The organism is Paenibacillus sp. GYB003, from assembly GCF_036577625.1.
GTDB lineage: Bacteria > Bacillota > Bacilli > Paenibacillales > NBRC-103111 > Paenibacillus_AB.
This window is the reverse complement of sequence record NZ_JARBDC010000001.1, coordinates 230,687-287,833: the sequence shown is the minus strand read 5'-3', so window position 1 is coordinate 287,833 and position 57,147 is coordinate 230,687. Positions and strand designations below refer to the sequence as shown.

At 58.7% G+C, this 57,147-nt stretch carries 59 protein-coding genes and 1 tRNA gene (1 of these 60 running past the window's edge); 56 read left to right on the top strand and 4 right to left on the bottom strand.

Annotated elements, in window-relative coordinates; translation table 11 throughout:
* The 22 genes from galE to trpA all read left to right on the top strand — a co-directional run.
* Positions 1-432, top strand: the final stretch of a protein-coding gene (gene galE / locus PV407_RS01385; RefSeq protein ID WP_332088058.1) for a UDP-glucose 4-epimerase GalE. It extends 558 nt beyond the left edge of the window; the window shows 432 of its 990 coding nt (coding positions 559-990); its start codon lies beyond the left edge, outside the window; it ends in the stop codon at positions 430-432.
* 110 nt (positions 433-542) lie between these two features.
* A tRNA-Pro gene (locus PV407_RS01380) sits at positions 543-616 on the top strand.
* A 187-nt stretch (positions 617-803) separates the two neighbouring features.
* Complete coding sequence (mtrB, locus tag PV407_RS01375) at positions 804-1,031, top strand: trp RNA-binding attenuation protein MtrB (protein ID WP_332088057.1); 228 nt, start codon at positions 804-806, stop codon at positions 1,029-1,031.
* Between the two features lie 83 nt (positions 1,032-1,114).
* Positions 1,115-1,648 (top strand): hypothetical protein, encoded by a 534-nt coding sequence (locus PV407_RS01370; protein WP_332088056.1) that lies wholly within the window; start codon positions 1,115-1,117, stop codon positions 1,646-1,648.
* 142 nt (positions 1,649-1,790) lie between these two features.
* On the top strand, positions 1,791-2,654 hold the full coding sequence (locus tag PV407_RS01365) for a heptaprenyl diphosphate synthase component 1 (protein ID WP_332088055.1): 864 nt from the start codon (positions 1,791-1,793) through the stop codon (positions 2,652-2,654).
* A gap of 18 nt (positions 2,655-2,672) precedes the next feature.
* Positions 2,673-3,404: a demethylmenaquinone methyltransferase gene (locus tag PV407_RS01360; protein ID WP_332088207.1), complete on the top strand. Its 732-nt coding sequence runs from the start codon at positions 2,673-2,675 to the stop codon at positions 3,402-3,404.
* Positions 3,394-4,269: a UbiA-like polyprenyltransferase gene (locus PV407_RS01355; RefSeq protein ID WP_332088054.1), complete on the top strand. Its 876-nt coding sequence runs from the start codon at positions 3,394-3,396 to the stop codon at positions 4,267-4,269. The genes PV407_RS01360 and PV407_RS01355 overlap by 11 nt, the downstream gene beginning before the upstream one ends.
* Positions 4,263-4,871 (top strand): UbiX family flavin prenyltransferase, encoded by a 609-nt coding sequence (locus PV407_RS01350; RefSeq protein ID WP_332088053.1) that lies wholly within the window; start codon positions 4,263-4,265, stop codon positions 4,869-4,871. The genes PV407_RS01355 and PV407_RS01350 overlap by 7 nt, the downstream gene beginning before the upstream one ends.
* A 2-nt stretch (positions 4,872-4,873) precedes the next feature.
* Positions 4,874-5,725, top strand: a complete 852-nt coding sequence (locus tag PV407_RS01345; protein ID WP_332088052.1) for a menaquinone biosynthetic enzyme MqnA/MqnD family protein — start codon at positions 4,874-4,876, stop codon at positions 5,723-5,725.
* 4 nt (positions 5,726-5,729) lie between these two features.
* Positions 5,730-6,704, top strand: a complete 975-nt coding sequence (gene hepT / locus PV407_RS01340) for a heptaprenyl diphosphate synthase component II (RefSeq protein ID WP_332088051.1) — start codon at positions 5,730-5,732, stop codon at positions 6,702-6,704.
* A gap of 108 nt (positions 6,705-6,812) precedes the next feature.
* Complete coding sequence (gene ndk / locus PV407_RS01335) at positions 6,813-7,256, top strand: nucleoside-diphosphate kinase (protein WP_332088050.1); 444 nt, start codon at positions 6,813-6,815, stop codon at positions 7,254-7,256.
* 147 nt (positions 7,257-7,403) lie between these two features.
* Positions 7,404-8,192, top strand: a complete 789-nt coding sequence (locus PV407_RS01330; RefSeq protein WP_332088206.1) for a CheR family methyltransferase — start codon at positions 7,404-7,406, stop codon at positions 8,190-8,192.
* Positions 8,193-8,248: 56 nt separating this feature from the next.
* The gene (locus PV407_RS01325; RefSeq protein ID WP_332088049.1) at positions 8,249-8,410 is read left to right on the top strand and encodes a hypothetical protein; all 162 of its coding nucleotides are present in this window, start codon (positions 8,249-8,251) and stop codon (positions 8,408-8,410) included.
* Between the two features lie 294 nt (positions 8,411-8,704).
* Positions 8,705-9,868 carry a chorismate synthase gene (gene aroC, locus PV407_RS01320; protein ID WP_332088048.1) on the top strand — a complete coding sequence of 388 codons (1,164 nt, stop codon included), beginning with the start codon at positions 8,705-8,707 and terminating at the stop codon, positions 9,866-9,868.
* A 1-nt stretch (position 9,869) separates the two neighbouring features.
* On the top strand, positions 9,870-10,964 hold the full coding sequence (gene aroB, locus PV407_RS01315) for a 3-dehydroquinate synthase (RefSeq protein WP_332088047.1): 1,095 nt from the start codon (positions 9,870-9,872) through the stop codon (positions 10,962-10,964).
* A gap of 6 nt (positions 10,965-10,970) precedes the next feature.
* On the top strand, positions 10,971-11,345 hold the full coding sequence (aroH, locus tag PV407_RS01310; protein ID WP_332088046.1) for a chorismate mutase: 375 nt from the start codon (positions 10,971-10,973) through the stop codon (positions 11,343-11,345).
* A gap of 408 nt (positions 11,346-11,753) precedes the next feature.
* On the top strand, positions 11,754-13,289 hold the full coding sequence (gene trpE, locus PV407_RS01305; RefSeq protein WP_332088045.1) for an anthranilate synthase component I: 1,536 nt from the start codon (positions 11,754-11,756) through the stop codon (positions 13,287-13,289).
* A 16-nt stretch (positions 13,290-13,305) separates the two neighbouring features.
* Positions 13,306-14,346 carry an anthranilate phosphoribosyltransferase gene (gene trpD / locus PV407_RS01300; RefSeq protein ID WP_332088044.1) on the top strand — a complete coding sequence of 347 codons (1,041 nt, stop codon included), beginning with the start codon at positions 13,306-13,308 and terminating at the stop codon, positions 14,344-14,346.
* Positions 14,336-15,136, top strand: a complete 801-nt coding sequence (trpC, locus tag PV407_RS01295; protein ID WP_332088043.1) for an indole-3-glycerol phosphate synthase TrpC — start codon at positions 14,336-14,338, stop codon at positions 15,134-15,136. Before trpD ends, trpC begins: the two co-directional genes overlap by 11 nt.
* A gap of 1 nt (position 15,137) precedes the next feature.
* Positions 15,138-15,836 (top strand): phosphoribosylanthranilate isomerase, encoded by a 699-nt coding sequence (locus tag PV407_RS01290; protein WP_332088042.1) that lies wholly within the window; start codon positions 15,138-15,140, stop codon positions 15,834-15,836.
* Positions 15,814-17,016: a tryptophan synthase subunit beta gene (gene trpB / locus PV407_RS01285; protein WP_332088041.1), complete on the top strand. Its 1,203-nt coding sequence runs from the start codon at positions 15,814-15,816 to the stop codon at positions 17,014-17,016. Before PV407_RS01290 ends, trpB begins: the two co-directional genes overlap by 23 nt.
* Positions 17,013-17,819: a tryptophan synthase subunit alpha gene (trpA, locus tag PV407_RS01280; RefSeq protein WP_332088040.1), complete on the top strand. Its 807-nt coding sequence runs from the start codon at positions 17,013-17,015 to the stop codon at positions 17,817-17,819. The genes trpB and trpA overlap by 4 nt, the downstream gene beginning before the upstream one ends.
* Before the next feature lie 37 nt (positions 17,820-17,856).
* On the opposite strand, the gene PV407_RS01275 is transcribed toward trpA, so the two are convergent.
* On the bottom strand, positions 17,857-18,198 hold the full coding sequence (locus PV407_RS01275) for an RNA polymerase alpha subunit C-terminal domain-containing protein (RefSeq protein ID WP_332088039.1): 342 nt from the start codon (positions 18,196-18,198) through the stop codon (positions 17,857-17,859).
* Between the two features lie 354 nt (positions 18,199-18,552).
* On the opposite strand from PV407_RS01275, the gene PV407_RS01270 reads away from it, so the two are divergent.
* From PV407_RS01270 to PV407_RS01185, 18 genes are all read left to right on the top strand, one after another.
* Positions 18,553-20,886 carry a hypothetical protein gene (locus PV407_RS01270; protein ID WP_332088038.1) on the top strand — a complete coding sequence of 778 codons (2,334 nt, stop codon included), beginning with the start codon at positions 18,553-18,555 and terminating at the stop codon, positions 20,884-20,886.
* A gap of 12 nt (positions 20,887-20,898) precedes the next feature.
* Complete coding sequence (locus PV407_RS01265; RefSeq protein WP_332088037.1) at positions 20,899-23,406, top strand: S-layer homology domain-containing protein; 2,508 nt, start codon at positions 20,899-20,901, stop codon at positions 23,404-23,406.
* Positions 23,407-23,653: 247 nt separating this feature from the next.
* Positions 23,654-25,897 carry a hypothetical protein gene (locus PV407_RS01260; RefSeq protein ID WP_332088036.1) on the top strand — a complete coding sequence of 748 codons (2,244 nt, stop codon included), beginning with the start codon at positions 23,654-23,656 and terminating at the stop codon, positions 25,895-25,897.
* Positions 25,898-25,994: 97 nt separating this feature from the next.
* Positions 25,995-27,389 carry an extracellular solute-binding protein gene (locus tag PV407_RS01255; RefSeq protein ID WP_332088035.1) on the top strand — a complete coding sequence of 465 codons (1,395 nt, stop codon included), beginning with the start codon at positions 25,995-25,997 and terminating at the stop codon, positions 27,387-27,389.
* 100 nt (positions 27,390-27,489) lie between these two features.
* The gene (hisC, locus tag PV407_RS01250) at positions 27,490-28,590 is read left to right on the top strand and encodes a histidinol-phosphate transaminase (protein ID WP_332088034.1); all 1,101 of its coding nucleotides are present in this window, start codon (positions 27,490-27,492) and stop codon (positions 28,588-28,590) included.
* A gap of 25 nt (positions 28,591-28,615) precedes the next feature.
* Complete coding sequence (locus tag PV407_RS01245) at positions 28,616-29,707, top strand: prephenate dehydrogenase (RefSeq protein ID WP_332088033.1); 1,092 nt, start codon at positions 28,616-28,618, stop codon at positions 29,705-29,707.
* A 462-nt stretch (positions 29,708-30,169) separates the two neighbouring features.
* Complete coding sequence (locus tag PV407_RS01240; protein WP_332088032.1) at positions 30,170-30,751, top strand: RNA polymerase sigma factor; 582 nt, start codon at positions 30,170-30,172, stop codon at positions 30,749-30,751.
* Between the two features lie 16 nt (positions 30,752-30,767).
* Positions 30,768-31,370 (top strand): anti-sigma factor family protein, encoded by a 603-nt coding sequence (locus tag PV407_RS01235; RefSeq protein WP_332088031.1) that lies wholly within the window; start codon positions 30,768-30,770, stop codon positions 31,368-31,370.
* Positions 31,371-31,457: 87 nt separating this feature from the next.
* Positions 31,458-32,039 (top strand): histidine phosphatase family protein, encoded by a 582-nt coding sequence (locus PV407_RS01230; RefSeq protein ID WP_332088030.1) that lies wholly within the window; start codon positions 31,458-31,460, stop codon positions 32,037-32,039.
* 160 nt (positions 32,040-32,199) lie between these two features.
* A complete protein-coding gene (locus PV407_RS01225) occupies positions 32,200-33,330 on the top strand; it encodes a hypothetical protein (protein ID WP_332088029.1) in 1,131 nt (376 codons plus the stop codon).
* Positions 33,331-33,377: 47 nt separating this feature from the next.
* Positions 33,378-33,887: a gamma carbonic anhydrase family protein gene (locus tag PV407_RS01220; protein ID WP_332088028.1), complete on the top strand. Its 510-nt coding sequence runs from the start codon at positions 33,378-33,380 to the stop codon at positions 33,885-33,887.
* Between the two features lie 66 nt (positions 33,888-33,953).
* Positions 33,954-34,145 (top strand): IDEAL domain-containing protein, encoded by a 192-nt coding sequence (locus tag PV407_RS01215; RefSeq protein ID WP_442951614.1) that lies wholly within the window; start codon positions 33,954-33,956, stop codon positions 34,143-34,145.
* A 149-nt stretch (positions 34,146-34,294) separates the two neighbouring features.
* On the top strand, positions 34,295-34,744 hold the full coding sequence (locus PV407_RS01210; protein WP_332088026.1) for a DUF2487 family protein: 450 nt from the start codon (positions 34,295-34,297) through the stop codon (positions 34,742-34,744).
* A 238-nt stretch (positions 34,745-34,982) separates the two neighbouring features.
* Complete coding sequence (locus PV407_RS01205) at positions 34,983-35,522, top strand: ubiquinol-cytochrome c reductase iron-sulfur subunit (RefSeq protein ID WP_332088025.1); 540 nt, start codon at positions 34,983-34,985, stop codon at positions 35,520-35,522.
* Positions 35,523-35,539: 17 nt separating this feature from the next.
* Entirely contained in the window at positions 35,540-36,211 is a 672-nt protein-coding gene (qcrB, locus tag PV407_RS01200) for a menaquinol-cytochrome c reductase cytochrome b subunit (RefSeq protein WP_332088024.1), read from the top strand.
* Positions 36,212-36,230: 19 nt separating this feature from the next.
* Positions 36,231-37,118 carry a c-type cytochrome gene (locus tag PV407_RS01195; RefSeq protein ID WP_332088023.1) on the top strand — a complete coding sequence of 296 codons (888 nt, stop codon included), beginning with the start codon at positions 36,231-36,233 and terminating at the stop codon, positions 37,116-37,118.
* A gap of 95 nt (positions 37,119-37,213) precedes the next feature.
* Complete coding sequence (locus PV407_RS01190) at positions 37,214-37,852, top strand: DUF1405 domain-containing protein (RefSeq protein ID WP_332088022.1); 639 nt, start codon at positions 37,214-37,216, stop codon at positions 37,850-37,852.
* 19 nt (positions 37,853-37,871) lie between these two features.
* Positions 37,872-38,726, top strand: a complete 855-nt coding sequence (locus PV407_RS01185; protein ID WP_332088021.1) for a sporulation protein YpjB — start codon at positions 37,872-37,874, stop codon at positions 38,724-38,726.
* Between the two features lie 87 nt (positions 38,727-38,813).
* On the opposite strand, the gene PV407_RS01180 is transcribed toward PV407_RS01185, so the two are convergent.
* Positions 38,814-39,683 (bottom strand): YitT family protein, encoded by an 870-nt coding sequence (locus PV407_RS01180; protein ID WP_332088020.1) that lies wholly within the window; start codon positions 39,681-39,683, stop codon positions 38,814-38,816.
* Positions 39,684-39,868: 185 nt separating this feature from the next.
* Between PV407_RS01180 and PV407_RS01175 the strand changes: the two genes are divergently transcribed.
* The 16 genes from PV407_RS01175 (at position 39,869) to PV407_RS01100 (ending at position 54,946) form a co-directional block, all read left to right on the top strand.
* Entirely contained in the window at positions 39,869-40,207 is a 339-nt protein-coding gene (locus tag PV407_RS01175) for a nucleotide pyrophosphohydrolase (protein WP_332088019.1), read from the top strand.
* A 116-nt stretch (positions 40,208-40,323) separates the two neighbouring features.
* Positions 40,324-40,836, top strand: coding sequence for a tetratricopeptide repeat protein (locus PV407_RS01170; protein ID WP_332088018.1), 513 nt, complete (start codon positions 40,324-40,326; stop codon positions 40,834-40,836).
* Positions 40,837-40,902: 66 nt separating this feature from the next.
* Positions 40,903-41,706: a 4-hydroxy-tetrahydrodipicolinate reductase gene (dapB, locus tag PV407_RS01165; protein ID WP_332088017.1), complete on the top strand. Its 804-nt coding sequence runs from the start codon at positions 40,903-40,905 to the stop codon at positions 41,704-41,706.
* A gap of 37 nt (positions 41,707-41,743) precedes the next feature.
* Positions 41,744-42,160, top strand: coding sequence for a methylglyoxal synthase (locus PV407_RS01160; RefSeq protein WP_332088016.1), 417 nt, complete (start codon positions 41,744-41,746; stop codon positions 42,158-42,160).
* A gap of 1 nt (position 42,161) precedes the next feature.
* Positions 42,162-42,860 carry a bacillithiol biosynthesis deacetylase BshB1 gene (bshB1, locus tag PV407_RS01155; RefSeq protein ID WP_332088015.1) on the top strand — a complete coding sequence of 233 codons (699 nt, stop codon included), beginning with the start codon at positions 42,162-42,164 and terminating at the stop codon, positions 42,858-42,860.
* A gap of 42 nt (positions 42,861-42,902) precedes the next feature.
* Positions 42,903-44,075: an N-acetyl-alpha-D-glucosaminyl L-malate synthase BshA gene (gene bshA, locus PV407_RS01150; RefSeq protein ID WP_332088014.1), complete on the top strand. Its 1,173-nt coding sequence runs from the start codon at positions 42,903-42,905 to the stop codon at positions 44,073-44,075.
* Between the two features lie 39 nt (positions 44,076-44,114).
* A complete protein-coding gene (locus PV407_RS01145) occupies positions 44,115-45,431 on the top strand; it encodes a CCA tRNA nucleotidyltransferase (protein ID WP_332088013.1) in 1,317 nt (438 codons plus the stop codon).
* 3 nt (positions 45,432-45,434) lie between these two features.
* Positions 45,435-46,397, top strand: coding sequence for a biotin--[acetyl-CoA-carboxylase] ligase (locus PV407_RS01140; RefSeq protein WP_332088012.1), 963 nt, complete (start codon positions 45,435-45,437; stop codon positions 46,395-46,397).
* Positions 46,398-46,703: 306 nt separating this feature from the next.
* Complete coding sequence (gene panB / locus PV407_RS01135) at positions 46,704-47,549, top strand: 3-methyl-2-oxobutanoate hydroxymethyltransferase (protein ID WP_442951610.1); 846 nt, start codon at positions 46,704-46,706, stop codon at positions 47,547-47,549.
* 16 nt (positions 47,550-47,565) lie between these two features.
* Positions 47,566-48,462, top strand: a complete 897-nt coding sequence (gene panC, locus PV407_RS01130; protein ID WP_332088010.1) for a pantoate--beta-alanine ligase — start codon at positions 47,566-47,568, stop codon at positions 48,460-48,462.
* Positions 48,459-48,842, top strand: a complete 384-nt coding sequence (gene panD / locus PV407_RS01125; RefSeq protein ID WP_332088009.1) for an aspartate 1-decarboxylase — start codon at positions 48,459-48,461, stop codon at positions 48,840-48,842. Before panC ends, panD begins: the two co-directional genes overlap by 4 nt.
* Positions 48,843-48,879: 37 nt before the next feature.
* Positions 48,880-49,527 (top strand): tetratricopeptide repeat protein, encoded by a 648-nt coding sequence (locus PV407_RS01120; RefSeq protein ID WP_332088008.1) that lies wholly within the window; start codon positions 48,880-48,882, stop codon positions 49,525-49,527.
* Positions 49,528-49,671: 144 nt separating this feature from the next.
* Positions 49,672-52,530, top strand: coding sequence for an ATP-dependent DNA helicase DinG (gene dinG, locus PV407_RS01115; RefSeq protein WP_332088007.1), 2,859 nt, complete (start codon positions 49,672-49,674; stop codon positions 52,528-52,530).
* Positions 52,527-53,153 carry a redox-sensing transcriptional repressor Rex gene (locus PV407_RS01110; protein ID WP_332088006.1) on the top strand — a complete coding sequence of 209 codons (627 nt, stop codon included), beginning with the start codon at positions 52,527-52,529 and terminating at the stop codon, positions 53,151-53,153. Before dinG ends, PV407_RS01110 begins: the two co-directional genes overlap by 4 nt.
* Positions 53,154-53,300: 147 nt before the next feature.
* A complete protein-coding gene (locus PV407_RS01105; protein WP_332088205.1) occupies positions 53,301-53,633 on the top strand; it encodes a PadR family transcriptional regulator in 333 nt (110 codons plus the stop codon).
* On the top strand, positions 53,630-54,946 hold the full coding sequence (locus PV407_RS01100) for an FtsW/RodA/SpoVE family cell cycle protein (RefSeq protein ID WP_332088005.1): 1,317 nt from the start codon (positions 53,630-53,632) through the stop codon (positions 54,944-54,946). Before PV407_RS01105 ends, PV407_RS01100 begins: the two co-directional genes overlap by 4 nt.
* A gap of 391 nt (positions 54,947-55,337) precedes the next feature.
* On the opposite strand, the gene PV407_RS01095 is transcribed toward PV407_RS01100, so the two are convergent.
* Entirely contained in the window at positions 55,338-56,336 is a 999-nt protein-coding gene (locus PV407_RS01095) for an inorganic phosphate transporter (RefSeq protein WP_332088004.1), read from the bottom strand.
* A 106-nt stretch (positions 56,337-56,442) separates the two neighbouring features.
* Positions 56,443-57,063 carry a DUF47 domain-containing protein gene (locus PV407_RS01090; RefSeq protein WP_332088002.1) on the bottom strand — a complete coding sequence of 207 codons (621 nt, stop codon included), beginning with the start codon at positions 57,061-57,063 and terminating at the stop codon, positions 56,443-56,445.
* Positions 57,064-57,147 lie beyond the last annotated feature (84 nt).

Sequence of the window (57,147 nt, the reverse complement as noted above, 5' to 3'; positions counted from 1 at the left end):
GAAAGCCATTTGATCCCGATCATTTTGCAAGTCCCGCTCGGAGAGCGCGACCATATCGGCATTTTCGGCGACGATTATCCGACCGAGGACGGCACGTGCGTCCGCGATTACATTCATGTGATGGACCTCGCGAACGCGCACTATCTCGCGCTGAACTATTTGCGCGCCGGCCATCCGAGCGACGTGTTCAATCTCGGCAACGGAACCGGCTTCTCGGTGAAGCAGGTCATCGAGCTGGCGCGCGGCGTTACCGGCCATCCGATTCCGGCGGCCGTATCGCCTCGGCGCGCGGGCGACCCGGCGGTGCTGATCGCTTCTTCCGAAAAGGCGAAATCGAAGCTCGGCTGGAAGCCGCGCTACGACGATTTGGGCACGATTATCGGGACGGCCTGGAAGTGGCACCAAAGCCACCCGAACGGTTACGCCGATTGAACGGGGCGGCGCCGTTCCCTCCTCCCGGCGAACAAAATCGGGAGGAGTTCCCTTTACAAATGATAACAAACCCTTTATAATATCGAATAGTTCCGCTTGCAGGATGTCGTCGGGGTATAGCGCAGCCTGGTAGCGCGCACCCTTGGGGTGGGTGAGGTCGCACGTTCAAATCGTGTTACTCCGATTCGACCGGGTCCTGCAGCGGTGGCGGAACCGGCAAAAACCGCTTGATCGGCGTATCGTATGCGCGAATCGGGCGGTTTTTGTTTTGTCCGTTTGACAGCGGCCGCCGGGATGCAGCATGATAAAGGAAGCGGGCCGGAATCCGCGATCCGGCGGCAGTTCAGTCGAGTAGAGAGGAGAGTAGCGCAATGAGCGACGAAACGGTGCAGGGCGATTATTTCGTCATCAAGGCGAAGGAAAACGGCGTTCACGTCATCGGATTGACGCGCGGCCACGATACGAGGTTTCACCATACGGAAAAGTTGGACAAGGGCGAAGTGATGATCGCGCAGTTTACGGAGCATACGTCGGCAGTCAAAATCCGCGGCAAAGCGACGGTTTTGACGCGGTTCGGCAGGGTCGACACCGACGAATGACTTTTCCTCGGGGAGGCAGGCATAGCCTGCCTTTTTTATTTGTACAATGAGATAGGAGCCGTATCGATTCAGGAGGGATTGTCGTGAACACGATACATCGATTGATCGTCGCTTCGCTCGTTTCCGTCGGCATCGCCTCGGCCCTGTCCGTCGTGCCGAAGCTGGACGGCAAGCTCGGCGCGGGAGCCGCGGAAACCCCCGTTTTCCGTCCGGACTCCCCGGTCTCCCTTTCCAATCGCAACCTGGTCGACGTTTTCGCGAAGCTTTCGCTTCATTTGGAACTGGCGCACGTCGAATGGAACGATACGATTTTGTCGGTCGATTTGCGGACGAAGCCGGGCGAAGCGCTGGAGCCGATTTACGACGATTTGTACGCGCTGGCCGAACTCGGCTTTACCCATACGCGAAACGTGAAGCAGCTGCTCGTCCGCGTCATGGAGCAGCCGGCCGGCCGCGCCGAGCCGCCGCAGCTGCTGCTGGCGATGGACGCCAAACGGTCCGATCTGGGCGCCGAACCCGAAGCGGGAATAACGCGGAAAGGGACGAAGGAACAATATTTAAGTTCACATTTTAGCCTTACTTATACGCATAAGTGGCTTGACCGGCATCGCCGATAAAGTTGTATACTGGAAGCGGACGAACGGACGCCGTCGTTCGCGTTGCAACTATATTGTGCGCTGCGCTTCCTGTTGTGATATAATGGTTTGGATGCACAGATGAACGCAATTTTGAACGCTTGTCGGCGGTACGGAGGCATGTATGAACAATTACTCGATAGCGGACTTGGCGAAACCTTACACCGAATACGATATGATCCGGGATCATACGGAACTGCCGGAGCTTCCGAATTTTCGTTCGCAGCTTCTGTATACGTTTCTACATAAAGGCTCGTCGTCCGTTCAGCAAAGCGAGCTGTATGCCGTAGTCGTATCGCTCGCCCAGATGGGGCTCGATACGCACGACATGGTGTCGGAAACGAATGACCGCAAAGAGAAAAAAGAAGCGCGTTCGCGGCAGCTGAAAGTGCTGGCGGGGGACTATTTCAGCAGCCGGTTTTACGAGCTTCTCGCACAGGCCGGTCAAGTCGAGATGACGCGTCATATGGCGGCGGCCATCTGCGAAGTGAACCGGCTCAAAATGAATTTGTATATGCGGATACGCGGATGGAAAATGACGGCCGACGAATATATGCAGCATGTGGTCAGCATCAAGATGCAGCTGTATTTGTCGTTTTCGCGCGCATTGGAATGGATGAAGCCGAACAGCTGGCACGACATGCTGCTGGGATATACGAGCTGCGAAGTTTTGCTGGACGAGCTGCGCCGCATCGAGCGGGGAGACGATCTCCGATCCGGTTGGGCTTTTTGGCATTTGCTGCAGGTCGGAACGAAGGAGGAGAAGAAACAGCTTCGCCAGGGGGAAGCCGATACCGGCAAGCTGCGCGCGCTGCTCCATAAATACAACGTCAGGGCCACGCTGTTCCAAATGCTCGACGCCCAGTTCCAGCAGCTTACGGACAAAATCCGCCAGTTCGATTCGGAGAAGCTGGTCAGCGAGCTGTACCAGATCGGCGATCCGTTCGTACGCGCGCTGAACGCTTCGCGGGCGCTCGAAGAAGTGTGAGGTGAACCGAAGGTGGAAATGAATACGAACAAAGAGCGGTTCGTGCACTCCGTGTTTGAGAGCATCGCCCACAAATACGATTTGATGAACGACGTGCTCAGCTTCCGCCGGCACAAGGCGTGGCGCAAGTTCACGATGCGGCAGATGGCCGTGAAGCCGGGAGCGACGGCGCTCGACGTATGCTGCGGAACGTGCGACTGGACGATCTCGCTCGCCGAAGCGAGCGGAACGGGCCGCGTCGTCGGGCTCGATTTCAGCCGCAACATGCTCGAATTCGGCGAGCAGAAGGTGGCGAAGCTCGGGTACGGCAAGCAGATCGAGCTGATTCACGGCAACGCGATGGCGCTGCCGTTCGACGACGATACGTTCGATTGCGCGACGATCGGATTCGCGCTCCGCAACGTGCCGGATTTGACGAAGGTGCTGCAGGAGATGGAGCGGGTCGTCAAGCCCGGAGGGCTTGTCGTTTCGCTCGAGCTGTCCAAGCCCACATGGCAGCCGTTCAAATCGATTTATTACTTTTATTTCAGGCGCGTGCTTCCGCTCATCGGCAAGCTGCTTGCCAAACGATACGAGCAGTACAAGTGGCTCCCCGAGTCGCTTGTTCATTTTCCGGACCATAAAGAGCTTGCCGGCATTTTCCGGCGCATCGGTCTTGAGGACGTTCGCGCCTACCCGCTGACGGGCGGCGTCGCCGCCCTTCATATCGGGACGAAGGGGAAACGGGAGGGTGCCGGACTTGTGGAGTAAAGTCAAAATATTTCTCGAAATGATCAAGTTCGAGCATACGTTGTTCGCGCTGCCGTTCGCCTTCATGGGCGCCATACTCGGCTCGGTGATCCGGTTTCATTCGATGCCGTCCTGGGGACAGATCGGCTGGATCATCGTCGCGATGGTCGGGGCGCGCAGCGCGGCGATGGGGCTCAACCGGCTGATCGACCGGGTGATCGACAAAAAAAATCCGCGAACGGCGATGCGGGCCATACCGGCCGGCTTGCTGTCCGTGGGCGAAGTGCTCGTCTTTATCGTTATTTCGTTTTTGCTGCTGTTTTGGGCGACCGCGAACTTGAGTCCGCTCGCCATGAAGCTGCTGCCGATCGCCGTCTTTATGACCGTCATTTATTCGTACACGAAACGCTTTACATGGACATGCCATCTCATTTTGGGCTTGACGATCGGGCTGGCCCCGCTCGGCGCGTGGGTCGCCGTCACCGGCGTCATCGACTGGACCTCGATCGTGCTGTATGCGAGCGTCGCCTTCTGGACGGCCGGCTTTGACGTCATCTACGCTTGCCAGGACGCGGATTACGACCGCAAGGAAGGGCTGCACTCCATCCCGAGCCGGTTCGGCATCGGCCCGGCGCTTATGATCGCCCGGGCGTTTCATCTCATTACCGCGGCGGGACTGCTGAGCCTGTTCGTCATGACGGAGCTGAGCTGGTGGTATTTGGTCGGATTGGTCGTCTCGTACGTCATCTTGTTTTACGAGCATTACATCGTGTCGCCGAACGATTTGTCGAAGCTGAACACGGCGTTTTTCACGATGAACGGCGTTTTGAGCGTGGTTGTGTTTTGTTTCACATTCATCGATGTGGTGGTGCGCTATTTATGGTAGAGAGCGGAAGCCGCGACGGCTGGGTCGTCGGCCTGACCGGGGCGAGCGGCGCCGTTTACGGCGTGCGCCTGTGCGAGGCGCTGCTCGGTATGAACGTGCCGGTTCATCTCGTCATTACGGACGCGGGCTGGCGCGTCCTGCACGAGGAGCTCGGCTGGGACGCGGCGCACCGGCAGCAAACGCTGCAGCGCCGGTTCGAAAAGTTCGAGCTGCAGCCGCGCTATTACCCGATCGGCGACATCGGCGCCAGCATCGCCAGCGGCTCGTTCCGCACCGCCGGCATGGCGATCGTGCCTTGCAGCATGGGGACGCTGTCGGGCATCGCCCACGGCGCCTCCGGCAATTTGCTGGAGCGGGCGGCGGACGTCATGCTGAAGGAAGGGCGGAAGCTGGTCGTCGTGCCGAGGGAAACGCCGCTGCACGCGATTCATTTGGAAAACATGCTGAAGCTGTCCCGTCTCGGCGTCAGGATCGTCCCGGCGATGCCGGCCTTTTATCATAAACCCGCGACGATGGACGAGCTCGTCGATTTTTTGGTCGGCAAAGTGCTGGACAACATGGGAATCGAGAACGAGATGTTTCGGCGGTGGGGAGATGCTTGAACATGCAACGAGATTCGCTTATACGCATCGGCAAAATCAAATATACGAACGTGTGGCCGATTTATTACCATTTTCCGCACGAACGGTTCGGCCCCAAGCTGCAATGGATCGAGCAAGTGCCGACCGGACTTAACCGGGCGATGCTGGCCGGGGAAGTCGACATGGGCGCCATATCGTCGTTCGCCTATGCGGAGTCGCACGATCAGTACGAGCTGTTTCCCGAGCTGTCGGTTAGCGCGTACGGCAACGTCAATTCGCTGCTGCTGTTTCACAAAAAGCCGCTGGAGGAGCTGGACGGCTGCACGGTCATGCTGCCTACGAGCTCGGCGACGACGGTCAATTTGCTCAAAATCATTTTGTCCCGATTCGTCGGCGTGGCTCCGAACTACGTGTATGCGGCTCCATCTTTGGATACAATGATGAAACATGCGGATGCCGCCCTGCTTATCGGCGACGACGCGATTCGGGCCAGCTGGCGGGACACTCCGTACGAAGTGTCCGACATGGGGGCGCTGTGGCGCCGATACACCGGCGAATGGATGACGTTCGCCGTATGGGCGGTTCGCAAGCAAACGATCGCGGAGCATCCGCGGCTCGTCGCCGACGTGCACGAGGCGCTGCTCGGCAGCAAGGCCGCCGGCGCGAAAAACCCGGAGCCGATCATAGCCGCCGCGCAAGCCGAAATCGGCGGAACGCCGGACTATTGGCGCGACTATTTCCGCCATTTGAGCCACGACTTCGGACCGGAGCAGCGGCGGGGGCTGAGCCTTTATTTCCGCTACGCGCTGGAGCTCGGTCTGCTCTCGGAACCGGCTCCGCTTCAGATGTGGTCTGATAATTCCGTAACCAGGTGACGTAATGAAACTAATGGAAATTTATGCCCGAATGAAGAAAGACATCGCATACGTCGAGCGGGAATTGGAGGAAAGCGTCCAGACCGATCACGCCATGCTGAAGGAGACGTCGCTTCATTTGCTGAAGGCGGGAGGGAAGCGGATTCGTCCGGTTTTCGTCCTGCTCGCCTCGCAGTTCGGCCGCTACGATCTGCAGCGGATCAAGCATATCGCGGTGCCGCTCGAGCTGATCCATATGGCCACGCTCGTCCACGACGACGTCATCGACGACGCGGACACGAGGCGCGGGCAGCTGACGGTCCGCTCGAAGTGGGACAACCGGGTCGCGATGTATACGGGCGATTACATTTTCGCCAAAGCGCTTACGATCGCGACGCAATTGAAGGATCCGCGCATTCATCAAATATTGTCATCGGCCATCGTCGAGCTGACGATCGGCGAAATCGAGCAAATCCGTTATTTTTTTCGAACCGACCAGACGCTTCGCCACTATTTGCTCCGCATCAAACGGAAGACCGCGCTGCTGATCGCGATCAGCTGCCAGCTCGGCGCCGTCGCCTCCGAAGCGGACGAGGAGACGTGCAGGCAGCTGTACCGGTTCGGCTACAATGTCGGCATGGCGTACCAAATTCGCGACGACATTCTCGATTTGACCGGCACCGAGAAGCAGCTCGGCAAGCCGCCCGGCAGCGATATCCGGCAAGGGAACCTGACGCTTCCCGTGCTGTACGCGCTCCGCGACGCGTCCGTCCGGGACGGGCTGCTCGCCGAAATCGAACGGATCCGCCTCGTCGACGGACAGACCGACGTCTCTCCGTTTTTGCGAATCATTCGCGGCGGTCCTTATATCGCCGAGGCGGATCGGCTGTCGGCCCGTTATATCGACCGGGCGATCGGGGCGCTTTCGGGACTGCCGGACATACGCGCCAAGCGCGATTTGGTCGACGTCGCGCATTTTATCGGCGATCGCTCGTATTGAGGCGATGCGCTTCCCGTTCCGCGGCGGTCGGAAGCCGAAGCGGGTATGGAAAAAGGCCGATCGGCCGACAATGGTGAATACATGTTGCTGGAGTGGAGGGGTAAGTTAATGGAAAGAACGTTTCTGATGATCAAGCCGGACGGCGTGCAGCGCGGTCTGATCGGCGAAATCGTAAGCCGCTTCGAGCGCAAAGGGTTTACGCTCGTAGCCGCGAAGCTGATGGTCGTGCCGAAGGAGAAAGCCGAGCGGCATTACGCCGAGCATCACGGACGGCCGTATTACGACGACTTGATGAGATTCATTACCTCCGGTCCCGTATTCGCGATGGTATGGGAAGGCGATCAAGTGATCGCGCTGTCGCGGATCATGATGGGCAAAACGAACACGCTCGAAGCCCAGCCGGGAACGATTCGCGGCGACTTCGCCGTCCATACGAACCGCAACCTGATCCACGGCTCCGATTCGCCGGAAAACGCCGTGCGCGAAATCGCGATCTTCTTCGAGCCGCACGAGCTGGTCGGCTACGACAAAACGATTCAAACGTGGATTTAAGTACATATTCGACATATTTCGCCGCCCCCGAGAAGGAAAAAGTCCCGCATGCATGGAAATAAACTGCATGCGGGATTGTTTTTTGTGCCTTTAGGCGTACATACCGGCATTTCGACTTATTTTTCTTCTTGGAGAGTGACGCGGATGATGGAAGATCTAGACTATGCCCTGTTTATAAAAAAAGTGAAAGAGTACTCGGCGATCGACTTGTCCCAATACAAGGAATCGCAGATGAAGCGGCGTTTGACGACGCTGTATACGAAAAAAGGCTTTGCGTCGTTCGCCTCGTTTTTCGACGCGATGACAAGGAACAAGGAGCTGTACTACGAGTTTTTGGACCGGATGACGATCAACGTGTCCGAATTTTGGCGCAACCCGAACCGGTGGGAAGTATTGGAGCAAAGATTCGTTCCGGAGCTGGCGCGAGCCTCGCGGCGGCTCAAATGCTGGAGCGCCGCCTGCTCGACGGGCGAAGAGCCGTACACGCTGGCGATGATTATGGCCGAGCTCGGCCTTTTGGAATCGTCGCAGCTGATCGCGACGGACATCGACGAGGGCGCACTGGAAAAGGCGAGGCGGGCCGTCTATCCGGACCGGTCGCTGCGCGACGTGCCCCCGGCTTACGTTCGCCGCTATTTTACGCAAAAGGATATGACGTTTTCCGTCGTCGACTCGCTCAAGAAGCACGTCCGCTTCGCGAAGCAAAACTTGCTGCACGATCCGTTCGAGTCGCAGTTCGATCTGATCGTTTGCCGCAACGTGATGATATATTTCACCGAAGACGCGAAGCATGCGCTGTACCATAAGTTCGGCCGCGCGCTGAAGCCGGGCGGCCTGCTGTTCGTCGGCAGCACGGAGCAAATTTTTTCGCCGGGGCAGTACGAGCTGGAGACGGCGGACACGTTCATCTATCGGAAACGGGCCGATCATGTATAAACGCTTCCATATATTCCTATACTAGATGCGTATACCGATCAGGAGGTTTTGCCGCCATGGACAAACGAAAGGTCATTACGGCGTATCGGCGCGGATTTATTACGATCCAGGAATGCGCGCAAATTCTCGGCATCGATTCCGTGCAAGTCGCCCGAATGATCGACGAGCAGAAGCAGTCCGAGGTGACGCGGATTTATCCGCTGCCGATGAACGGCTGACGATACGGAAAGCAGAGCACGCCCTAGCCGGGGTGTGCTTTTTTTGCTGTTCGCCCGAGCGCGAAGTCGTATCGACGACGAATTCGCGGGGAAAAAATGACGAGCGGAAATCCGTATTTCTTGTCAAACCCGGGTCGCTATACTATAATTAGCATGATAATTCGGTGCATAAAAGCGCTAAAGAGTCCGACCGGCGGATGGCTGCGAGGGGATGCTTATCCGTCTTGACCGGCTCGCATGCTTTTATATAGCGTTCGGATATGTGGGAACAGGACGAGAGGGGACAAACCGACAATGAGATATTTGACAGCAGGAGAAACGCACGGTCCGCAGCTGACCGCGATCGTGGAAGGATTGCCGAGCAACTTGCCGCTTACCGGCGAGCCGATCAACGAGCAGCTGGCGAGACGGCAAAAAGGACACGGCCGCGGCAAGCGGATGCAGATCGAGAAAGATACGGCGCAAATCGTCGGCGGCGTCCGTCACGGAAAGACGACCGGAGCGCCGGTCGCGCTCGTCGTCGAGAACAAAGACTGGAAAGCTTGGACGACGGTCATGAGCATCGAGGACGTCGAGGAAGGCAGCGAAGGAAAGCGCCGCGTCAACCGTCCCCGTCCGGGGCATGCCGATTTGAACGGCGGATTGAAATATAACCAGAAAGATTTGCGCAACATTTTGGAGCGCTCCAGCGCGCGGGAAACGACGGTGCGCGTAGCCGTCGGCGCGATCGCCCGCCAGTTTTTGGCGCAGTTCGGCATCAAGATCGCGGGTCAGGTCATCCGGATCGGCGAAGTCGAGGCGGTTCGCCAGGAGCTGCCGATCGACGATCTGATCCGCATCACCGAGCAGTCGCCGGTTCGGGTCGTCGACAAGCAGGCGGAAGCGCTCATGATCGCGGCGATCGACCAGGCGAAGGCGGACGGCGATACGCTCGGCGGCATCGTCGAAGTGATCGTGGAAGGAGTCCCGGTCGGACTCGGCAGCCACGTGCAGTGGGACCGCAAGCTGGACGGACGGATCGCCCAAGCCGTCGTGTCGATACAGGCGTTCAAAGGCGTCGAGTTCGGCATCGGCTTCGAGGCGGCGAAGCGGCGCGGCTCGAACGTGCACGACGAAATTTTGTACAACGAGCAGGACGGCTTCCATCGCGGCTCGAATCGCGCCGGCGGACTCGAAGGCGGCATGACGACCGGCGAGCCGATCGTCGTGCGCGGCGTCATGAAGCCGATCTCGACGCTGTACAAGCCGCTCGCCAGCGTGGACATCGATACGAAGCAGCCGTTCTCGGCCCAGGTCGAACGGTCCGATACGTGCGCCGTCCCGGCGGCCGGCGTCATCATGGAGAACGTGATCGCCTGGGAAGTGGCCCGGGCGTTCATGGAGAAGTTCGGCGGCGATTCGATGGAGGAAATTCGCGCCAACTACGACAACTATCTCGACCAAGTAAAGAGGTATTAAGATGAAGCGTCTGACGGTAGACCTCGGAGAACGATCGTACCCGATCTATGTCGGGGAAGGCGTCTTGAACGATATCGCCGCCACGTTCGCTGCCCATAAGATCGGCGCGAAATCGCCGCATCTGCTCGTCACGGACGAGAACGTGGCGCGGCACCATCTGGATCGGGTGAAATCGCTGCTCGAGGCGGGCGGCTACCGGATCGCGACGTGCGTCGTCGCGGCGGGCGAGCAGTCGAAATCGCTGACCGTGTTCGAGGAAGTCGTCACGGTCGCGCTCCAGGCGGGGCTCGACCGCAACTCCGCCGTCATCGCGCTCGGCGGCGGCGTAGTCGGCGACTTGGCCGGTTTCGTCGCGGCCAGCTACATGCGCGGCGTCCGGTTCGTGCAAATACCGACGACCATTCTGGCGCACGACAGCAGCGTCGGCGGCAAAGTCGCGGTCAACCATAGGCTCGCGAAAAACATGATCGGCGCGTTCCATCAGCCGGAATTCGTGCTGTACGACATCGCGACGCTGAAGACGCTGCCGGAACGCGACGTGCGGGCAGGCTTGTCCGAGCTCGTCAAGGAAGGGTTCATTCTCGACCGCGAATTCGTGGAATGGTGCGACGCGAACGCGGAACGGCTGCTCGCGCTCGATTCGGAAGCGCTCGAGCACGCCTTGTACGTCGGCTGCGGCGTGAAGGCGAGAGTCGTATCGGCCGACGAGAGGGAAGGCGGATTGCGCGCCATTTTGAACCTGGGCCATACGATCGGCCATGCGCTCGAAGCGGTTGCCGGCTATAACGAGCTGCTGCACGGGGAAGCGATCGCGATCGGCATGGTCGGCGCCGCGCGGCTGTCCGCGAAGCTGGGCAATCCGGAGTCGATCGCCGCGGAGACGGAACGCATTCTGCGCAAGTTCGGCCTGCCGGTGCGGATTCCCGCGCATATGGATACGGACGCGATCATGAGCGCGATGATGCACGACAAAAAGTTTACGGACGGCAACATGGTGTTCATTATTCCGCAAGAGATCGGCAAAGTCGAAATCAACAAAAACGTTTCGGCGGTTTGGGTGAAAGAAATCGTGGAGCAATTGAAGAGGGAGGAGTAAGCCGACATGTTTGTACGGGGAGTACGCGGGGCTATCACGGTGGAACGCAACGAGGAAGCGGAAATATTGAACGCGACGGCCGAGCTGCTCGGACAAATCGTTGCCGACAACGCGATCAAGCCCGAAGACATCGCGAGCGTTTTCGTTACGGTGACGCAGGATTTGAACGCGGCGTTTCCGGCCAAGGCGATACGCGAAATGCAAGGGTGGGAGCTGGTACCCCTCATGTGCGCGCTGGAAATATCCGTTCCGGGCGGTTTGGAGAAATGCATTCGGCTGATGGTGTCCGTCAACACCGAGAAATCCCAAAAAGAAATGCGCCACGTCTATTTGAACAACGCGATCAAGCTGCGCCCGGATTTGACCGAAGCGGCGAAATGATTTTTTTCGGGATAACCGATTGACGCCTTCGGCGGCGATGGTGTATAGTGGATGAAAAGCAAGGAAGTTCGAGCCCAGTAGAGATTGTTCGAGTTCAGTAGAGCAGAGTAGAGCCATGAGGAGCAAGACGGCGGTGCCGATTCGGCCGGGCGCGCAAGCATGCGCGATCCGCAGGACCGGCGACTGTAAGCGAACGGCATGACACGTGTCACGGACCGGAAGCTCGTCGCAAGACGCGGAGCCTTTCTTCGGTATATTATGACGCGCGCCGTTTAGGTAAGCGGACGGTTTTCGTCTTCCGTACGTCGCCGTTCCCATTCTGCGAACTTATCGATTCAACCTCTACGAGACCGTAGAGGTTTTTTGCATTTTATCGGCGATTGCCGCAGAGGAGAAGGAGAGAAGCTTATGTATACTCCGGAATTGAAAGAAGTCATCCGTCTCGCCGGCGACTACAATCTTATACCGGTCGTTCGCCACCTGATGGCCGATACGGAAACGCCGATTCGCATTTTTCAGCACTTTTACGAGGACGACCGGGCGTTTTTGCTCGAAAGCGTGGAAGGCGGCGTGAAATGGGCCCGCTATTCGTTCATCGGCACGGAACCGTTTCTGGTCGTGAAAGGCAAGCACCAGGCGATGGAAATCGAGCTGAACGGCGTTAGCCGGGTCGCCGACGACAAGCCGCTCGAGACGCTCAAAGGGCTGCTTCGGGCATACTCGAGCCCGAAGCTGCCGGACTTCCCTCCTTTCACCGGCGGGGCGATCGGATTTTTCGGCTACGACCTGCTGCAGTATTACGAGCGGCTGCCGGCGCACCGGCACGACGATTTGGCGATGAACGACATCGAGTTTATGTTTTGCGACCAGGTGATCGTGTTCGACCATTTCAAGCAGCAGATAAAAGTGATCGGCAACGTGCATATCGAGAAGCATGCGACCGACGCGCAAATCGCCGAAGCGTACAAGCGGACGTGCGCGAAAATCGACGCCGCGATCGAGCGGCTGCAGCAGCCCGTGCCGCAGCGCACGCGGCAGAACGCCATCCCGGCCGACATCGGACTCGGCGAAGTGCATTCGAACTTGACGAAGGACGGGTATATGGCGAACGTGGAGAAGGCGAAGGAATACATTCGCGCCGGCGACATTTTCCAGGTCGTCCTGTCCCAGCGGTTCCATATCGAAACCGAGATCGATCCACTGTATGTGTATCGCGTGCTGCGGACGATGAATCCGTCGCCGTACATGTACTATTTGAAAATGGACGACGAAGTGATCGTCGGCACGTCGCCCGAAGCGCTCGTCAAAGTCGACGGCGAACGCGTCGAGACGCGGCCGATCGCCGGAACGCGGCCGAGGGGAAAGACGCCGGAGCACGACGCCGCTCTCGAGAAGGAACTGCTCGCCGACGAGAAGGAGCGGGCGGAGCATTTGATGCTCGTCGATCTCGGGCGCAACGACATCGGCCGGGTGGCCGAATTCGGCACCGTCAAGTGCGACATGTTCATGGAAATCGAACGGTACTCGCACGTCATGCATATCGTGTCCAACGTGTCCGGCAAGCTGCGGAGCGACAAAGACTTTTTCGACGCCTTCATCTCCTGCCTGCCGGCGGGAACCGTCTCGGGCGCGCCGAAGCTGCGGGCGATGGAAATTATCGCCGAGCTGGAGAACGAAGCGCGGGGAGCGTATGCGGGCGCGATCGGCTATCTCGGCTTTTCCGGCAATTTGGATACGTGCATCACGATTCGCACGCTCATCTTCAAAAACGGCAAAGCTTACGTGCAGGCCGGGGCCGGCATCGTATGGGATTCCGTTCCGGAGATGGAATATAACGAAACGGTCAACAAGGCGATGGGGATGCTGAAGGCGGTGCGGATGGCCGAAGCGATATTCGGCGATACGGAGAAAGTCGCCGTCGTCACGAACCAGGATTACTATTAATTCGGGAGGGAAGACGATGACCTACGGAATATCGATTCAACAAGCGATCGCCAAAGTCGTCGGAGGCGCGCATCTGACTCGCGACGAAGCGAAGGCGGCGATGGAAATTATTTTTAACGGCGAGGCGTCCCCGTCGCAAATCGGCAGCTTCATTACGGCTTTGCGGATGAAGGGCGAGACGGCGGACGAAATCGGCGGCTTCGCCGAGACGATGCGCAGCAAGGCGAACGCGGTTCGCTCCGAGCGCACCGATCTGCTCGATACGTGCGGCACGGGCGGCGACGGGGCGGATACGTTCAACATTTCGACCGCCTCGGCGATCGTCGCGGCGGCGGGCGGCATTCGCGTCGCCAAGCACGGCAACCGGGCGATGTCGAGCAAGAGCGGCAGCGCGGACGTGCTGGAAGCGCTCGGCGTCAACATCGGGCTTTCCGCCGACGAAGCGTCGCGCTGTCTGGAGAGCATCGGCATCTGCTTCATGTTCGCCCAATCGCATCATCCGTCGATGAAGCATGCCGCCGTGCCGCGACGGGAAATCGGCATCCGGACCGTGTTCAACCTGCTCGGACCGCTGACGAATCCGGCCGGCGCCGACCGCCAGCTGCTCGGCATTTTCGACCGGAACCGGACGGAGCTCGTCGCCGAAGTGCTCGGCTCGCTCGGCATCAAGCGCGGGCTCGTGGTGGCCAGCTACGACGGGCTCGACGAAATCAGCATTTCCGCGGCGACGAAGGTGACCGAGCTGAAGGACGGCGACGTCCGCACGTTCGACATCAGTCCGGACGATCTCGGCCTGCGCGCGTATCCGCTCAGCGACGTCGTCGGCGGCGACGCGGCGCGCAATGCGGAAATAATCCGCGACGTGTACCGGGGCGCCCACGGCGCCTGCCGCGACATCGTATTGGCGAACGCCGGGGCGTGCTTCTACGTGACCGGCCGTTGCTCGACGCTGCAGGAAGGTGTAAAATTAGCGGGTGCGGTCATCGACTCCGGGAAAGCGCTGGAGAAGCTGGAGCAGCTAGTTCAAGTTACGGGAGAATTGGCACATGTTTCTTGATAAAATCGTGGCAACGAAGCATACGGAAGTAGCGAATTTGAAGCAGACGTTCTCGCCAGCGGAGGCGGAACGCCGAATCGCCGGCATGCCCGCCTGTCTCGGCTTCGAGCGAGCCTTGGCGAACCGGAAGCGGGAGACGGGGCTGATCGCCGAGGTGAAGAAGGCGTCCCCCTCCAAAGGGCTCATCCGCGCCGATTTCGATCCGGTCGCAATCGCCCGTTCCTATGAAGCGGCCGGGGCGGACTGCTTGTCCGTCCTGACCGACGAAATGTATTTCCAAGGCTCGAACCGGTATTTGAGCGCGGTGCGGGAAGCGGTTCGCGTGCCGATTTTGCGCAAAGATTTTACGATCGACGAAACGCAAATATACGAAGCGCGGCTGATCGGCGCGGACGCGATTTTGCTGATCGCCGCCATCTTGACGACGGAGCAGCTGCGCGACTATTTGTCGCTGGCCCGCGAGCTCGGCATGGACGCGCTCGTCGAGGTGCACGACCGCGAGGAGCTGGAGCGGACGCTGACGCTCGACGCGACGCTCATCGGCATCAACAACCGCAATTTGCGCACGTTCGTCACCGACCTGAAGACGACCGAGGAGCTTATTCGCCACATTCCGGAAGGAAAAACGATCGTCAGCGAAAGCGGCATTTCCGCGGCGGACGAAATCGGCTACTTGCGCTCGATCGGGGCGCATGCCGTGCTCGTCGGCGAGCATTTCATGCGCAAGCCGGTCATCGAGGACGCCGTGAACGAGCTGATGGGACAAGCGCAGCCGCAGGGGGCCGACTGATATGGCGATGGTCAAAATATGCGGGCTGAAGGATGCCGAAACGGTCGCATCGGTCGTGCGGATGCCCGTCGACCTGATCGGCTTCTTGTTCGCCGCCAGCAAACGGCAGGTGACGCCGGAGCAGGCGGGAGCGCTCGTGCGCATCGTCCGCGAACGGCGCGAGACGGGCCATCGCGTACCGCTTACGGTCGGCGTGTTCGTCGATCCGACCATGGAGCTTCTCGCGGAAACGTTGAAGGCCGCGCCGCTAGACGCCGTGCAGCTGCACGGGGCGGAATCGCCGGCGTTTTGCCGGGCTGTGCGCGAGACGTTCGGCATTCGCGTATACCGCGTCTTCTCCGTCTCGGAATCGGCTTCCGCCGCGGACGACGACGCGCGCACGAACGCGGTCGCGGAGGCGCTCGACCCGTACGCGGGCTGCATCGACGGACTGCTGCTCGATACGGCCGGAGGCGGCACCGGGCGCACGTTCGAATGGAGCCGCATTCCGCATTACGCGCAGTGGGCGCGCCGAGCCGGCGTTCCGCTGTTCGTCGCCGGCGGACTGACGCCGGATAACGTAGCCGGGCTGATCGAAGCTTACCGGCCGGACGGCGTCGACGTTTCGAGCGGCGTGGAGACGAACGGGGCGAAAGACATTACGAAAATACGAGATTTCGTCGAAAGGGTGAAAGGTCATGAGTCGCATGCAGGTGCCTGACGAGCACGGCCGATTCGGCGCCTTCGGGGGCCGGTACGTGCCGGAAACGCTGATGAACGCCTTGATCGAGCTGGACGAGGCGTATCGCAAATATTCGCAAGACCCGGAATTTATCAAGGACGTGCAAACGCTGCTGAACGAATATGCGGGAAGGCCGTCGCGGCTCTATTACGCGGAGCGGCTGACCGAGCATTTGGGCGGGGCGAAAATATATTTGAAGCGGGAAGATTTGAACCATACCGGCGCCCACAAAATCAACAACACGATCGGGCAGGCGGTGCTCGCCAAACGGATGGGCAAGAAAAAAGTGATCGCCGAAACGGGAGCCGGCCAGCACGGCGTCGCCACGGCGACGATCGCGGCGCTGCTCGGACTCGAATGCAAGGTGTTCATGGGCGAGGAGGACACGAAGCGGCAGCAGCTGAACGTGTTCCGCATGAACTTGCTCGGGGCGGAAGTCGTGCCGGTCATGTCGGGGACGCGCACGCTCAAGGATGCGTGCAACGAGACGCTGCGCTACTGGGTCAGCAACGTTCACGACACGTTTTATATACTCGGCTCGGTAACGGGACCGCATCCGTACCCGATGATGGTGCGCGACTTCCAGCGCATTATCGGCGACGAGGCGCGCGCGCAAATATTGGAGAAGGAAGGCCGGCTGCCTGACGCCGTCATCGCCTGCGTGGGCGGCGGCAGCAACGCGATGGGCATCTTTTATCCGTTCGTCGGCGACGAGTCGGTACGGCTGATCGGCGTCGAGGCGGCGGGTCGCGGCGTCGATACCGAGGAGCATGCGGCGACGATGACGAAAGGCAGCCCGGGCGTGTTCCAAGGCTCGCTCAGCTACGTGCTGCAGGACGAATACGGCCAAGTGATGCCGGCTCATTCGATTTCCGCGGGGCTCGATTACCCGGGCATCGGACCGGAGCATTCGTACTTGAAAGACAGCGGCCGCGCCGAATACGTGCCGATTACCGACAAGGAAGCGCTCGACGCACTGCAGCTGCTCAGCCGGACGGAGGGCATTATCGCGGCTCTGGAAAGCTCGCACGCCGTCGCCCATACGCTGAAGGTGGCGCCGACGATGGACAAGGACGAGATTATCGTGGTCAGCTTGTCCGGCCGCGGCGACAAAGACGTCGAGTCGATCATGGGCTATTTGGGAGGTGGCGCGAAGTGAACCGCATCGACGAGAAGTTTGCAGAGCTGAAGCGTCAAGGCCGCACGGCGCTGATCCCGTACGTGACGATCGGAGACCCGGATCCGGACATTTCGCTGTCGCTGCTGCGCGAGCTGGAGCTGGCCGGGGCCGACATCGTCGAGCTCGGCGTGCCGTATTCCGACCCGTTGGCCGACGGTCCGGTTATTCAACGCGCCTCGGAACGCGCGCTGAAGCACAACATTACGATTCTCGATTGCATCCGGATCGCGAAGCGGGCGCGCGAGCACAACGTCAACCTGCCGTTTATTTTGTTCACGTATTACAACCCGGTGCTGCGAATCGGCCTGGAACGGTTTTTCGAGCTGCTCGCGGAGCACGACATCAGCGGAGTCATCATCCCGGACTTGCCGTTCGAGGAGAACGGTCCGGTCAAGGCATTATCCGATCGATACAACATTCATCTCGTTCCGCTCGTCGCGCCGACGTCGGACGACCGTATCGCCAAAATTACGGCAAGCGCCTCGGGCTTCATCTATTGCGTGTCGTCGCTCGGCGTAACCGGCGTCCGCGCCGACTTTTTCGCGGGCATCGACGATTTTCTGGCGTCGGTGCGCCGCTCGACCGATCTGCCGATCGCGATCGGCTTCGGCATTTCCACGAGCGAACAGTTCGCGCATTTTTCCAAAACGTGCGACGGCGTCGTTGTGGGCAGCGCGATCGTGCGCAAAATCGAAGAAGCGACGCCGCTGCTGCTGTCCGAATCTTCCCGTTCGGACGGGCTTGTTCAGGTTCGCGAATTCGTTCGTCAGCTTCGGGGCTGATCGCTCCCAGTATCCATAATCCGATTACCGAAAATCCTTACTCGCTCTTGAAAGCGGGTAAGGATTTTTCTTGTTCCGACGTCCGTTGGCTTTTGAACGCCAAGCCATTTTGTTCCAAGGCGTTTCGAAGGATCGGCAACGATTTGGGTCCCATGCCGTGAATGCTCAAAATCTCTTTTTCCGAATAGGTCGAAAGCTTCTGCAGCGATGTGATTCCGTTATGCTCCAATGCCCGTCTCGCCGGCGCCGCAAGAAGCGAGAGAAAGCCGCCGTCCGGTTTCCGCTCTTGCTCGCAAATCGGGCATGCCGGACAATCGCTGCTTTTATAGTATCGGTGCCCGTTACCGCAAGTTCGTAACGTTTGTTTTGAATCGGCCATAATCGATCTCTCCTTTGGTTCGATTCGAGCTTTAGGATAGGGACTTCCAAGGCTCTCCTTATGATTCGGTCACCTTATTAGCGGCTAAAAAACGGATGATGATCAAAAGTGTACCGGATCCTTCCTTGATGTTCAATTGCCTGCGTTCATTTTCGCGAGCGCGAAAAAACGCCAAGTCGGGAAATACCTCGTTGACGGACGATTTGCGGTCAAGCTATAATAGGAAAACAAACCAGGATTAAACCTGAGCGTTGTTAATTGTGGAAATTTTAAGCGTTTTCTTCTATTTTCCAAATCAGCATTAAATCAGAAAAGGGAGAACGACAACTTGCCCAACGAAGGAGCTGTGAAACGATGAGCGAGGTACAGTTGAACGGAAGCAAAGGCGCCGGAGCCGGCAACGACGAACAGCGATCCATCACCCGAAGAAACGTGCTGCGCACGCTCGGCATCGGCGGCGCCGTTATCGCCGGAAGCGCCTTTGCCTCGAAGCTGGCGATGGCCGCGAACGAGCCTGCGGCAAATAGCGACGACAAAAAGGTGCTGCAGGTGGCGAGCGTGAAAGCGTTGACCGAGCTGCCTCCCGGCCAGTTGAAGGACGGGCAGCATGTCCTTGTAAGCGGATACAATACAAGCGGCGACGGCGGCGGCAAGCTCGTCCGTTGGGTGGCTGGCAGCACGAAAGCGGATAACGGCGGAACGGTCCATGCGGCGAACGGTTCGACCGGCGGCCGATTCGAGGTCGTCCACGGCGGAGCGGCGGACTTCCGCTGGTTCGGCGTGTTCGGACCGGAGCAGGATGCGGACGCGGCGCTGGAGGCGATGGCGAACGACCCGGCGATTCACCGGATCGAGGCGCATTCGGATTTGAATTTCAAGAAGCGGCACGTGTTCCATCGCAGCAACCTTGAAGTCGACTTCCTGAACCATACGGTGACGACGGAAGGAATCGAGCCGAACAAGCTGGACAACCCGTTCGGGGCGGTGCTGTTTTTCCGGGGGACGCTTACCGGCGTGACGCAGACGGTGACGCTGTCGGCGAACGTGGAGGAATATTCGGACATCTTCGAGGTGGCGGATTCGTCGGCATTCGCGGTCGGCAGCTGGTGGCACGCGCAGGTGAAAAACAACGCCGGAGGCAGCGCGCAGCGCGAGCTCGACTACCTGGTGCAGGTGACCGAGGTGTTCGACGCGACGCATGTGCGGCTGAACTACAAGTCGGGATGGCAGCTGGCGGCGGGGCGTCAAATCACGTACAGGCAGGTCGAGCCGGCGGTGCGCTGCGTCGTGAAAAACATGAATTTCGTCGGGGTGCCGGTGCCGCCGAACGGAACGAGCCAGCGGCCGACGCCGGACTGGGACATGATCGGGTCGAATCCGGTCGCGTACGAATACGCGGTCGAGTGCGACGCGATCGGGATCAAGGCGACGAAGGTGTTTTGGCCGGTCGTCATGCGGCGGTACAACTCGCATTACGTGACGGAGCGGTGCCGGCTGATAAACCCGGAGGAGCGCGACTGGGGCGGAACCGGCTATTTGACGCAGCAGATCAACGTGCTGTACGGGCATGTGAAAGACTGCAACACGAGCAACGCGCGGCATTTGAACGACTTCACGTGCGCGGCGTACTGCCTGGTCGAAAACTGCCACGGCGACGGGGACGAGTACGGGCCGTTCGTGACGCACGGCCAGTTCGAGCACGATTTGACTTATATCAACAACTCGGGGCTGCTGTCGTTCGCGAACAGCGGGTCGACGTGGGGGGACAGCGCGAAGCGGATTACGGTGAAGAAGCATATCGCCTCGCGGATCGTGGCGAACAAGCGGCTGACCGATCTGACGCTGGAGGACTGCCATGCGGTCGTGACGTACACGAAGCCCGGAGTGAAGATGGCGAACTCGGGATCGATCTGGGTGAATATGGACGGCTTGCAAATGCGCGGCTGCACCGCGCAGGAAATGATTACGATCAGCAAAGGGTCGTCGCGGGGCAAACGGAAAAACATCATCGACAGCTGCTCGTTCGGCATGCTGGCCGGCTACGAGATCGCGCGTCCGATCCGGACGGGGACGACGGCGGTCGGGTATACGCCGAGCAACGGCGAGCTGACGATCGTCAACAGCGAGTTTACGAACGTCGAGGACGTCAATCTGGGCAGCATCAACAAGCTGACGCTGATCAACACGTGGTTCAAAGGCGCCTCGCCGGCGACGGGGAAAGTGCGGGTCGGCACGCGGGAGATCGTGATGCAGGGCGGCGGGCTGATCAACTGCGGCTTCGTGTTCACCGGAGCGTGGGACAAGGTCGGCGACGCGAACAACGCGAAAAATACGCCGGACCAATCGATTACGATCGACGGCGGGGCGGCGTTCAGCGGGACGAACGGCGAGAAGGCGTTTTTGAAAAGCGCGGACCCGGGCAACGTCGTCACGTGGAGCTTCGGCGACGTGACAAGCACGGCGGCGGACGCGGATACGGCGCATTTTCATATCGAGGGCGGCTCCCATAAGCTGAAGGCGATGCGCTCCCGTTTCAAAGGCGGCAAGTACGTCGTGGCGAACGCCGGCTTCGGCGGAGGCAATTATATGTTTATCACGTCCGTCATCGAGGAAGGCGTCAACCGGGCGGCTCTGCCGGCGGAGTCGGATACGATCCGACATAGCGCGAATAACTTGACGATCGTTTAGAGGAGGGGGACTATGCGCGTATTTCGCAACATGAAGCGCCGAGCGATCGTCATGTTGATCGTCTGCATGACGACGTCGGGCTGGCCGCTCGCATATGCGCAGGAAAGGCAGACGGACGCCAACGGGCATTGGGCCGAGGCGCGGTTATCCTCCTGGGTTTCCAAAGGGTACGTCCAGGGCTACGAGGACGGCAGCCTGCGTCCGGACGAAGCCGTCAAACGGGGGGAACTGGTAGCTTTAATCAACAGGGCGAGCGGGGCGACGGAGAAAACGGACATCCGTTTCCGCGATCTCGCTTCCGGGCATTGGGCTTACGACGAAGTGGCCAAAGCGGCGAAGGCCGGATACGTGGACGGCTACGAGGACGGCACCGTTCGTGTCGAAGCGGGCGTAAGCCGGCAGGAGCTGGCGGTCATGCTCGTTCGGCTGCTGAAGCTCGGCGATGCCGAAGCGGATCGAGGGCTGACGACATTCAAGGACGCCGCGTCGTTCCCGGCCTGGAGTCGGATGGCGATCGGCGCGCTGGCTGCGAGCGGCATTGTCGACGGCTACGAGGACGGCACGTACCGGCCGGCCGGACCCGTCACCCGGGCCGAAGCGGTCGTCATGCTGGACCGGGCGCTGAACGGGTCGATTTATCGCAACGCCGGCGTATTCGGTCCGCGGACCGGAACGGAAACGGTCAAAGGAAACGTGACCGTCACGGCATCCGGCGTCACGCTGCAAAATATGAGCATCGAGGGCGATCTTGTGCTGGCGGAGGCGATCGGCGAAGGCGACGTCGATTTGAAAAACGTCACCGTCTCCGGAACGACGCGTATATACGGAGGCGGGCCGAACAGCATCCGTTTCGACGATTCGGTTATTGCGCAAGTCGTTGTCGATAAACGAAACGGGCTTGTCAGAATCAAAGCGAGCGGAGCGACTGCGATCCGGGAAGCGGTCGTCCGGTCGGGCGCGATTATCGAAGCCGACGAAGCGACGGGAAACGGCGTCGATACGGTCACGTTATCGGAACCGCTGCCGAAAGACGCAAAGGTAACGCTTGTCGGCCGCTATGCCGACGTGAACGTGCGGGCCTCGAACGTACTCGTGGAAATACCGAAAGGAACGGTCTCGACTATGACCGTTGCGGGCGGCGCCCGAGAAACGACGATCGTCGTCGGCAAGGAAGCGGCGCTTTCGAGGCTCGTCCTGAACGCCGCCGCCTCCGTATTCGGGCAAGGGGAAGTGAAGCTTGCCGTCGTCTATTCGCCAGGCGTCCGATTCGAGAAAGCCCCGGCGAAAATTGAAGCGGGCAGCGGCATCGGCAAAAACGACACGATCGTAATCGGAGATCGGACGATCCCGATCGAAAGCGCCGAAAAGGCGAGCCTGCCATCGGCCGGTAACGGAGGAGGCATGCCGCCGACGGATCCGGACGACGGAGGAGGGACGCCGCCGACAAATCCGGGCAACGGAGGGGGAACGCCGCCGACGGATCCGGACGACGGAGGAGGGACACCGCCGACAAATCCGGGCAACGGAGGGGGAACGCCGCCGACGAATCCGGGCAACGGAGGGGGAACGCCGCCGACAGATCCGGCGACGGGCGCTCCGCAAGTTACGCTGCTTACGGATGGTACTGTGACCGAAAGCGTCTACGTCGGCGGGCAGCGGATTGCTACGGTCGGCGATTTCGTTTACGCCGTTTCCGATCAGGCGGGTACGATCTATCTCGTACCGGGGGCGACGACGCGATATATTACGATGCTGGATTCGATCGTCGAGCAAAGCAAAGGGATCCGCAAGCAGGCGGCCGCGGGCGAGAAAGCGATTCTTTCCACCGCCGGACTGCCGGCCGGGGATTATGTCGTGATCGGGCTCAACGACAAATTCGCGATGAGCGAATACGAGCCGGAGCAGGAGCTTCGCTTGAACGCGGCGCCGGACGCCCCTCTCGCCCAAAATACGCTATATGTGTACAGCAACAGCCGAACGGTCGATATCGGCTTCAACAAACCGATCCGGTCCGGCTTCGCTTCTGCCGATGCGTTGAAATCCGCCGTCTCGTACGCCGTTTATGGCGAAAGCGTAACGAGTTCGACGTACGCGGTCGACGATGCGATCGAAATTCGCGGCAGTTTGCTTCGCATCGCATTCGCGAACGCGCCTGCAGGCAAAACGAAGGTGTACATACCGGCGAATGCGTTGCAGGATTCGAGCGGCGCACCTTTACCGGCCCCCGTTACGGTCGAATTCGACTTCGGACCGTCGTTGACCGTTAAAGCCGGCAATTCCGTGCAAGCGGGACAAACGATCGCCGTCGTAACCGACAAAGCGGCGGACGTGTATTTGGTGCGGCGCGGATTAAGCGCGACGAAGGGCGATCTCGAGCAGGCGGTTCAAAAAGGAACGGCGAAAAAAGCGTCTATGGCCGCCAACGCCGAAGCAATCCTTTCAACGGCAGGGCTGCCTCCCGGCGAATACTCGATCATCGCCTGGGGCGGCGGTTCCGCACCGATCCTGATTCGCGATTAATCCGGCGAATTCCCGGAGGGAGCAAATCCCCCGGGACTTTTTTTTGATATCTACAATCGGATTCACTCCGCCAACCGCTGGAACAGAACCGGAATTCCTACCGCTGGCGACTGCTTGCCGCATGACCCGCCTTCGGTTGACAAAGGCTCACCGGCAACCTATAATCGGAAACAAACCAGGAACGAGTCAGAAAAAGCGGTGTCAACGAACAAATCGAAAATCGAGAAACGAAAAGGGAGAGGCCCAGTTGGAACAAACGATCAAGACGGAAAATGCCGGCGTTTCCGGAACTTCGAACGAGCGCGGCGGGCGGCCGGAAAACGACCGGCCTCCGGCCGGCGGCGTCCTCTTCGCGCCCGACGTCGCCTCGCTCCTGAAGCTTCCGGCGTCCGGGCTTGCCGACGGAACGGTCGCACGGGTCGGCGGATACGAACGGGACGGCGACGGCGGCGCGAAATGGGTTCGCTATTGCGCGGACAGCATACGCGCGGACAACGGCGGGACGGTGCACAATCCGCACCGAAGCGAAGCGGAGTGCGGTCGGTGGGAGACGGTGCACGACGGCGTCGCCGACTTCCGGATGTTCGGCATTTTCGACGCCGCGCGAAACGCCGACGACGCGCTCGACGCGATGATGGACGACGCGTCGATCTACCGGATCGAGGCGCGCAGCGATTTGAACTTTGCGCGCCGGCATACGTACGGCCGCAGCCACATCGAGCTCGATTTCATGGGACATACGGTCACGACCGAAGGGATCGAGTTGAACGTCCCGGACAACCCGTTCGGCGCCGTCGTTTCGTTTCGCGGAACGCCGGCAGGCGCTGCGCAAACCGTCGTATTGACCGAAGCTTTGGCGGAGCTGACCGATATTTTGCAAGTGGCGGACGCCTCCGCATTCGCGCCCGGCGACTGGTGGATCGCGCGGGTGTCGAGCCTGCCCGGCGGGAGCGCCCGGCGCGAGCTGGACTATATGCTGAAAGTGACGGAAATTATAGACGGCACGCATGTCCGGTTCAACTACAAGCTCGGCTGGAGCATCGCCGAAGGCCGGACCGTCGAATATACGAAAATGAACCCGGTCGTCCGCAGCCGCGTCCGCAACATGAAATTCGTCGGAGTGCCGGTGCCGCCGACGGCATCGACGACGACGCGGCCGTTCGATACGTGGGACTGCATCGGCTCGAATCCGGTCGCGTACGAGTTTGCGGTCGAATGCGACGTTTCCGATATAAGGGCCGAAGCCGTGTTTTGGCCCGTCATCATGCGGCGGTACTGCTCGCATTACGTGACGGAGCGGTGCGAGCTGGTCAATCCCGCGCAGCGGGAATGGGGCGGAACCGGCTACTTGACGCAGCAAATCAACGTGCTGTACGGGCACGTCAAAGATTGCAACACGAGCAACGCGCGGCACTTGAACGATTTCACGTGCGCGGCGTACTGCATGGTCGAAAACTGCCACGGCGACGGGGACGAATTCGGTCCGTTCGTCACGCACGGCCAATTCGAGCACGATTTGCTTTATATCGGCTGCTCGGGCCTGCTTTCGTTCGCCAACAGCGGCCCGACTTGGGGCGACAGCGCGAGACGCATCACGGTGCGGCGCCACGTCGCCTCCCGGATCGTGGCGCACAAAAAGCTGACCGACTTGACGCTGGAAGACTGTCACGCCCATTTCAAGGAAGGGATGCAGGACTCCGGCACGATCTGGGCCAATCTCGACGGCTTGATCATGCGGGGCTGCACGGCGGAACGGATGGTGACGCTGTCGCAAAGCTCGTACCGTTCGCTGCGGGACAATGTCATCGACGGCTGCGGCTTCGCGCTGGCGGACGGCGGCGAGCTCGCGCGGTCGCCCGGAGAAAGCGGCGAAGCGGTCGGTTTTATGCCGGTGCGCGGAAACTTATTAATAACGAACAGCCGCATTTCGCAAGCGGCCGACGTACGGATCGGCTCGATCGGCAGGTTGACGATCGCGAATACGCAGTTTGTCGGTAAAGCGGGGACGGCCGGCGCCTTGCGAATCGCCAGCCGCTGCGTTTCGATTGTCGGCGGCAGCTTTACCGACTGCGGCATCGTCCTGATCGACGTTTGGGATCGCGAAGACCGCGGCGAGGCGGCGCAAACCGGGGCCGGGGTCCGCTCGGTGACGATCGACGGCGGGACCGCTTTCGGCGGATCGAACGGCGAAGGCGCGTTCGTCAAGCGGGCGGCAGCGGACGGAGCGATCATGTGGTCGATCGGCAGCGCCGTGTTCGATACGGACGATCGCGACTTGGCCCATTTGGACATTCGGTCGGGGACGAACCTGTTCCGCGCGACCGGCGCCCAGTTTTCGGGCGGAACGCTTTTCTTGTCGGACGCCGCGTTCGGCGAAGGCTCGTACATGCTGTACACGGCGTGCGTCGAACGGAACGTGCGGAGAGCTTCGATGCCGCCGCAATCGGAAACGATCCGCCATATATCCGGCAATCTGATTTTGCCGGCATGACGCCGCCAAACCCGATGCCTTTTCCAGCCATTGACAGGGCGGGACGGACGATTGCTATAATAGGAATGTTCTTATCGAATGCGAATGAGGGTAACGTATGGACGATCACGTAAAGCGGAAAAGCTCGCGCGAGCGGCTCAACGAGATGATCAACAAGCTGCGCGAGGACATTGTGCAAGGCCACAGGCTGGCAGGGGAATATTTGCCGTCCGAAAAGGCGCTGGCGGAGCAGTTCGAGCTGAGCAACCAGTCCGTCCGCAAAGGACTGGACCTGTTGGTCAGGGAACGGTTTATCGAAAAAATTCCCCGCGTCGGCAACAAAGTGATCGGCGACTGGGACGATTCGAAGCGGACGGTGAAGCTCGGATTCCATTCGTCCGTCATCGGCGAAGCGAGCCTGCTGCAGCTGATCGCGATGTTCCAAGGAGCGAATCCGCGCATCAAAGTGCAGATCGTGCCGCTGACGAGCTCGAGCTTCCATTATATCGGCAACTATTTTGCCGGAGGCCTGCTCGATGTCGTCATGATGAACTATACCGACTTTCGGGAATGCATCGAGAACGGCGGCAGGCAGCTGCTCGAGCCGCTCGAACGCAATCCGGGCCTGTATCCGTTTCTTTCGGACGGTTTCGCCGAAGAAGGACAGCTGCTCGTGCAGCCGTTTATTTTTTCGCCGCTGCTGCTTGCCTATAACCGCGCCCATTTCGCCGAACGCGGCTTATCGGAGCCGGACAGCAGCTGGACGTGGCGCGACGCGATTCGCGCGGCGGATCGGCTCGCGGCGCCTGGAGAGCGGGTCGGCTTTCACTTCGATTTTTATTCCGCGAACCGTTGGCCGCTGCTGCTGCTTCAGCTGGGGGCCCGCTTCGAGCGGGGAAGCGCCGGCGAGCTCCGGATCGCGGGGACGGGAATGCTCGATTCGCTCCGGACGTGCCGCGAGCTGAAAAACGAGCTGGCCCATTTGTCGGACGGGGCCGCAACCGGCGAATCGGAGACGATGCTGGCAAAAGGCAAAGCTTCGATGATCGTGACGAGCTTTTTTTATTTGAACTATTTGCAAAACTCGAACGTGCCGTTCGATATCGCGCCCGTCCCGCACTTCGGAACGCCGATGTCGCTGCTGCTGTCGATCGGTCTGGCGGTGAACCGGGCGTCGAAGGAGAAGGAGCCGGCGCTCCGGCTGCTCGAATTTTTAACGTCGGCGCCGGCGCAAACGTATATTCGCCGGCATACGTACAGCTTGCCCGCGCTCCGGTCGGCGGCCGAATGGGTCGGAGAGGAGAAGCTGTACCGCCCGTCGCGGTTTTCATTGTTTCGGGAGACGATTCCCGGCTTCCGGTTTTTTACCGAGCTCGGCATCGGCGCGATAGAGCTGGCGCGGCTGAACCGCGATTTGAAAATGTATTGGGCGGGCCTGGAGACGGAAGAAGAGCTGAGCCGCCTGATCGAGTCGCGGAGCCGCGGCGGCTCCGGCGAACCGGCCCGCCAATAGCGGGCCGGGTTTGTTTTGCTGGAAAGCGGGCCGCAAATAAGCTACAATACTAGTTATGATTCGTCATTCGCAGGTCCATCCATTCATAGAGGTGAAATCCGTGCAGCCGAAACAATCGATTATTCATCTGCCCGTATACCAGCCCGGCAAGCCGATCGAGGAAGTGAAGCGCGAGCTCGGCTTGTCCGAGGTGATCAAGCTCGCTTCCAACGAGAATCCGTTCGGATGCTCGCCGAAAGCGAAAGAAGCGATCGTCGCCGAGCTGGAGACGGCGAGCCTTTATCCCGACGGCGGAGCCGTCGAACTGACCGCGGCGCTGGCCGCGCATTTCGGCGTTCGGCCGAACCAGATCATTTTCGGCGCGGGCTCGGACGACGTCATTTTGATGATCGCCAGAGCCTACTTGGTGCCGGGCGACGAAACCGTTATGGCGAGCCATACGTTCCCGCAGTATAAGCACAACTGCGAGATCGAGGGCGCCGTATGCGTCGAAGTGCCGCTGAAGGACGGCAAGCACGACTTGCCGGCGATGCTGGCAAAAATCAATGAACGGACGAAAATCGTCTGGGTATGCAATCCGAACAATCCGACCGGGACGGTCGTCACGAAAGCGGAGCTAAGCGATTTCCTGAAACAAGTGCCGCCGTCCGTTCTCGTCGTATTGGACGAAGCGTACATCGAATATACCGATTCCCCGGATTTGCCGGACGGCATCGAAGTGATCGCCGAATATAAAAACGTCATCACGCTGCGCACGTTTTCCAAAATATACGGCTTGGCGTCGCTTCGCATCGGCTACGGCATCGGCGATCCGTCCGTCATTCACGCGATCAACCAGGTGCGCGAGCCGTTCAACACGAACCGGTTCGCCCAAGCGGCGGCCAAGGCGGCCGTGCAAGACCAGCAGTTCATCGCTTGCTGCCGCGAGCAAAACGCGAAAGGCATCGCGTATTTGACCGGCGAGTTCGACCGGCTCGGGCTCGACTATTACCCGGCTTACGGCAATTTCGTCATGGTCGACGTGAAGCGTCCGGCCAAGGACGTGTTCGAATCGCTGCTGCGCAAAGGACTGATCGTCCGCGGCGGCCACGCGCTCGACTTCCCGACGAAAATCCGGGTGACGGTCGGCAGCCAGGAGCAAAACGCGAAGTTTATCGCCGCGCTCGAGCAGGTGCTGGCGGAAATCGCGGTACAAGCCTAATTCTACGATAAAGAGTGAACGTGAAATGACCAAAGTCGCCATAATCGGCGTCGGGTTGATGGGCGGCTCTCTCGCGCTTTGCTTCAAGGGCAAGCCGGGCATTCGCGTCGCGGGGTTCGACATCAATCCGCTCGAATTGGAAAAAGCTTTGAAGCGCGGCGTCATCGACGACGCCTGCGCTTCGCTCGAAGACGCGGCGCAGGACGCCGACTTCGTTTTTTTATGCGTCCCGGTCGGGTATTTGCGGCATTACGTCGACAGGCTGCTGCAGCTGCCGCTCAAAACGGGGTGCATCGTTTCCGACGTCGGCAGCACGAAGGCGTCGATCGCGGAGTATGCCGCGGCCCGCGTCAAGCCGGGCGTCCATTTTATCGGCGGGCATCCGATGGCCGGCTCGGAACGGTCGGGCGTTGAAGTCGCCGCCTCGCATTTGTACGAAAACGCCTTTTACGTGCTCACTCCGGACGATTCGACTCCGCAGGAAGCTTACGACAAACTGGTCGAGCTGCTTCGGTACACGAAAGCGCAAATCGTGCGGGTCGACGCCAAGCATCACGACGAAATCGTCGGGGCGATCAGCCATCTGCCCCACGTCATCGCGGTGGCGCTCGTCAATCAGATCGCCCGCTACAACGAACGGGACGGCCTGTACGAGAGTCTGGCGGCGGGAGGCTTCCGCGACATTACCCGGATCGCCTCGGGCCATCCGGACATGTGGCGCGACATATTGCTGAACAATCGCCACGTCCTGCTGCCGCTGCTGCGCGATTGGAGCGCGGAGATGGACAAGTTCGCCAAGCTGCTCGAGGCCGGCGACGGCGAAGGCATTTACAAGGAGTTCGAGCAGGCCGGGGCGTTCCGCTCCAAGCTGCCCGAACGGCGCAAAGGGGTCATTACCGCCTTGTACGACGTTTACGTCGACGTTCCCGACCATCCCGGCATCATCGGCCAGATCGCGTCGCTGCTCGGCGATCATCGCATCAATTTGAGCAACATTCAAATTATCGAAAGCAGGGCCGACGTTCCCGGCGTGCTGCGGCTCTCGTTCCGCAACGAAAACGATATGGACGCGGCGATCGAGCTGCTCGGGCGGCACCGGTACGAAGTGAAGCTGTAGTCTCCTATTTTTGCCGATAAAGCGACGAAACGATGAAACCGTTTCGCCGCTTTTATCGTCTATAGAGATGAATGCAAGCGATTGCGAACAACCTAATATTTGGGAAACCGTTTTCAAAAAAACCGTTGACAAAATGTAAACGGATACATATAATAAAAGTACAGTATGGTTTCTCTCCACTCCTATCCGAAAATATGGCACTCTGTGCAACCACCGGATTCGGTGGTCTTTTTTTTGTGTTTTTTACGTAAAATGGATCGTTTGCAGCCGAAAGTTGCAATTTCCGTGTCGAAATAAGAAGGATTTTTCCTAGTATTTGCAGAATTGTTATAGCTTAAAGCGAAACCTCATCACGACGAACATATTTTTGCCGTTTCGCGCAACTTTTTGCTCCCGTCATAGTAAAACTAAGTAGACTATCGACTGGGAGCGTCACTCGGCAGGCAAGGAGGGGCGCTTGTAATGACCGATTCCCAGTTGATCCGGGAAATCAAGGACGGCAACGTGCAATATTACGAGGAATTGATGCGGCGTTACGAGCGCAAAATTTTGTCGTACATCTATCACATGCTGAAAAGCGCCCGCATGGAATCGATGGCCGAAGATTTGTGCTCCGAAACGTTTTACAAAGCGTACCGCAGCTTGCACTCCTTCCGCGAAATCGAAGCGTCGTTTTCGACTTGGCTATATACGATCGCCCGCAACACGGTTTTAAGCGAGCTGCGCAAAAATAAAGGCGCGAGCGTTTCGCTCGGGGACAACGGCGCGATGTCTGTCGCTTTGACGCTCGCATCGAGCGAGCATACGCCGGAGCAAACGATTTTGCGAAACGAAAAAGTGACGATGGTGCGCAACGCCATCAACAATTTGCCCGAAAAGCAGCGCTCGGCGCTTATTTTGCGGGAATACGACCAGATGGATTATCAGGAAATCGCCGCGATTTTGGGTCAAACCGTCAGCTCGGTCAAATCGCTCCTGTTCCGGGCGAGAGCGAGCATCAAGCTGCAGCTGGAGCCGTACATGGAACCCGTCTTCAAAGAGTAGAAGGGATGAATCAGCGATGAAATGCCAAGAGGTTCAGGAATGGTTGGGTGCCTACTGGGATTTGCCCGAAAACGACGAGCGGCGCCGAGCCGTCGACGAGCATATCGGGCAGTGTCCATCGTGCCGCGAAGAATTCGACATTTGGAACGAAAGTATGGAGCTCATTCGCGATACCGCGAAAAGCGTCGACGAACGGATTCATTACGCGCCCGTCTCGACGCAGGTGATGAACCGAATCTATACGGACGAATCGTGGCGGCTGCCGGTTCCGAGCAAGCTCTATGCGTTCTCTTATAAAATGCGCCGCAACTTGACCGCCGTCGTGGCGCTGTGCATGACGCTGTTCGTCTTCGGCTTCGTATGGTCCGTCATGGGCGGGGGGGCTTCCGACAATACGCCGAAATACGGCTTGAAGCCGGTCGCCGCCGTTACGGCGGATACGGGCGGCGTTTCCGGCAAGTCGAAGCCGCTGCCGGTCGCAACGGCCAGCCTGAAAGATCCGTACATGGTGACCGTCGGCCCGATCCGCAGCGTGCCGGATTATATGGTCGTCGTCTCGATGCTCGGCCTGACCGGCACGATTTTGATCATGAATTGGCTGTCCCGAACAAAAGCATAGCCGGCCGTTACGACCTCTTCCGCGGAGGTCTTTCTTTTCGGAAAAAAACGGGGCGCCACTTTACATACAGAGCTGGAGGAATTCGAATTGACGACAACGACGTTCGGTCTGGTCCGACACGGGACGACCGATTGGAATTTGGCGGGGAGGCTGCAAGGGCAAAACGACATTCCGCTGAACGAGGCGGGAAGATGGCAGGCCCGGGCGATCGGCGAGCGAATCCGCAAGGAGCGGTGGGACGCCGTCGTCAGCAGCGATTTGTCGCGGGCCAAAGAAACGGCCGAGCTTATCGCGGACATTGCCGGCATCGGACCGGTGCGCTGCGACCGGCGTTTGCGCGAACGGACGCACGGGCGGCTGGACGGGACGACGCTCGAGGATCGGATCGCCGCATGGGGAGCGGACTGGAGGCTGCTGGACCACGGCGTCGAGACGGACGAACGCATGTACGCGAGAGGAATCGAATGCATCGAGCAGCTTGCGCGCGATTATGCGGGCAAGCGCGTCCTCGTCGTAACGCACGGCGCCTTTATCGGCGTTTTGCTCAACCGCATGCTGGAGCGGATGCCGGAAGGCTCACTGCAGAATACGTCGCTCACGATCGTGGAGCGGACGGCCGACGGCGGCTGGACGTGCCCGCTGTTCAACTGCACGTCGCATATCGGATAACGAAACCGATTCGCGGGGAGTAACCCCGCCGGCCCGGATAGTTACGGCGAACGAACGATTCGCCGGAATATCCGGGCTTTTTTTGTTCGCATGGCAAGCAGGCCGCGTTTAATTTTTCCAAAAATAGCGATAATGGTTAGTAAAGCAAAGGAGGATCGCTATGAATTTGGCCGAGATGCTTTGCTATGCCGACATCGGACAGTTAAGCCGTATCGCGAATACGTATGACTGCAAGTGCAACGGACATTCGAAAAACGAGCTGATTCAATCGATATTGGCGCAGGTGGGCCGCAAGGACGTGTTCGAGCGGGAGCTCGGCGCCTTGCGGACGGAAGATATCCGCTTTCTGAACTCGATCATGTTCGAGATGAGGGACATGTTCAGCCTCGAGGAGCTGATCGCGAGGGCGCAGCAGTCCCACTTCGAGCCGACCGGCGAAAACCGCAATCCGCGGGACATGATCGCGAATTTCAAGCATCGCGGCTGGCTGTTCAACGGGCATTCGCAGACGACGAAATATTTGTTCCACTTCCCGCAAGATTTGAAGAAGCGGTTTACGGACGCGATGGTCCGGTCGTTCGGACGGAACCTGGAATTTGCGGACGACCCCGCCGTTTACCGGGACGAGCAGCGGCTCATCGTCGACGACCTGTACAACTTGCTTCATTATATATACCATAACGAAATCGTGCTTACGTCGGACGGAGCGTTCTACAAGCGCAGCTTGCTGCAGCTGCTCGACCGGCTGCTCATCAAGGAGGAGCCCGTAGCAAGAAGCGCCTGGAGGTTCGGTTACGGACGCAAATACCGCGATTTGCCCGACCGTCTGTCGTTTTTGTACGACTATTGCTACTACCACGATTACGTCGACGAGCAGCCCGGACGGCTGGCGCTGACGGACAAAGGGGTGCAGGCGGTTCTCGAAGGAAGGCGGGAAAACTTGGCGGACGTCTACCGGTTTTGGCTGAAGCTGTACAAAGGGCCGATTCCGAACCTGCAGTCGCTCGTGTTCTGGATCGGCAAGCTCGCCTCGGACTGGGTCGGCGCGAAATCGCTCTCCGCCGCGCTATGTCCGCTAATCCGGCCGTTCTATTACGATTCGCCGGAGTCGATTTTCGAGCAGCGCATCGTCCGCATGATGATGCATCTCGGGCTGCTGCGCGTCGGCGAAGACGAGGAGCTCGGCAAGACGCTGCTGTTTACGAAGCTCGGGGAGAGCATCGCTTCCGGGACGTACGTGCCCGACGAAGAAACGATTGCGCTGCCGATTGACAGTCCGCCGATCGCCTGATACAATTTTCTCCATTTCAAATCAATCGGAAACGGAGAGAGATATCCATGCTGCATCGATACAAGGACATTTACCCAAACGTGCATCCGGCCGCTTTCGTGGCGGAAGGCGTTCAGCTGATCGGCGACGTTCTCATCGGGGAGGAGGCGTCGATCTGGTACAACGCCGTGCTGCGCGGCGACTTGGCGCCGGTACGCATCGGGCGGAGAACGAACGTCCAGGACGGCTGCATCGGCCACGTCAATACGGACCAGCCGCTCTTGGTCGGCGACGACGTTTCCGTCGGACACGGGGCGATCATTCACGGGTGCACGATAGGCAGCGGCACATTAATCGGCATGGGGGCTATCGTACTAAACGGGGCGGAAGTCGGTGAATATGCTTTAATAGGGGCAGGGTCTCTCGTCACGGAAAATAAAAAAATACCGGGCTACACGCTTTCGCTCGGTTCTCCTGCCAAAGTAGTGCGCGAGCTGACGGAGCAAGATTTGGAGCGAATGAAACGAACGACGGAAGGCTATTTGCTGAAAGGAAAAGAATACAAGAGCGGCTTGTAGCGCACGCTTGTTTCCTCTTTCCGGCAGGCAGTATATCCATACAAGGAGGGTTGCTCTTTGGAAAAAATGGACGTTTCCGGTTATGCGGCCATGTTGGGACTTTTCGCGGAAATGGTACTGGATGAAGCGATACGCAAGCAGAAGGAGCAGACGCTTTACCGGGAAATCGACAGCGCGCTTGAGAGAGGGGACGAAAAGTCGTTTATTGCGCTTACGGAGCAATGGAAAGAGCTTCACTCCGGGCAATCCGGAGCCTAGGACGCATCCGGTCCGAAAAGACGGCGAACGCGGGTTCGTCCGTCTTTTTGTTTTTCGCGTCTTCATCGCATTCGGCCCGTCTTTGTGCTACATTAATATAGGCGCTTTCGGGCGCCTGCGGGAACCGAGAGACAAGGAGTGGACAAGCTTTGAAATTCAGCGATATCGAACGTTCCGATTGGGAAGGATTGAAGCCGTATTTGGACACATGCCTGCTGCCGGTCACCGGTCTGACCGGATTCGAGCAGCCTTGGGAGGCGACCGCGGAGCTGGAATTTTTGCGCGACGCGATGGATTGCCTCGAAGCACCGTACAAAGGGCGCGTCGTTACATATCCCGCCTTTCATTACGTCGAAGGGCCCGCTGCGGCGGAGGCGGTCAATTCGGTTTGCCGCAAGCTGAAGGGGGCGGGCTTCCGCTATGTCGTCCTGATGACGGCCAATCATTTGGTCGCCGCGGTCCCGTATCCGGATGCCGATCTGGTGCTGTGTCCGGAAACGGCCGGCGGCGAGACGATGAACATTGCCTCGTTTCGCGAGAAGGTCGCGGCGGACGTGCGCGGGCTGTGGCAATCCGGGGCGAAAACGGCCGGCGAATGAGAAACCGTTCCATTTCGCGCGTATGATCGGCCTCCAAATGGAGAAGGATAAGTTCAAGACGAACTTGTGACAATTTCGTTAAATGTTGGCTCGATCGATTCGAAACGGCTCGCAAATGCAAAGTCAACATTCTTGACGCCCTACATGTCCTAGGCTATTATAGTAATGTCCTAGTATGTGCAATGAATTTGTCGTTTTACGACGTGCGATAAATGGCGTAAAAGGGGGTAGAAGACGAATGAATGACGCAACTCACAGGCACTCTTCCGAACAACCGACGCGACGCGAAATGTCCCGCCGTCAGTTTCTGTCGTATGCCCTCGGCGGAACGGGCGCTTTCATGGTGGCCGGCGTGACGATTCCGATGATCCGTTTTGCCGTCGACCCGCTCTTGCAGCCGACCGGCGAAGGAGCATTCGTGAAGGTCGTGGAAGAAAGCAAAATTTCGAGCGAGCCGAAGTCGTTCAAGTTTCAAGTGCATCAAGTCGACGGCTGGTACGAGAGCGAAATCGAGCTGGAAGCATGGATCATGAAGGACGAGAAGGGCGCGATCTACGCCTTGTCGCCGATATGCAAGCATTTGGGCTGTACGGTAAACTGGAATGCGGATACACGGTACCCGAACCAATTTTTCTGTCCTTGCCACGAGGCGCATTATACGAAGGAAGGGAAAAATTTGGCCGTTGCGCCGCTGCCGCTGGACGAATACCAGGTCAAAGTCGAGAACGGATTCGTGTATCTCGGTAAAGTGCAGCCGAATCAGCATGTCACGAAATAAGGAGGCGTTACGATCAAATGTTCAAAAGCATGTATAACTGGATTGACGAGCGTCTTGATATAACCCCTTTATGGAGAGACGTTGCTGACCACGAAGTTCCGGAGCATGTCAATCCGGCGCATCACTTTTCCGCATTCGTATACTGCTTCGGCGGACTTACCTTCTTCCTGGTAGTCATTCAGATTTTGTCGGGGATGTTTTTGACGATGTATTACGTGCCCGATATTATCAACGCGTATACGAGCGTCGATTACTTGCAAAATAAAGTCGCATTCGGCGTCATCGTGCGCGGGATGCACCATTGGGGCGCGAGCTTGGTAATCGTCATGATGTTCCTACATACGCTACGCGTATTTTTTACGGGTTCGTATAAGGCGCCTCGCGAAATGAACTGGGTCGTGGGGATGCTTATTTTCTTTGTCATGCTCGGCCTCGGGTTTACCGGTTACTTGCTGCCGTGGGACAACAAAGCGTACTTCGCGACGAAGGTCGGGATCGGGATTGCCAACGCCGTTCCGGTCATCGGTCCGTACATCGGCATTTTCCTGCAAGGCGGCGAGATCGTAGGCGCCCAAACGCTCACCCGTTTCTTCGCGCTTCATGTATTCTTCTTGCCGGGGGTTCTCCTTGCGCTGCTCGCCGGTCACTTCTTCATGATCCGCAAGCAGGGCATTTCCGGACCGCTATAATCGAAGGGAGGACGAATACGTGGCACACGGTCATAAATCAGATGAAAAAGTGGTATACGTAGGGGATTCCCGCGTTCGTAAAAGAGCGCCGATGATTCCCCCCGATTATTCGGCGTATCCCGGCAAGTCGGAAGCGTTCGTCCCGAACTTCCTGCTGAAGGAATGGATGGTCGGCTGCGTCGTGCTTGTCGGCGTGCTTGTGCTCGTCATGCAGGAAGCGGCTCCGCTCGGATATCCGGCCGACCCGACCAATACGGCCTTTATTCCGATGCCGGACTGGTATTTCCTGTTCTTGTATCAGTTTTTGAAATATCCGTACGTCTCGGGCAGCGCGTTCAAAATCTTTCTCGGCTCCGTCGTCGTGCCCGGCATCGCGTTCGGCGCGCTGCTGCTCGCTCCTTTTCTGGATACGGGCAAAGAAAGACGATTTTACAAGCGCCCGATCGCATCGGCTTTCATGTTCGTCACGCTCATCGCTTGCATCCATTTGACGGTCGTCTCCTGGATGCACTACCAGCAAGAGCTGAAGGACAAAAACATTATTCCGGAGCACATCAAGCGCGAGGAAGAAATGAAGGAAGCCAAAAAAGCCGGCAACACGGAAGGCAGCGGAGGGACGAAAAAGCCGGCAACGGCGGCGATCGTCGCCCAAGACGATCCGGCTTACGAAATTTATAAAAAGGCGACTTGCGCCACTTGCCACGCCAACGATTTGAAAGGCAGCGCCGCGGCGCCTACGCTTCGCAGCATCGGGGACAAATACTCGAAAGACGATATTATGGCGATTATCAAAAACGGGAAAGCTCCGGGTATGACGGCTCAATACGACCCCAATATCCAGAAAGGCTTGACCGCGGCCGATATCGACAAAATGGCCGAATGGCTGGCGAAGCAAAAGAAACAATAACAGCATCGAACGGAGATTAAGCCTGACCGTGTTTCAGCGGTCAGGTTTTTCTGTAGCCTCGCCGCATCGGCGGGGGCGGTGAGGAGGAACGTCCTATGTCGCTATGGTATTGGTTTCATCGCGTTTTGCTGCACAACCGGTCGTTTCTTCTGGCGTTGTTCGCGATCAACGTACTCGGCACGATATACGGATACGTGTGGTACTGGGATCAAATCGTCTACACGGTGGAACGGATGCAGCCTTGGCTCGTACTGTTCGTGCCGGATAGTCCGACGGCCAGCTTCTGGTTCACCGTCTCGCTCGGCATTTTGCTCTTCGGCCGGGAAGCCGTCCATTCTTATGCCGCCGGCTGGATCGCGGCGCTCGGCGCCGTATCGTCCGTCAAATACGGCGTATGGGCGGTCGCGATGAACGCGGCCGTCGCCTACCAAGGCGAGGCGCTCGTATGGGAGGAATGGATGCTGATCGTCTCCCATCTCGGCATGGCCGTCGAGGCGCTGCTGTTCATCGGCCGGTTTCGCGTCCGGCCCGCGCATTTGCTGTTCGCGCTGCTGCTTATGCTGCTGGGCGATTGGCTCGATTACCACGCATCCATCTTTCCTTGGCTTCGGAAAATACTGCTCGACGATCTGGAAGCGATCGAGCTTTTCACCTGGTCGATGACCCTCATCAGTACGGCCGCCGTCGCGCTGGCGATCCGCTGGTCTAAAATCGGACAAACCCCCATAAGATGATGTCGAGGGGGGATGTCCGATGTTTGTTTTCGGATACGGGCGACTATGGACGACCGTCGCGGTCGCGCTGCTTGTCGCGATCGTTCTCGCCGGCTGCGGCAAAGCGAAAACGATCGAGTCGGCCCGGCCGGCGACGCCGGAGCAGTGGAAGCAGGTCGAGCAGCTGAACAAGACGGCGGACGACATGTACCGGTACGTGATGGACGGCGATATCGACAAAGCCCGCGCCAAGCTGGAGGAGCTGAGCGCGAAAATGACCGACATACGCTTCACCGGAATCGCTTCGGTGGAAGGCGTCGGCGCGCTAAGCGAAGCGATCGTGCAGGCGAAGCGGGCGCTGCAATCGGTGCAGGCGTCGCCCGAAGCGGGACAAGCGGCCGCGGCGAAAATTCGTCTCGCGACCGATGCGCTCACGCATGCGAACCAGCCGATGTGGCTGGACTACTATAAAACGATGAAGGAGTCCGCGAGCCGGCTGGCCCAGGCGGTGCAGGCGCGCGACAAGCCGGAGGCGGTCCGCCAGCTCGAGCAGCTGCAGCTTCGCTACGGCACGATTCGCCCGTCGCTGCTCATCAGCAAACAGCCCAGCGACGTGGAAAAGATGGATTCGCTGTTCGCGTTTTTGCAGGGGCAGCTGGCGAAAACCGAAATCGATACGAAGCAGTTGAACGGCGGCTTGACGCATTTGCACGCTTCGCTCGACGAGCTGTTCGGGCAAACGGATCGGGCCGCGTACGTTCCGATCGTCGAGAAGCGGGTCCCGCTCACCTGGGTGCTTCTGCTCGGCTCGATCATCGTCGCGGTGCTGTCGTTTGCGGCGTGGCGCATTTTCGATTTCGAACGCAATTCGTTCGGCGGGAGAACTCGGATGTGAGGCTAACGAACCGAGTAATGGCATGGACAGAAAAGGACCGTCCGGTGTATACCGGACGGTTTTCTTAGTCGGTCGGCACCGAAGCCGTCAACGCCCGCGAAAGCCTTCGCCGAGCACGTCGTGCACGTCGGATATGACGATGAACGCCTGCGGATCGATCCGTTTCACGATCGATTTCAGCTTTCGCGTTTCCTGTCGGGCGACGACGCTGTAAACGACGCTTTTGCTCGCCTGCGAATAGGCGCCCTTCGCCGGAAACAGCGTGACGCCGCGATCCATCTCGCGGGTAATCGTCTGTGCCAGCAATTCGCCGTGATCGGACATGATCGTGAACGCTTTGGCGGAATACGCCCCTTCGGTAATGAAATCGATCGTCCGGGAGGCGACGAAGACGGCTACGAGCGTATACAGCACTTTTTCTTTCGGTATATACAGCAAGGACGTGCCGATGACGAGCACGTCTACGCCGAGAATGACTTGGCCGATGCTCCAGCCTCTCGTTTTCGACAGCAAGCTCGCGATAATATCGGTTCCGCCGGTCGTCCCGCCGAACCGGAAGACGATGCCGAGCCCGATCCCGAGCGTAAGCCCCGCGTACAGCGTCGCCAAAAAGAAGTCGTGCTCCGAGCGAAACGGCACGATCCATCCGCGTCCGATCAGCAGCTCCATCGCCCTTAAAAAGAGCGACAGCATAACGGCGCCGAAAATCGTATTCAGCATCGCCGATTTGCCGATCGTTTTCCAGCCGATAATGAATAACGGTACGTTGAGGGCGAGCGTGGTGACCGACACCGGCCAACCGAGCGCATAGTTGAGCAGCAGCGAAATGCCGGTGACGCCGCCTTCCATAAGCTCGTTCGATATCACGAAATAGTGCAGGCCGAATGCATAGATGGCCGTACCGAAAGCGATCGGCAGCCAGGACCGGAAAAAATCGATCAGCCGTTTCGTCGTCATGCGCGCCCTCCCGTTTCGTTGACATGGTTCGCTAAACCGTAGTATGCCCGATTCCGCCGCGTTCGCCGACCGCGCCGGCCGGACGGAGCAAAAAAGATTGTTTTCGGCGGCCGTTTTGCGTTAACATGTATATATGTTGAACAGGGGCTGAAACATGCGCCGAATTCACGGAAAGGGGGAGCCTGATGTCCGACAAATCGCTGCGCGACATCCAACGCGAAGTCGACGCTTACATCTCGCAATTCAAGGAAGGCTACTTCAGCCCGCTTGCCCTGCTCGCCCGAATGTCCGAGGAAGTCGGGGAGCTGGCCCGCGAAGTGAATCACCACTATGGTCCGAAGCCGAAAAAGAAAGATGAAGCCGACAGCTCGATCGAGCTGGAGCTCGGCGACATTTTGTTCATAACGGTATGCTTCGCCAATTCGCTCGGCATCGATTTGACGAAAGCGCACGATGCCGTCATGCATAAGTTTCAAACGCGCGACGCCGATCGGTGGACGAAAAAGGACACCGAACAAGGCTAGCCGTCATATGCTGTACCATCCCGATTCGCAAGGCGAATGCCGCCTGCGACACCCGTATGCCGGCGAAATCGGCGTTCGGCGAACGAACGCCGGCCCCGGCGGAGGAGGCTATTTGGATGGACGGCGAAAACGAAATCAAGCAAGCGTACGCATCGTTATTGGACGCCGATTTCGAGAAGGCGATCGAATGGTTCGAGCAAGCGGTTCGGGTCGACCCGGCCAATGCGGATTTTCATTATAAGCTGTCGATGACGTATGCGCGCAGCAACAAGCTGGATAAAGCGATCGAGCACGCCATCCGGGCGAGCGAGCTGCGGCCGGATCACGAAGCGTACCGGTACCATGCGGCGACGCTCCGTGCGAGAGCGTTGATGCTGGAGGCCGGCAAGCGGATGGAAGCCGGCGAACCGCTTCGGTCGGCGCTGAATCTGCTTACGGAAGCGGTGAAGCTCGACCCTTTGCTGACGGAAGCCCATCTGCTGCTAGCCGTCACGTACGGCGAGCTGGAGCGGTACGAGCCGGCGCTGGCGGCGGCGAACGACGCGCTGAAGCTGGACCCGCACAATGCCGAAGCGATCCGCCTTGCCGGCGAATTCGACCGGAAGCTGAACCGGTATTCGCGCCACTAGAACCAGATCGGATCTATCAACCATCATCGCTTTCTTATTACTTACAATCGATAAAGGGGAACACGTATGGACGCGAAAATTCATGTAGCCGTAGCCGGAGCAAGCGGAAGAATGGGGCAGGAAGTCGTCAAGATGGTGCTCGCCGATCCGGAGCTGCGTCTCGTCGCAGCGGTGAATCGTTCGAACGAAGGGATCGACGCGGGCGTGCTCGTCGGCAAGGAGCGCTGCGGCGTTCCGATCCGGACCGACCTGGATGCGGCTCTGGCGGAAGCGGACGCGCATGTGCTGGTCGATTTCACGACCCCTCAATCGGTCATGTCGAACAGCCGCATCGCGATTCGCCGCGGCGTTCGTCCGGTCATCGGCACGACGGGGCTGACGCCCGAGCATATCGAAGAGCTGGACAAGCTGTGCAAGGAAAACGGCATCGGCGGCATCGTGGCGCCGAATTTTTCGATCGGCGCAATATTGATGATGAAATTCGCCGCGCAGGCGGCCAAATATATGCCTCACGTGGAAATTATCGAATACCACGGCGATCAGAAGCTGGACGCCCCGTCCGGCACGTCGATCAAGACGGCCGAGCTGATCGCTCGGAACCGCCAGGAGCTGCGCCAGGGCAACCCGCGCGAGGAGGAAACGATCGAAGGGGCGAGAGGCGGCTATTATAACGGCTTCCGCATCCACAGCGTGCGGCTGCCGGGCGTGTTCGCCCAGCAGGAGGTCGTCTTCGGGGGCTTCGGACAAACGCTGAAAATACGTCACGATTCGTACGACCGCGCAGGCTATATGCCCGGCGTCAATTTATCGATCAAGAAAGCGATGGAGCTGACCGGCATCGTGTACGGCTTCGACCATTTTATCGACTGACGATCCAGACAGAAGCGAACAGTGGAGGGAGACCAACGTGAACATCGCCTTAATCGCGCACGACCGCAAAAAAGAAGAAATGGTCAATTTCGCCATCGCCTATGAAGAAGTATTCCGCCACCACCAGCTGTTCGCGACCGGGACGACCGGCACGAAGGTGATGGAGGCGACGAAGCTGCAGGTGCACCGGTTCATGTCGGGGCCGCTCGGCGGCGACCAGCAGATCGGCGCCATGGTCGCCCGCAACGAAATGGATCTGGTCGTCTTTTTGCGCGATCCGTTAATGGCTCAGCCGCACGAACCTGATATTATCGCCCTGCTTCGTCTGTGCGACGTGCAAGGCATACCGGTCGCGACCAACATCGCTACGGCGGAGCTGCTCGTCCGCTCGCTCGGCCGCGGGGAATTCGGCTGGCGCGAGCTGAAAGACAAATATAAACCGGGTGTGATGTGACATGTCCGAGCGTCTGGACTTCCTTATATTCGGCGCGCATCCCGACGACGCCGAAATCGGTATGGCCGGAACGATCGCGAAGCATACGGCGGCCGGCTATCGGGTCGGCATATGCGATCTGACCCGCGCCGAAATGTCTTCGAACGGCGACGTGGAGACGAGGCGACTCGAAGCGGAGCAGGCCGGCCGCATCCTCGGCCTCGCGCACCGGTCGAATCTCGCGCTTCCCGACCGCGGGCTGTATATGTCCAAGGAAGCGGTCGACGCGATCACCGAACAAATTCGCCGGCTGCGGCCGCGAATCGTGTTCGCCCCTTACTGGCAGGACAGGCATCCGGATCACGTGGCGTGCAGCCATCTCGTGCAGGAGGCGGTATTCAACGCCAAGCTCCGCCGGTATTTGCCCGGCTCGGAACCGGTGACGGTCGAGCAAACGTTCTTTTATTTCATCAACGACGTAATCGATCCCGATCTGATGGTCGACGTGACGGCCGTTTACCCGGCCAAAACCGCCGCATTGCGGGCGTACGTCAGCCAATTCACCCCGGCGGCCGGCGATAACGGGTATGTGGCGACTCCGCTCAACCAAGAGTACGTGGAGCGCGTCGAGGCGCGCGACCGGCTGCTCGGGCAAAAACGGCTGGTCCCTTACGCGGAAGGCTTCGTATCCAAGCTTCCGTTCTTAATCGACCTATTTTGACGGCGAACGGAATATAGTGAGTAGCGAGGGAGGGACTGTGACATGGGCGGCGACCGTTTGAAGATTGGCATCACATGCTACCCTTCGCTGGGAGGCTCCGGCGTCGTGGCGACCGAGCTCGGCAAGCTGCTTGCGGAGAAAGGGCATCAGGTCCATTTCATTACGCACAGCGTACCGTTCAGACTCGGAAAATTTCATAAAAACATTTTTTATCACGAAGTCGAAGTGAACGACTATTACGTATTCAAATACCCGCCCTACGATTTGTCGTTGGCGAGCAAAATGGCGCAGGTCGCCCAAATGGAAAAGCTCGACCTGCTTCACGTCCATTATGCGGTGCCGCATGCGGTTTGCGCTTTTCTGGCCAAGGAAATGGCCGGCTGCGATCTGAAAATCATTACGACGCTGCACGGAACGGACATTACGGTGCTCGGTCACGACGAGTCGCTCAGCGATTTGATTCGTCTTGCGATCGACCGGAGCGACGCGGTGACCGCCGTCTCCCAAGACTTGATCCGGGAAACGCGCGAGCTGCTGGCCATCGAGAAGCCGATCGACCTGGCGTACAATTTCGTCGACAAACGGGTGTACTACCCGAGGGACGTATCTACGCTGCGGCGCGATTACGCGAGGCCGGACGAAAAGCTGCTGCTGCACATCTCCAACTTCCGCCCGGTCAAGCGGATCGCCGACGTCGTCGACATTTTCGCCAAAGTCAACGAGCGGATTCCGTCCAAGCTGCTGTTCGTGGGCGAAGGGCCGGAGCTGTCCAAAACGATTTGCAGAGTGAAAGAGCTGGGACTTACCGAACGCGTCATCTTCGCGGGAAAACAGGACGACGTGGCGCAGGTGATCTCGCTGGCCGACGTGATGCTGCTTCCTTCGGAGAAAGAAAGCTTCGGTCTCGTCGCCCTGGAGGCGATGGCGTGCGGCGTTCCGACGGTCGGCTCGACCGCGGGCGGCATTCCCGAGCTCATTACGCACGGGGAAACCGGATTTTTGGCCCCGATCGGAGATACGGAACGGATGGCGGATTATGCCGTTCGTTTGCTCAGCGATGCGTCGTTGTACGAGACGATGTCGAAAGCGTGCCTGGAACGGGCGCGTACGACATTTTGCAACGACTTGATCACCGCGCAGTACGAACAAATCTACTATCGCGTGCTCGGACGGCCCGTGCCGGAAATCAACGCGGCGGAAATGTGCCGGGCCTGACGAGCCGGCGAACGTAACGATGCAGGAAGGAGGCGTCCGATGGAAGAGACGATGGAGCGGGAAGGCAAGCAAGTGCTGGACCGGCTGATCCGGGCCGGCCACGAAGCTTATTTCGTCGGCGGCTGCGTCCGGGACAAGCTGCTTGGACGACCGCTGAAAGATATCGATATCGCGACGGCCGCGCTTCCGGAGCAAGTGATGCGTCTCTTCGCCAAAACGGCGCCGACCGGGCTGCAGCACGGCACGGTCACGGTCATTATGGATACCTATACGTTCGAAGTGACGACGTTCCGCAAAGAATCCGAGTACGAGCAATATCGCAAGCCGAAATCGGTCGAGTTCATATCCGATTTGAACGAAGATTTGCGGCGCCGCGATTTTACGATCAACGCGATGGCGCTTGCGGCGGACGGAAGCACGATCGACCCGTTCGGCGGCGCCGAGGACTTGCGGTCGAAGCTGATTCGCGCCGTCGGCGATCCGCACGAACGGTTCCGCGAGGACGCGCTTCGCATGCTGCGGGGCATCCGGTTCGCGTGCGAGTACGGCTTCGAGCTGGAGCCGGCCACATGGGACGCTTTGATCCGCCATGCGCCGCTGCTCGCTCACGTCGCGATGGAGCGGGTGAGCGCGGAGCTGGATAAAATGATCGAAGGCCGCGCCCCGGACCGGGCCGTCGATCTGCTGCATCGCAGCGGGCTGCCGCGTCATTTCAAGCAGCCGATCGATTGGCCGCTTTCCGCCCGCGAGCCGCTTCCGGCTCCGATCGCTCGCGGCAAGCTGGAGCGGGTGTCCGGCGCGGAGCTGCGCTGGGCCGCTCTGTTCGCCGGGTTGGGGATGGACGCCGACGCGGCGCAAACCGCGATGAAGCGGCTGAAATGCTCCGGCAAAAAGACGGAGTCGGTCGCGAAGCTGCTCCGCGTCGACGCCTGGATGCGCGGCAAGGTTGCCGCCTTTGGCGGCGGAATCGGCGCTCCCGCGGAAACGGCTCGTCCCCGGCCGCTGCCGGACGAGACCGGCTACGAATGGACGGCGCTGGGCTGCGTCCAATTCGGCAAGGCTGCCGTGCGCGATTGGCTGTCGTTCGCCGCATGGCGCGCCGAAGCGATGGACGAGCGCGGCTGGCCGCCTTTCGTTCGCCGGGCCGCCGATTGGCTGGAACGCGTCCCGGTCGAGCGGGTAACCGACCTGAACGTGAGCGGCGGCGACGTTGCGGCCGAATTGAACGGCAAGCCGGGACCGTGGCTCGGCGATCTGCTTCGCGACCTGCTGGTCGACGTCGCGCTCGGCAAGGTGCCGAACGAGCGGACAAGCCTGTTGGAACGGGCAAAAATAACGGCAAAGCGGGAAGACTGACAAATGGAACAATTGATATTGGCCTATTTCGAGCAGCATCCGAACGAATACATATCCGGCGAGCAGCTCAGCGAAAAGCTCGGGTGCACCCGGACGGCGGTATGGAAACATATCAGCGCGCTCCGGGAGCAGGGCTATTCGTTCGAAGCCGTACCGCGCAGAGGCTACCGGCTTACCGGCGTACCGGACCGGTACGATGCGGCGGAGCTGCTGTCGCGGCTGAACACCCGTACGATGGGGAGGTCGATCAAGCTGTTCGATACGGTGGAATCGACCCAGACGATCGCCCATAAGCTGGCGGAGCAAGGCGCGCCGGAAGGAACGCTGGTGCTCGCCGAACAGCAGACGGCCGGCCGCGGCCGGATGGGACGCAGCTGGCATTCGCCGAAAAGCAAAGGCGTATGGATGAGCCTCGTTTTGCGGCCGCAGGTGCCGCTTCATTTTACGCCGCAGCTTACGCTGCTCGTCGCCGTGGCGCTGTGCCGGACGATACGCCGGATCGAGCCGCTGCCGGTGGCGATCAAATGGCCGAACGACCTGCTGATCGACGGTAAAAAAATAAGCGGCATCCTGCTCGAATCGAGCGCCGAGGACGAAAGGCTGCTTTATGTGATCGCCGGCGTCGGCGTCAGCGTCAATTTGCGCCGGGAGGACTACCCGGACGAGCTGGCCGAAGTCGCCACGTCGCTGAGCATCGCCTCCGGAGGCAAGGAGTGGAGCCGGAGCGAGCTGATCCGGACGTTTCTGGAGCAGTTCGAGCAGCTGTATGCGCTGTACAACGAAGAAGGGTTCGAACCGATCCGGTCCGCCTGGGAGGCGCTCGCCGTCTCGCTCGGCCGGCCGATTCGCGCCCGCACTCCGAAAGGAAGCGTGGAAGGCGTCGCCGAATCGATCGACGACATGGGCGCGCTCATCGTCCGGCATCCGGACGGTTCCGTCACGAAGCTGTATTCCGCCGAATTTTGACGAAAAAAGGATATCGTATCGGCGAGCACTCTGGTATAATGAAGGGAAAGAGGCGGTATCCTAGCCGGAACTGCACTCTCAGCTTCAACCGGAAGCGCCGGTGCGCTTCGCGCAATTCCATCGTTTTATCGCTTTATTCTGCTCTGAGCCTAAAAGGACCGAGACGGAAAACAAATTGTTCAAGCGATTCGTTTCCTGTTGCAACGGACTCCTTTTGGCTTTGCGGCCAAAAGGTTTTTTTGCGTTGCTTCCATCGGTTCGGGCCATCTTAACGAAAGCGGGTGTTCCCGGATGGAACCGAAAAAAATGAGTACGACGAAGTTGAAAAAAATGAAGGCGGACGGCGTGCCGATCTCGGTAATAACGGCCTACGATTATCCGTCGGCCAAGCTGGCGGAGGAAGCCGGCGTCGACGTGATCCTGGTCGGCGATTCGCTGGGCAACGTCGTGCAGGGGCAACAATCGACGCTGCCGGTCACGCTGGACGAAATGATTTATCATACGAAAATGGTGACCCGCGCCGTGTCGTCGCCGCTCGTCGTCGCCGACATGCCGTTCATGACGTACCACGGCTCGGCGGACCGGTCGCTGGAGGCGATCGGGCGCCTTATGCGCGAAGGGCTGTGCAAAGCGGTCAAAATGGAAGGCGGCACGGAAATCGCGCATACGGTCGAAGCGACCGTCAAAGCCGGCGTTCCCGTCATGGGGCATATCGGGTTGACCCCGCAGTCGGTGTACCAAATCGGCGGCTACAAGGTGCAGGGCAAAAATAGCGAGCAATCGAAAAAGCTGCTGGACGACGCGAAAGCGCTGGAGCAAGCCGGCGCGTTCGCGATCGTGCTGGAGCTGGTAACCGACGAGCTGGCGGAACAAATCACGAAGCGGCTGTCCATCCCGACGATCGGCATCGGCGCGGGACCGCACTGCGACGGTCAAGTGCTCGTGTTCCACGATTTGCTTCAGTATTCGTCGCCCTTGTATCCCAAAAAATTCGTCAAAACGTACGCGAACATTGGAGACTCTATACGTAACGGCATCGCGGAGTACGTCAAGGACGTGAAAAACCGCAGCTTCCCGGCCGAGGAGCATACGTTCCACGCCGAGCTGGAAATCGCCGGCCACCTGTACGGCGGCGACACGAACGGCAAGTAAGGGAGAGGACGCGGACATGCGCACTTTGCATACGATAAACGAAACGCGCGCCGCTTTGAAGGAAGCGAGACGCGCCGTCGAACGAACGAAAGAGACGTCGACCGTCGGGATCGTTCCCACGATGGGGTATTTGCACGAAGGGCATATGAGTTTGATCCGGCGGGCGAAGAGCGAGTGCGACATCGTCGTGGTCACCGTATTCGTCAACCCGCTGCAGTTCGGTCCGAACGAAGATTTCGACAAATATCCTCGGGATGAGCGGCGCGATCGCAAGCTCGCCGAGGAGGCTGGCGCCGACTTCATGTTCATGCCGAGCGTAAACGAAATGTATCCGGCGCCGACGAAGACGAAAGTGATCGTCGCGAACATTACGGACGTGCTGTGCGGCGCGTCCCGGCCCGGCCATTTCGACGGCGTGGCGACCGTCGTCACGAAGCTGTTCCATATCGTCCAGCCCGACAGGGCGTATTTCGGCATGAAGGACGCCCAGCAGGTCGCCGTGATCGAGCAGTTTGCGTTCGACTTGAATGCGCCGGTCCGAATCGTCCGCTGCGAAACGATGCGCGAGCCCGACGGCCTGGCGATGAGCTCGCGCAACGTCTATTTGAACGACGAGGAGCGGGAGCAGGCGACCGTGCTCATTCGGACGCTCCGCCGCATCGACGACTGGATTCGGGAGGAAGGCATGACGATCGAACGTCTGGCCGGGCGAATCCGCGAGCATATCGAGACCGCGCCGCTTGCGCGCATCGATTACGCGGAAATCCGCACGTATCCCGGACTGGAGCCGGTCGTTTCGATGGAGCAATGGGACGGATCGCAGCCGATATTGGTCGCGCTGGCGGTCAAATTCGGCAAAACGCGCCTGATCGACAATCGCATCTTTTTCCCGGAAGGAGAGGGCCGCGCATGATGCTTACGATGATGAAGTCGAAAATACACCGCGCCACCGTGACGGAGGCGAATTTGAACTATGTGGGCAGCATAACGATCGACGAAGATTTGATGGACTTGGTTGATCTTTTGCCTAATGAAAAAGTGCAGGTTGTAGATAATAATAACGGAGCACGCCTCGAAACGTACGTTATCCCCGGTCCCCGGGGCTCGGGAGTGATCTGCTTGAACGGGGCGGCCGCCCGCCTCGTTCACCCCGGCGACACGGTCATCATCATTTCGTACGCCGCGATGACCCGCGAAGAGGCGAAAGCTTACAAGCCGCGAATCGCCATCATGGGGGAAGGCAACCGAGTTATCGACACGCTGAACGTCGAGACCCATTCCACGATTATGTAACGGCACCGCGATTTCTCAGCTAAGGTGGGATCAGGTCATGTTGAAGCAGTTGTTCGCCACGATGAACGACACGTTGGACGAAGTGATGAAGCATTATCCGAACGCCGACGCAGGCGGAAAGCAGGATCTGCACAAAAAGCTGGAATTGTTGAAAACGATGAGCGATTCGTTTATCGAAGAATGGCTTCATTTCGAAGAGAAGCTGTCGCGGGCGCTCGATTGCGTCAAACCGGGCGGGCCGTCGCAGGCTCACGCCGCGGCTTCCGCCCCGAAGCCGGACCCCCTCGAATCGACCAACGCCTTTAAAAAAGGGCAAGGCTACTATCAATTGCTCATGTTCGACAACGCGGCGAAAGAATTCGAAAAAATGATCGAGCAGCATCCCGATTTTTTGCTCGGACGCCTTTATTTGGCGATGAGTCAGATGCGGCTCGGCAACGACGTGGAAGCATACCGCCATTTTCGATTTATTACGTCTTTCGGGGATCAGGCGCAGATGAAAGCCGTCTGCTACAATGCGATGGGCTGCATTCAGGCGAAAAACGCGAATATGCACGAAGCCCAGCAGCTGTTCAAGCTCGCCTTCGCGCACGATCCGACGAGCGTCGAGCCGATGATCAATATGGGCATATGCATGTCGCAGCACGGCGGCGCATGGTCACCCGGCAACGGATTTATTCATTGATACGATATACCGGAAGCCCCGCAAACCGTTTTTGCGGGGTTTTCCGACCAAACAAGCATTCGTAAATCTTTCCTTCCCTTTTCCGTTTCGAATTTGGTATGCTAAGATAAGGAATCGGAATCGAAGGGATTGAACAGAAGCCGGATGAGATATGCGGTAATCGATTTGGAAACGACTGGAGACCAACCTTCGGATGATATCATACAGGTTGGTCTTGTTGTTATAGAAGACGGCGCAATCCGCCAAAGATACGCCTCGCTCGTAAAACCGAATAAAGCGATACCCGAATTTATCGTACAGCTGACCGGCATTACCGACGAAATGGTGGCGGACGCGCCGCCGATCGAGGACGTTTTGACCGATATGCTTCCGCTGCTGGAGGGAAGCGCCCTGGTCGCGCACAATGCCGGGTTCGACCATATGTTTTTGCGATACGCTTGCGAGAGAAGCGGCTATTTGCCGTTCGACGGACGGGTCATCGACACGATCCCGGTGCTGCGCATTTTGTTTCCGGCGCTGACGAGTCTTCAGCTGTCGATGGTGAGCGCGGCGTTCGAGCTGGATCACGATCGTCCCCATCAGGCGGACAGCGACGCCGAAGTGACGGCGCTTATTTGGATCAAATGTTTGGAAAAGTTCGACAGCCTGCCGCTGCTGACCGTTCAGCGAATCGCCCAGCTGTACGAAAACGATCCGAGCGATATGGGTTGGTTTATGCAGGAAATGCGTTTGCGCAAAGAGCTGAACGTCAGTCTCGATCCGGACACGAACCGGTATTTTCGCCAATATGCGCTCAACGTGGACGATTGGGACGAAGAGAAGCCGGCCCGTGAAGGCAAAGATGGAGCGGCCGGGCTGAAGGACGAGCCGTTCGCCGATTTTTACGAACGGATTCAAGCGAATTTGCGCAGCAAGTTCGAGCATTACGAGGACCGGGAAGCGCAAAAGCAGATGATCATGGAGGTCGAGCGCTCGTTCGACGCCGAACGCCATCTGATGGTCGAGGCCGGTACGGGAACGGGCAAATCGCTCGGGTATTTGATCCCGTCCCTCTATTACGGCATCAAGGAAGACAAGAAGGTCGTCGTCAGCACGCATACGATCAACTTGCAGGAGCAGCTGCGCGGGCGGGACATTCCGCTGCTTCACGACATTTTTCCGGTGCCGTTCCGGGCCGCGGTGCTGAAGGGGCGAAGCCATTATTTATGCCTGCGGAAGTTCGAGCAAAAGCTGTACAACCGCGACTTCGCGAACGAAAAGGAAGATCGGGTCAGCGCCGCGCAGATGATCGTCTGGCTCGGCGAAACGAAGCACGGCGACGACGAGGAGCTGTATTTCGCCGGACGCGGCGCCGAATTTTGGCAGACGGTCGCGAGCGACACCGATTCGTGCCTGAACCGGATGTGCCCGTGGTTCAAAAAATGCTTTTATCACAGAGCCCGTCACGAAGCGAACATCGCCGACGTCATCATTACGAATCATTCGCTCCTGTTCACGGACGTACAGGCGGAAAACCGGCTGCTGCCGGCCTACAAGCAGCTGGTCATCGACGAGGCGCATCATTTCGAGGAAGTGGCGAGCAAGCATCTGGGCATGGATTTGCATTACGGCTCGCTCGTCAATACGCTGCTCTGGTTGTACAAAGATGCGAAAAGCGGGCAGCTGCCGAACCTGCAATTCCGGCTGCAGCGGGGGACGGAGGAGAAGGCGGCGGAATGGAACGCGGTCATCGAATCGGTTTATCCGCGGCTGATCCGGATCAAGGAAGAATGGGACAAGCTGACCGAGCTGCTGTATTTGCTCGTCAGCGAACGCAGCGACGCGGCGGGCAGCGAAACGGGACAGCTCGTCATGCGGCTGAAGCCGGACGCGCTGCCGAAGGCGTGGAGCTCGCTGCTCGTCATCGAGGAAAACATTTATCTCGAAGCGACCGAGATCGCCAAAAAGCTCGATCGGCTCGTGGCGGAGCTGAAGGAGGAAACGGACGAGTTTACGACGAGCAGCGTGCTGACCGATTTGTCCGGCTCGGTGAAGCAGCTTGTCCGCCAGCGCGACATTTTGCGTTTTTTTCTGCAAATGCCGCAGTCGGATTACGTATATTGGCTCGAGGCGTCGCCGTTTTACAAAAGCAAATCGCTGCAGCTGTTCGCGGTGCCGCTCGACGTCAGCCATTTGCTGAAGCAATATTTTTTCGAAACGAAGGACAGCGTCGTGCTTGCGTCGGCTACGCTGACGGTGAACAAATCGTTTCAATACAGCGCCTCCCAGCTCGGCCTGCAGCCGTTGTCCGACGAGGAGAAGGTGAAAACGATTCAGCTTCCTTCGCCTTTTCAATACCGCCGGCAGGCGCTCGTGCTCATTCCCCGGGATTTTCCGAGCGTCAAGGGGGCGACGGCGGACGCCGCCTTCCTGGACGCTCTCGTCGGCTCGCTGGCCGACGTCGCCGTGGAAACGAAGGGACGGATGCTCGTGCTCTTTACGTCGCACCGGATGCTGAAGCAGGTGCATCCGGAGCTGAAGGAGAAGCTGAAGCCGCATTCGATCCAGGTGCTCGGCCAAGGCGTGGACAGCGGCAACCGGAGCAAGCTGATCCGCATGTTCCGTTCGCAAGCGGCGAGCGTGCTGCTCGGCACGAGCAGCTTCTGGGAAGGCGTGGACATTCCCGGTGAGGCGCTGACCTGCCTCGCTATCGTGCGTCTGCCGTTTCAGCCGCCGAACCATCCGCTCGTCGAGGCGAAAAACGAGCAAATCAAAAAGAACAATCAAAATCCGTTCACGACGCTTTCCGTGCCGCAGGCGGTCATCCGGTTCAAGCAAGGATTCGGACGGCTCGTCCGCACCGCGCAGGACCGGGGCGTCGTCATCATTTACGATACGCGGGTGTTGGAAACGTCGTACGGGCGTAACTTCCTGTATTCGCTGCCCGGACCGAAAATCGAGCATATGTCGACGCAGCATCTGGTAACGAGAATTTCCGGTTGGATGGGAGAAGAGAAGGAATGAAGACGCCGAAAATATCCGAAGCCGTCGTCAGACGGCTGCCGGTTTATTTGCGATATTTGAACGAACTGGCGAGACGCAACGTGCAGATGGTGTCGTCGCAGGATTTGGGGCAAAAGCTCGATCTGAACCCGGCGCAAATCCGAAAAGATTTGGCCTACTTCGGCGAATTCGGCAAAAAAGGAATCGGCTACGACGTCGCGTATTTGATCGAGAAAATCAGGCAAATTTTGAAGCTGGATCAGATCATTCCGGTCGCTCTGGTCGGAGCGGGCAATCTCGGGCGGGCGCTCTGCAACTATAACGCCTATTTGAAGGACAATATGAAAATCGTCGCTGTGTTCGACAGCTTCCCGGAGAAGATCGGCGTGCAAATCAACAACTTGACCGTGCAGCCGATGGAAGCGCTGAACGATACGATTCGCGAGCATAAAGTGCGGATCGGCATCATTACGGTGCCGGCGTTCGAGGCGCAGCTCGTGGCGAACCAGTTCGTCGAGGCGGGCGTGGAGGCGATTCTCAACTTCGCCCCGGTCATCATTAAAGTGCCAAACGATGTACGCGTGCATCACGCCGATTTTACGACCGAGCTGATGAGCCTGGCCTATTATTTGGATCATCCGTAACGGGCGGTCCGGCGACCTTGATTAACCTTCCGCGGCTGCTTGCTGCGGAAGGTTTTTTGTTCGCGCCAAGCTGGACAACGGGAGGAAAATGATGTAACTTTATACCTAGTAAATCTATGCATTGAATGACGAGGTATAAGGAGGAGGATCCGCCTGAATAAAGAGCTGCTGAAAGGGAGCACCGGCACGATGATTTTATCGCTGCTCGAACGGCGCGATTTGTACGGATACGAGCTCATCAAAGAGCTGGAACGCAAATCGGCCGGCGTCTTCGCCTTGAAGGAAGGCACGCTGTATCCGATTTTGCACGCCATGGAAGCGGAAGGCTGGGTCGAATCGTACTGGATCGAGGCGAGCGGACGAAAGCGGAAATATTACCGGATCACGCAAGCCGGCCGGAAGCAGTCCGAACGCAAAAAGGCGGAATGGGCGGAGTTTCGCGGCGCCGTCGACCTCGTAATCGGGGAGGGAAATGCATGACGCGAAATCAGGAACGAATCCGCGACTTTTTGGACGACGTATGCAGCCAGATTAAAGCTCGCGAGGCGCATCGCGACATACGGCGCGAGCTCGAAAGTCATCTCGAGCAGTTGGCGGCCGAACGCGAGGAGGCCGGAGCCGATCGGGAGGAAGCCGTCCGCTATGCGGTCGAGCAAATGGGGGACCCGGTTCAGCTCGGCAAAGAGCTGCATCGCATTCATCGGCCGAGAACGAACTGGGTCATTTTGTGCGGTATGGTCATGTTCTCCGTTTTCGGCATCGTAGCCATGATTGCAGCGGAAGGCGGCCTGCGAGTCGCATTTCCCCATCGAGATTATTCGCTTGTATGGAATAAAGCGATCTCCGTCTGCATCGGCCTTCTCGTTGCCGGCTTTCTATACTTTTTCAAGCCCGATCGACTACGAAATTACTCGTGGCTGTTTTATATTACGGCATTGGGCGGCATGCTTCTATGCCATTTATGGGGAGCGCAAATAAACGGATCACCTTCCTATTTTCGAATCGGCCCGTTTGTTATCGATTGGGTTTGGGTCAGTACGTATTTATTGATTTTAGCGGCCGCGGGATTTCTAGCCGATAGAAAGCAAAAACCGTTTTTTGGGCTTTTTACGATAACGGTAGTCGTACTCGTGCCCATCCTGTTTTTGGCCAGCTTGACGCGGTTTCCGTGCATCGTGTTGTACGCGATCGCCTTGTTCGCCATGACCGGTGCATTGATCCGAAATTGGACGAGAGCGGCATTGCTGACATTGCCGCCCTTTGCCGGCATGATCGCCTTGCGATTTCTCCGGAGCGAGTCGGTAAGGGATCGGCTCGGCGCTTTTTGGAATCCGCATCAAGATCCGCTCGGGTCCAGCTACATGTACGTCCAAATCGAACGGGCGATCCAAAGCGCCGGCTGGTACGGGAACGGGTTCGCCGCTCCCGCGCGATATTTACCCGATATCCAAAGCGACATCGTCTATGTTTACCTGATATACAGCTTCGGCTGGCTGGCGGGCATCGGTCTCGCGATCGGATTTGCCGCTTTTGCCGGATGGCTCGTCCGCTCCGCGCTTCAAATCCGGGACGAGTACGGGAAAACGCTCATGTGCGGCATTGCCGCCACGATCGGCTTCCAGATCGCGTATAACTTTCTCATGTCGTTCGGTATCGTGCCGCTGATCGGCATTCCGCTTCCTTTCGTCAGCCACGGGTTCAGCCATTTCGTGGCCGAAATGGCGTTTCTCGGCTTGGCGCTGGCGATTTACAGAAGGAGGCTGATCGCGCCGTCAACGGCAAGCAGCGATTAAGGCGGGGTTACGGCTCCGCTTTATGCGGAAAAGTCCGCTTCCCGCAACAAAGGGAACGAGGGGGACGGCTAGCGAATCGGTGGATGCGTATCGGCACAAAAACGTTCGTTTTTCCAGCCTAACGAATCGAGACACCGTTATCGAGCCGAAATTGGAAGAAAACGATGCGATTTGCCGGCAATAACGTTATGGGAGTTCGTTACAAATTCAAGCCTCCGCATTCACCTTCGATAACGATTGCCAGGTTCGTTAGCCGTACTTTCGATAACCGGAAGCAGCGAAGGGAAGCCGAAATCCGCTCGCGGAACCTCCGAGGGAGCTTTACCCGCGCGCCGGCGCATCGGTTGACACAACAATAAACACCGTCCAGATTGGTTCTGGACGGTGTTTATTAAAAGATCGCAAATATAAGCTTGTACAGCACGAAAGCGAGCGCCATGCTGATCGGGATCGTGATGACCCACGTAATGACCATCCGGCCGACCGTGCCCCATTTCACGTCCTTGAACCGGATGACGCTGCCGGTGCCGATAATGGCCGACGTGATGACGTGCGTCGTCGAGAGCGGCTGGCCGATCGCCGTCGATGTTTGGATGACGATCGAGGACGTCAAGTCCGAAGCGAAGCCGTTGACCGGCTCGATTTTCATAATTTTTTTGCTGACCGTCTTGATGATTTTCCAGCCGCCGATCGAGGTGCCGAGCCCCATGGCGGTCGCGGCGGCCAGCTTCACCCAGAGCGGCACGTCCAGCGTCGACTGAAACCCTCCGGCCACGAGCGCGAATACGATGATGCCCATTGCCTTTTGGGCGTCGTTGCCGCCGTGGGAAAACGACAGCAATCCGGCGGACAACACTTGGAACGAGCGGAATCCCCGGTTCAGCTTCGAACGGGACTTGTTGCCGCTCAGCAAGATGACGTACTTGATGATGCCCATGACCAGGAAGCCGAAGGCGAAGGCGATAATCGGGGACAAAATCAAAATTTTCACGATGCCGAGAAAGCCGTCCCAATTGAGCGACTTCGTTCCCGCCCCGGCCAGCACCGCGCCGGCCAACGAGCCGATCAGCGTATGCGACGAAGACGAAGGGATCGCATAATACCACGTAAGCAAATTCCACGTAATCGCCGCGATAAGGGCGACCATGACGACCTGAATGCCGTTGTCGATATCGGCGGGGTTGGCGATGCTCCCGCCGACCGTTTTCGCGACCTCGGACGATAAAATCGCCCCGATAAAGTTCAGCACGGCCGCGTAAAATACGGCGAACCGGGGCGACAGCGCCCTGGTGGAAATCGAGGTGGCGATCGCGTTCGCCGTATCGTGGAAGCCGTTGATAAAATCGAACAATAGCGCCAACAGAACGACAATGATAACTAAAGTAAGCATGATTTTCTCCTAACGCTTGGATTCGCATATGTCTGGCGTGCTTAACGTTTGCCGATAAAGGCCTGTCCCGTCCGCGAACGCGGAACGGGCATCCGGCGAACCGGTCTCAGGCATAGCGAAGAACGACGCTCTCCAATATGTCGGCGACGTCCTCGCAGCTGTCCGTCGTTTGCTCCAAACGTTCGTACAGCTCTTTCAGCTTGAAATCCTGGTACGGATCGGTCGGGTGGGTGAAAATTTCGCGGATGCCTTCCCGCATAAGCCGGTCGCCTTCGTTTTCAAGGCTGTTGATGTGAACGGTATGCTCCTGGATTTGCATATACTTCTTTTTGGAAAGCAGCTTGAAGGCGGCGAGCAGATGTTCGCACGACGAGACGAGCACTTCGGAGAAATCTTTCATGTACTGGTTCGTAAACGTAATGTTCAAATAGTCGAAACGGGCGATCGACGCTTCGATTCCGTCCAGCACGTCGTCGAGGCGGACGGCCAGCTCCATAATGTCTTCGCGGTCGAGCGGCGTTATGAACACTTTGTTCAAGCCTTTGAATATTTCGTGGGTATACGAGTCGCCTTTATTCTCGATTTCCTTCAGGGCGTCGAAATATGTAGCGGGCGGCTCGCTGCCCATCATGGCGCTGCGGAACATTTGCGCCCCCTTGAGCGTATTTTCCGCGCTTTGAATGAGCAGATTCAAAAAATCGATCTCGCCCTTTTTATTGAAAATCATCAAGCGTAAAACCCCCATTGTGGATTGATGAGAACAGCCGTTTACACAAATTTAAAATTATCATATCGCAGCGGAAAAAAGCAA

What these genes read in the sequence shown, in the direction of transcription:
- PV407_RS01180 (WP_332088020.1), bottom strand. Translation starts at nt 39,683, where the DNA reads ATGACGACGAAACGGCTGATCGATTTTTTCCGGTCCTGGCTGCCGATC.
- PV407_RS01245 (WP_332088033.1), top strand. Translation starts at nt 28,616, where the DNA reads ATGACCAAAGTCGCCATAATCGGCGTCGGGTTGATGGGCGGCTCTCTC.
- dapB (WP_332088017.1), top strand. Translation starts at nt 40,903, where the DNA reads ATGGACGCGAAAATTCATGTAGCCGTAGCCGGAGCAAGCGGAAGAATG.
- PV407_RS01090 (WP_332088002.1), bottom strand. Translation starts at nt 57,063, where the DNA reads ATGATTTTCAATAAAAAGGGCGAGATCGATTTTTTGAATCTGCTCATT.
- dinG (WP_332088007.1), top strand. Translation starts at nt 49,672, where the DNA reads ATGAGATATGCGGTAATCGATTTGGAAACGACTGGAGACCAACCTTCG.
- PV407_RS01255 (WP_332088035.1), top strand. Translation starts at nt 25,995, where the DNA reads ATGGACGATCACGTAAAGCGGAAAAGCTCGCGCGAGCGGCTCAACGAG.
- PV407_RS01095 (WP_332088004.1), bottom strand. Translation starts at nt 56,336, where the DNA reads ATGCTTACTTTAGTTATCATTGTCGTTCTGTTGGCGCTATTGTTCGAT.
- PV407_RS01290 (WP_332088042.1), top strand. Translation starts at nt 15,138, where the DNA reads ATGGCGATGGTCAAAATATGCGGGCTGAAGGATGCCGAAACGGTCGCA.
- trpC (WP_332088043.1), top strand. Translation starts at nt 14,336, where the DNA reads ATGTTTCTTGATAAAATCGTGGCAACGAAGCATACGGAAGTAGCGAAT.
- PV407_RS01120 (WP_332088008.1), top strand. Translation starts at nt 48,880, where the DNA reads ATGTTGAAGCAGTTGTTCGCCACGATGAACGACACGTTGGACGAAGTG.
- PV407_RS01215 (WP_442951614.1), top strand. Translation starts at nt 33,954, where the DNA reads ATGGACGTTTCCGGTTATGCGGCCATGTTGGGACTTTTCGCGGAAATG.
- PV407_RS01275 (WP_332088039.1), bottom strand. Translation starts at nt 18,198, where the DNA reads ATGGCCGATTCAAAACAAACGTTACGAACTTGCGGTAACGGGCACCGA.
- PV407_RS01100 (WP_332088005.1), top strand. Translation starts at nt 53,630, where the DNA reads ATGACGCGAAATCAGGAACGAATCCGCGACTTTTTGGACGACGTATGC.
- PV407_RS01270 (WP_332088038.1), top strand. Translation starts at nt 18,553, where the DNA reads ATGAGCGAGGTACAGTTGAACGGAAGCAAAGGCGCCGGAGCCGGCAAC.
- PV407_RS01225 (WP_332088029.1), top strand. Translation starts at nt 32,200, where the DNA reads ATGAATTTGGCCGAGATGCTTTGCTATGCCGACATCGGACAGTTAAGC.
- PV407_RS01360 (WP_332088207.1), top strand. Translation starts at nt 2,673, where the DNA reads ATGAATACGAACAAAGAGCGGTTCGTGCACTCCGTGTTTGAGAGCATC.
- PV407_RS01205 (WP_332088025.1), top strand. Translation starts at nt 34,983, where the DNA reads ATGAATGACGCAACTCACAGGCACTCTTCCGAACAACCGACGCGACGC.
- aroH (WP_332088046.1), top strand. Translation starts at nt 10,971, where the DNA reads ATGTTTGTACGGGGAGTACGCGGGGCTATCACGGTGGAACGCAACGAG.
- PV407_RS01170 (WP_332088018.1), top strand. Translation starts at nt 40,324, where the DNA reads ATGGACGGCGAAAACGAAATCAAGCAAGCGTACGCATCGTTATTGGAC.
- trpD (WP_332088044.1), top strand. Translation starts at nt 13,306, where the DNA reads ATGACCTACGGAATATCGATTCAACAAGCGATCGCCAAAGTCGTCGGA.
- hepT (WP_332088051.1), top strand. Translation starts at nt 5,730, where the DNA reads ATGAAACTAATGGAAATTTATGCCCGAATGAAGAAAGACATCGCATAC.
- PV407_RS01185 (WP_332088021.1), top strand. Translation starts at nt 37,872, where the DNA reads ATGTTTGTTTTCGGATACGGGCGACTATGGACGACCGTCGCGGTCGCG.
- qcrB (WP_332088024.1), top strand. Translation starts at nt 35,540, where the DNA reads ATGTTCAAAAGCATGTATAACTGGATTGACGAGCGTCTTGATATAACC.
- PV407_RS01240 (WP_332088032.1), top strand. Translation starts at nt 30,170, where the DNA reads ATGACCGATTCCCAGTTGATCCGGGAAATCAAGGACGGCAACGTGCAA.
- panD (WP_332088009.1), top strand. Translation starts at nt 48,459, where the DNA reads ATGATGCTTACGATGATGAAGTCGAAAATACACCGCGCCACCGTGACG.
- PV407_RS01175 (WP_332088019.1), top strand. Translation starts at nt 39,869, where the DNA reads ATGTCCGACAAATCGCTGCGCGACATCCAACGCGAAGTCGACGCTTAC.
- mtrB (WP_332088057.1), top strand. Translation starts at nt 804, where the DNA reads ATGAGCGACGAAACGGTGCAGGGCGATTATTTCGTCATCAAGGCGAAG.
- aroC (WP_332088048.1), top strand. Translation starts at nt 8,705, where the DNA reads ATGAGATATTTGACAGCAGGAGAAACGCACGGTCCGCAGCTGACCGCG.
- PV407_RS01140 (WP_332088012.1), top strand. Translation starts at nt 45,435, where the DNA reads ATGGAACAATTGATATTGGCCTATTTCGAGCAGCATCCGAACGAATAC.
- PV407_RS01365 (WP_332088055.1), top strand. Translation starts at nt 1,791, where the DNA reads ATGAACAATTACTCGATAGCGGACTTGGCGAAACCTTACACCGAATAC.
- PV407_RS01350 (WP_332088053.1), top strand. Translation starts at nt 4,263, where the DNA reads ATGGTAGAGAGCGGAAGCCGCGACGGCTGGGTCGTCGGCCTGACCGGG.
- PV407_RS01265 (WP_332088037.1), top strand. Translation starts at nt 20,899, where the DNA reads ATGCGCGTATTTCGCAACATGAAGCGCCGAGCGATCGTCATGTTGATC.
- PV407_RS01345 (WP_332088052.1), top strand. Translation starts at nt 4,874, where the DNA reads ATGCAACGAGATTCGCTTATACGCATCGGCAAAATCAAATATACGAAC.
- PV407_RS01235 (WP_332088031.1), top strand. Translation starts at nt 30,768, where the DNA reads ATGAAATGCCAAGAGGTTCAGGAATGGTTGGGTGCCTACTGGGATTTG.
- panC (WP_332088010.1), top strand. Translation starts at nt 47,566, where the DNA reads ATGCGCACTTTGCATACGATAAACGAAACGCGCGCCGCTTTGAAGGAA.
- PV407_RS01330 (WP_332088206.1), top strand. Translation starts at nt 7,404, where the DNA reads ATGGAAGATCTAGACTATGCCCTGTTTATAAAAAAAGTGAAAGAGTAC.
- bshA (WP_332088014.1), top strand. Translation starts at nt 42,903, where the DNA reads ATGGGCGGCGACCGTTTGAAGATTGGCATCACATGCTACCCTTCGCTG.
- PV407_RS01220 (WP_332088028.1), top strand. Translation starts at nt 33,378, where the DNA reads ATGCTGCATCGATACAAGGACATTTACCCAAACGTGCATCCGGCCGCT.
- bshB1 (WP_332088015.1), top strand. Translation starts at nt 42,162, where the DNA reads ATGTCCGAGCGTCTGGACTTCCTTATATTCGGCGCGCATCCCGACGAC.
- trpB (WP_332088041.1), top strand. Translation starts at nt 15,814, where the DNA reads ATGAGTCGCATGCAGGTGCCTGACGAGCACGGCCGATTCGGCGCCTTC.
- PV407_RS01145 (WP_332088013.1), top strand. Translation starts at nt 44,115, where the DNA reads ATGGAAGAGACGATGGAGCGGGAAGGCAAGCAAGTGCTGGACCGGCTG.
- aroB (WP_332088047.1), top strand. Translation starts at nt 9,870, where the DNA reads ATGAAGCGTCTGACGGTAGACCTCGGAGAACGATCGTACCCGATCTAT.
- panB (WP_442951610.1), top strand. Translation starts at nt 46,704, where the DNA reads ATGAGTACGACGAAGTTGAAAAAAATGAAGGCGGACGGCGTGCCGATC.
- PV407_RS01110 (WP_332088006.1), top strand. Translation starts at nt 52,527, where the DNA reads ATGAAGACGCCGAAAATATCCGAAGCCGTCGTCAGACGGCTGCCGGTT.
- ndk (WP_332088050.1), top strand. Translation starts at nt 6,813, where the DNA reads ATGGAAAGAACGTTTCTGATGATCAAGCCGGACGGCGTGCAGCGCGGT.
- PV407_RS01325 (WP_332088049.1), top strand. Translation starts at nt 8,249, where the DNA reads ATGGACAAACGAAAGGTCATTACGGCGTATCGGCGCGGATTTATTACG.
- trpE (WP_332088045.1), top strand. Translation starts at nt 11,754, where the DNA reads ATGTATACTCCGGAATTGAAAGAAGTCATCCGTCTCGCCGGCGACTAC.
- PV407_RS01190 (WP_332088022.1), top strand. Translation starts at nt 37,214, where the DNA reads ATGTCGCTATGGTATTGGTTTCATCGCGTTTTGCTGCACAACCGGTCG.